A 46,611-nucleotide genomic window follows, 5' to 3' on the forward strand; every position below is an offset into this window, starting at 1 on the left:
ACCTACACACTTTGTAATAACTTTCTTCCCTATATTTCTCTCCAATCTTTCTTTTATCTTCGTTAAAGCTTGAGCTCCAAGGAGCATCGCCCTGTCTGATTTCGCGGTGCAAAGGTAGGTCGAAATCTGGAAACAGACAATGCTTCGGCTTCAAAATTCAGCTAAAAGGCCATGATTTTTGATTCAAATCAATTATTGTGCACGTGCACGTCTTGTTGTTTCTTCCGTTTTCTTAGCTCCCCAACTTCGGCTTCAATTCGTCGGGGCTATCCTTGGTAAACATGTTTACTGGCGGAGCTTCACGCTCATACAAGTGGGTGATGACCTCGGGGGCAAGCGTAATGGTCGGATGAAAGTCGGGCGATCGCATGTAGTCGAGGATGGCACGACGCATCTGTCGTGCCACCACACGATGGTCAAGGCCAGTAGAAATATCCATCGTGGTCATGAGCAATCGGCCGTTCAGTACATTGGCCTCGACCAGCATACCCAACTTACGACTCACGTGCCACGTATCAATAGGCTGAATACAAGGCTGATAGTCGGGCGGGAACTCAGCCAAGTTCATCACCTGAGCCCGATTAAGCAGTTCCCACCAATTCAGATTGGGCCAGTCGTCCGTGGGGAACTCGCGGAAGATGGGATGTCTCGTGTCAATGACAGCTCCCGTAGTGTGGGGCGAGCGCATCTTGAACCAGCTCGTGTTCCAAAACACAGGCAAGTAAGTCTGCTTCACATCATTGCCATACCGCACCTTTCCTGCCGCCGTAAGCAGCACCGTACCTCCACTTTGCAGCACGTGGAGGGCCTGTGCCGATAGAGTGTCGGAAATGAAAGGTTCTACGCCCAACGCTACCTCTTTCTGGAATACACCTTGGTTCCCTGGTAGAAAAGCCGCCTTTTTTGCGCAGCAAACATTGGAAGAATTCCTAGCATCACATGCGTCAGGAGCGGATGGATAGATCCAAAAGTCCCAGCTGTTACGGGTATTGATGGGAGGATCAGCCGGCGTAGGGTCGTGAAGCGGCCGCTCGTCCACGGTCACCGTCAGCGTGAGCTTCATAGGACGGGCAAAGCCGGTGAGAGGAAACGTAATGTTTCCCAAGTCGGGTGTCTTGCCAAGAGGCATGTCACCCTGTGCTATCAGGCCGTGGGTGTATTCCTTGTGTCGGCTGTCATGCACGTAGTAGGCACAGCGAGCGTTGCGCAGCACATGTCCCGCAGCATTATACAGGGACACAGACACCTGCAGCGTGTCGGCATCGGTATAGACAAAGCGGGGGAAACGGGCCAGCGGCACCACAGGTGAACAGAACTGCCTCCACATTGTACTGTCCACGTAGCCTTTCTCGCGCCAGAAGACATTGAGCGGCCCTACAAGCGCCGTACCCTGTCCACTATAGTCGTTCAGGCCTAACAGCAAAAACCCTGCATAGTCGGCTGTGCGCAAGTTACGCTCCATCTCGTACTTGTAGGCCAGTGTCTGCAGCTTTCCACTGGCCATCAGGAATCGGCGGGCCTGTGCACCCATACCGTTGTGACGCAGCAAATCCTCAAAGATGTCAAAGTTTCCTGCACGATACACACCCGTGTACTGCGCACGTTCTTCAAGGTCAGGAAACGCACACCACTGACCTTGCTCATGGCTCACGTAGGGCTCAGTATTCTCAGGATGCGCAGCCGTGGGCTTGAAATTGCGCGGAATCCGAATGTCTTCTGCATAATCGTCTATGGACTGCGGGGCACGACGATCCCAATCAAGTCCGCGGGCACCGCCCTTGACGTGATACTGGCTCCTGTCATCCCAGGCCCAGCCACCCCCTACTGAGGCTCCGCAGTACACGCGGCGTGCGTCGGTCTGCCTCCAGTAGTCCACCCATTGGTTGCACCACTTCACCCAGTCGCCGGCCGGTTCGTTGCCCGCCGCCATCATCACGAACGAGGGATGGTTGCCATAGGCCTCCACCATGCGGCGCGTCTCATCCATGAGATAAGTGTCGATGGCCATACCGCGACCCAGCTTCACGCCATGATTGGGCCAACTGGGCCCCTCGGGTTGCAGATAGAAGCCCACCCGATCGGCCGCCTCGAAAGCTGCCTCGGGCGGACAGTAGCTGTGGAAGCGCATGGTATTGAGCCCATAAGCCTTACACTTGCGGAAGATATGCTCCCACGAGACCGCATCGGTAGGAGGATAACCCGTAAGTGGAAAGTTACAGTTCTCCACTGTGCCACGAATCCAAAAGGGCACGTCGTTCATATAGAACTGGCGGCCGCGGATGCTCACCTCGCGCATACCAAAAGTAGTTTCCCGGCGGTCATCACGCGAGGTTACGGTGAGCCGGTAGAGCTGGGGCGAGAATTCCGACCACAGGCGTGCGCCGGGCATGGGTAGTATATAGGTGGAATCGTTTTGGCGCATGGCCTTCACGGCCTTTCCGTCAAGAAAGAACCCAAGCTGTCTTGCCACTGTACGTACCACCACCACAGCCTTCTGCGCATGAATGTCGGGATACACACGCACTGCCCCAATGGGTTCGCGGCCGTGGGCCTGCAGCTCCAGCCGGCCGGCCAGTCCGTTCCAGTTGCCCTGAGTCTGGTCGGTCACGCTGTGAGAATCCTGTCCCACACATACGTTCTCAATACCATTGTACACATGCACTGCAATTTCATTGTCATGCCCAGGACGGACAAACGCTGTCACATCGTACACATGCGGTACGCTCAGGCTCGTCTGATGTCCCACTTTCCGACCGTTTACAGTGAGCGTAGTCTCGATATGAGGCCGTTCCAGCATAAGTGTGACCCGCTGGCCTTTCCAGTTCCGGGGCACAGCCACACGACGTGTATAGGTCACATTGCCCACAAAGTGGCGGTTGGGCGTGAGAAAGAAAGGAAACTTCATCTGCCCCTGCAAACGGTAGCGGGCCATATAGGGATTATAATAATAAGAGGAGTCATAGAGGCTGCCCGTCCAGCGGGTGTCCATACTTGGGCGGTCGCCCTTGTCGTTGGTGAGCAGTGAGCCGGGCAGCGTCACGTCGCCCAGCGACGATTGCCAGCGCCCACTCAAGTCTATACGACTTTGAGCAAAAACTCCTGCAAGCGGCCATGTGAATACACAGAGGGTGAAAAAGAGCAGACGGCAAGCGATTGATCCTTTCGTCATGGTTTCGTTAGATTCTGATTTGTTTTCTCCACAAAAGTAAGCAAAATAGGCGAGAGCATGCCCGTATGGGCCAAATATTTTCATGAGAACTGAAAAAACACGAAGATGCTGCCAAAGGTATGGGCCAGCCGAGGACCGTTCCATTTACAAAGAAACTTCGGGCATCACGAAGAGGTAGACTTCGACGCAATGCCAGAAAAACATTCAGGCCCGTATGCAAACCATGTTGCAGCGGGCCTAAAATTATATTAACGGAAGACAAAAAACTACCTCACATTGCCCACCCGAACAAGATACTCGCCTATCTGGATGGCATTGAGGGCAGCACCCTTGCGTATCTGGTCGCCCGTGAGCCACAGAGTATTGCCGTTGTCGTCGGCCAAATCTTTGCGCACGCGGCCCACGTACACATCGTCCTTGCCGGCACTCTCCAGCGGCATGGGATAGACATAGTTTTGCGGATCGTCCACCAACGTGACACCAGGAGCGGCTACGAGGGCTTCACGAATCTGTGCCACGCTTACCGGCTGCTCCGTCTCGAACCACACACTCTCAGAATGGGAACGCAACGAACTCACACGCACGCAGGTTGCCGACGTGCGCACGTCAGAGTGCATAATCTTGCGCGTCTCGTAAAACATCTTCATCTCCTCCTTGGTATAGTCGTTCTCTGTCATCTTGTCTATCTGGGGAATCACATTATAAGCCAGCTGGTGGGGGAACTTGCTGATGGTTCTGACCTCACCTTGCTCCACTATTTCCTTGTATTGCTGCTGCAGCTCAGCCATGGCCACGGCTCCGGCACCACTGGCACTCTGGTAGCTGGAGACGTGTATTTTTCTGATATGGGAGAGCTTCTCAATGGGATTGAGCACAACCACCATCATGATAGTAGTGCAGTTGGGGTTGGCTATGACACCGCGCGGACGCACAAGGGCATCCTCAGGATTAATCTCCGGCACCACCAAGGGCACGTCTTCATCCATGCGGAAAGCACTGGAGTTGTCTATCATCACAGCTCCATACTTGGTGATGGTCTCCAAATACTCCTTACTGGTACCTGCGCCGGCCGAAGCAAAAACCATATCGATGTTCTTGAAGTCATCGTTATGCTGTAAAAGTTTTACCTCATACTCCTTGCCCTTGAAACTATACTTTCGGCCCGCGCTGCGCTCGGAACCAAACAAAAACAAATCATCCAAAGGGAAGTTGCGCTCAGCGAGAATGCGAAGGAGCTCCTGTCCCACGGCACCGCTTGCACCAACGATTGCTACTCTCATAATCTTTTTACTTTCTAATGATATATTCTTCTTTGGCTGCAAAATTACAATTTTTCAACCAACTCTGCACACGATCTGTAAGTTTTTCTCATCTCGGCAATGCAAAATGTTCGGATTGCAGACCTCGTGAGCGGGATAAATCCCTGCTATCCGTGCTGTCTGTGAGAAAAAATGGCTAACTTTGCAGGAAATCATAAGTCCAATGCCCAACGTAGCGTCCTATTTTCCCATCACCGACCCCACGCTCATCTTCTTCGTGGTGCTGCTGATTATCCTGCTGGCCCCCATCATCATGGGCAAGCTGCGCATTCCCCATATCATCGGTATGGTGATTGCCGGCGTAGCAGTGGGCCGCTACGGCTTCGACATTCTCGACCGCGACGCCTCATTCGAGCTCTTTGGACGCGTGGGCCTGTACTATATCATGTTCCTCGCTTCATTGGAAATGGACATGGACGGGCTGAAGCGCAACAAGTACCACACACTGATTTTCGGTGTCCTGACTTTTGCCGTTCCTTTCATCATGACCTATGCCATGGGGGTGACGTTGCTGCAATACTCCACGGCCACGGCCCTCCTGCTGGGCAGTCTAATGTCCTCAAACACACTGGTTTCATATCCCATCGTGAGTCGATATGGCCTGCAACGAAAGCCAAGCGTCACCCTCAGCGTGGGCTCCACGATGCTCAGCCTACTGGCGGCCCTCATTGTGCTGGCAGCCATCGTAGGTGCCCACCGAGGCGGGGCAGGACTGTGGTTCTGGCTGTGGTTTACCCTGAAGTTCTGTTGCTACTGTGGCGGGCTGCTCTGGGGCATGCCTCGCATCACGCGTTGGTTCCTGCGCCGATACAGCGATGCCGTGATGCAGTTCATCTTTGTCATGTCGGAACTGTTCATAAGTGCAGCCTTGGCCGAGTTGGTAGGACTGGAAGGCATCTTCGGAGCTTTCTTCGCTGGGCTCATCCTTAACCGCTACATTCCTCACGTATCGCCGTTGATGAACCGTATTGAGTTTATCGGCAATGCACTCTTCATCCCCTACTTCCTCATCGGTGTAGGCATGCTCATCAACGTCAGGCTGCTGTTCCAAGGCGGCGGCATCATCTGGGTGGTGGCTTGTATCGTGGTGTTTGGTACCCTAAGCAAGGCCATCGCAGCTTATGCCTCGTGTCTGCTTTTCCGCATGCCTACGTCTTCTGGACACATGATGTTCGGTCTCACGTCGGCCCATGCAGCCGGTGCCATTGCCATGGTAATGGTGGGCATGTCGCTGAAACTGCCTAACGGCCGCCCCGTGGTGGACGAACGGATGCTCAACGGCGTAGTCATCATGATTCTCTTCACGTGTATCATCTCGTCGATGGTAACGGAATGGGCAGCACAAAAGATAACGCTGCGCGACAAAGACTTTGCTCCTGAGGTCAGCCCCGAAGATGACGAGAAGATTCTCATCCCCGTGAAATATCCGGAATATGCCAACCGATTGGTCAACATGGGCATCATGATGCGCAACCCGAAACTGAACCGCAGCCTGGTGGCGCTCAACGTTGTCTACGACGACGAATACATGCGACAGCATCAGGAACAGGGCCGCCGTCTGCTGGAACAGGTCACACAGTATGCCTCGGGCTCGGACGTGAAGATGCAGACACAGGTGCGCGTGGCAGCCAACATTGCCAATGGCATCAAACATGCCTTTAAGGAATTCCGCGCTTCAGAGATTCTTATTGGCATGCACACCCATTCCAACGTGTCGCCCAAGTTCTGGGGACAGTTCCACCAAAGCCTTTTCAACGGGCTGAATAGGCAGATCATCATGACCCGACTCAACCATCCGCTGGCCACGCTACGCCGCATTCAGGTGGCCGTGCCCTCAAGGGCTCAGTATGAGTCGGGGTTCTATCGGTGGTTGGAACGGCTGGCTCGACTGGCGGGCAACCTGGAATGCCGCATCCTGTTCCACGGGCGCACAGACACCCTGCAGATGATCCGCGAATATATCCAGAACCGACACGCAGCCTTGCGGGCATCGTATGTCTCCATGGATCATTGGAACGAGATGCCCAAACTGGCCGCCTCGATAGCCGATGACCATCTCTTCGTGGTGGTGACGGCCCGCAAGGGCACCGTGTCGTACAAGGCGGCACAAGACCGGCTGCCCGAAGAACTCACCAAATATTTCTCGGGCAAGAACCTCATGATTATCTTCCCCGACCAGTATGGCGACGACATGTCTGCCATGACCTTTGCCCAGCCACAGCACACTGAGGAGCAATCAGCCTATGAGCTGCTACGCAACTGGCTGCACCAGAAAAGGAATCTCTGAGCCATACTGCACTTCTGAACTGACAAGCATCACAAAAATGATAGACATTCAAGGCATAACCAAGTCGTTTGGCAAGTTACAGGTGCTCAAAGGCATCGACTTGCACATCAATGCGGGCGAGGTAGTGGCCATTGTTGGCCCTTCAGGCGCCGGCAAAACCACCCTGCTGCAAATCATCGGTACCCTCGATAAGCCCGACGGCGGGCAAGTGACGGTGGATGGTGTAAACGTGGGGCGGCTGTCGACCGACAAGCTGTCTGACTTCCGCAACCGGCATCTGGGTTTCGTATTCCAGTTCCACCAGCTGCTGCCCGAGTTCACGGCCCAGGAAAACATCATGCTGCCGGCCCTCATCGCAGGCAAGAGCCGCAAGGAGTCACGCAAGCGGGCCGACGAGCTGCTGGAGTTCATGGGACTAGCCGACCGGGCCCGACACAAACCCAACGAGCTGTCGGGCGGCGAGAAACAGCGCGTAGCCGTGGCTCGGGCCTTGGTGAACAATCCGGCCGTAGTACTGGCCGACGAACCTTCAGGCAGCCTCGACACACGCAACAAGGCCGAGCTGCACCAGCTTTTCTTTGACTTGCGCGACAAGTTCGGGCAGACGTTTGTCATCGTCACCCACGACGAAAGCCTGGCCTCCATCACCGACCGCACCATTCACATGCGCGACGGCCAGCTGGAAAACGACAGCCATCCCGACAGTTCCTACGACATGTCCACAGCCACAGATAGCATGCCGGACCCACAACCACGAACCCCTCATAATGATTAAACCATGATAAAGTTAGGTGACTACAACACGCTGAAGATGGTCAAAGTGGCCGAACGCCCCAATCCACATGCTTTCGGCGGAAAAGAAGTGTTTGGTATTTTCCTCGATGGAGGGAGCGATGGCGACATTCTTATGCCGCAGAAATACGTACCACAAGATGCAAAGGTGGGCGACGACATCACTTGCTTCGTGTATCTCGACCAGGACGAGCGCCCCATCGCCACAACGGAGACACCGCTGGCACGGGTGGGCGACTTTGCATATCTCTGCGTGAACTGGGTGAACGAGTACGGAGCCTTTTTGGACTGGGGTGTCATGAAAGACGTGTTCTGCCCTTTCCGCGAGCAGAAGAAACGAATGGAGATAGGAGAAAGCTACATCGTTCATCTGCATATCGACGAAGAAAGCTATCGCATCATGGCCAGCGCCAAAGTGGAACATTACCTCGCAGCCGACCATGCAGACCTGCGGCCCGGCCAGGAGGTGGAAGCTCTAGTGTGGCAAAAGACCGACCTGGGCTTCAAGGTCATCGTGGAGAACCAGTATGCCGGACTGGTCTACAAAGATCAGATTTTCCAGTACATTCACACTGGCGACCGCATCAAGGCTTATGTGCAGCAGGTGAGGCCCGACGGAAAAATCGACATCGCCCTGCAGCCCACTGGGCGCAAACAGACGGCCGACTTCGCACAGACCCTACTGCAATGGCTCAAGGACAACGGGGGTGCCTGCCCGTTGGGCGACAAGAGCGATGCCGAGGACATCAAACAAATGTTCCAAGTGAGCAAGAAGACTTACAAACGGGCCGTCGGCGACCTATACAAACGTCGGCTCATCACCATCGACGACGACGGAATCCGTCTGGTATAACACCGACAGCCCCCCTCTGCAACCGTCTGCCCCACGGGAGCATGACGCATGCAGCCTGCGCCAAACCAAAGGGCCTCCCCACGCAAAGCATGGGGAGGCTCTTATACAATAAGGTGTAAGCCCGCTTAGAACTCGGCGTTTTTGGGCGTGCGGGCAAAGGGAATGACATCGCGGATATTCTGCATGCCGGTGACAAACAGAATGAGCCGCTCGAAGCCCAGCCCGAAGCCGGCATGCGGACAGGAACCGTACTTACGCGTGTCGAGATACCAACCGTAGGTACTTTCTTCCATGCCGCGGGCCTCAATCTCACCCACCAGCTTCTCATAGCTCTCTTCACGTACCGAACCGCCGATGATTTCGCCGATGCGGGGGAAGAGCACGTCCGTGCCCTGCATAGTCTTGCCGTCGGCATTCTTCTTCATGTAGAATGCCTTGATGGAAGCTGGATAATCGGTCATGATAACCGGACGCTTGAAGTATTCCTCCACCAGGAACCGTTCATGCTCGCTGCTCAAGTCCATGCCCCAACCCGTGATGGGGAACTCGAACTTGCGTCCCTGCTTCACGGTCTCCTCCAGAATGCGGATGCCCTCGGTGTAAGTCAGCCTCACGAAGTCCTCTTTCACTACCGACTCCAACGTCTGGATGAGCGTCTTGTCGATCATCTGATTCAGAAATTCCAAATCATCGTGGCAGTTGTCGAGTGCCCAGCGCACGCAATACTTGATGAAGTCTTCCTCCAGATCCATCAGTTCTTTCTGATCCATGAAAGCCACCTCCGGCTCTATCATCCAGAATTCGGCCAGATGGCGCGGCGTGTTGCTGTTCTCGGCACGAAACGTGGGACCGAAAGTATAGATGGCGCCCAAGGCCGTGGCACCCAGCTCGCCCTCGAGCTGACCGCTCACGGTAAGACTGGTCTTCTTGCCGAAGAAGTCTTTCTCGTAGTCCACCTCCCCGCTCTTAGCCACACGGTCAAGGTCGAGCGTGGTCACCTGAAACATCTCGCCCGCCCCCTCGGCATCGCTGGCCGTGATGAGTGGCGTGTGGAAATAATAGAAGCCATGGTCGTGGAAATACTTGTGCACAGCAATGGCCATGTTGTGGCGGATGCGGAACACAGCCCCGAACGTGTTGGTGCGCAGCCGCATGTGGGCGAACTGACGCATGTATTCAAAGCTCTGCCCCTTCTTTTGCATAGGGTAGTCGCCCGGACAAAGACCGTAGATCTCTATCTCGCGGCTCTGCACCTCACAGGCCTGACCCTTGCCCTGGCTCTCCACGAGCATGCCGGTGACACGGATGCAGGCACCGGTGGTGATGCTCTTCAGCTGTTCGGCATCCATCGTCGAGGGGTCGACGACCACTTGAATGTTCTTGATGGTGGAGCCGTCGTTCAAGGCAATGAAGTCCACGGCCTTACTGTTGCGGTGAGAGCGCACCCAGCCCTTCACCGTAATCTCTTTTCCAAAGTCGGTGCTGCGAAGCGCATCGACGACTTTTGTTCTGCTACTCATTAGATTCTATTCTGGTTGAGGAGTGTCAAAAAGTCAGGGAGTCAAAAAGTCAAGACCGATGGCTCATGGGCACGTTGCCGGCCCACCGCTGCGCCTCATATCTCAACTCCTTAACTCCAGACTCCTTAACTCCCAAGGTATAACTATTCAAACATACCGCTGCGAAGCATCTCCACCTCTTTCTCCGAGAGGAAACGCCAGTCGCCACGACGCAGGTTTTTCTTGGTGAGACCGGCAAATTGCACACGGTCGAGCTTCACCACCCGATAGCCCAGAGCCTCGAATATACGGCGCACGATGCGGTTCTTGCCACTGTGAATCTCAATGCCCACCTGCGCCTTGTCGCGCTCGTCGGCATACTCGATGGCATCGGCATGTACCTCTCCGTCTTCCAGTTCGATACCCTCGGCTATCTTCTGCAGATCCTCCGTAGACACATTCTTGTCCAGATATACGTGGTACACCTTTTTCTTGAGGAACTTGGGATGTGTGAGTTTCGAGGCCATGTCACCGTCGTTGGTGAGCAACAGCACACCAGTGGTGTTGCGATCCAGGCGGCCCACAGGATAGATACGCTCAGGGCACACGTCTTTCACGAGGTCCATCACCGTCTTGCGCTGCTGGGGATCATCGCTGGTGGTCACATAGTCCTTGGGCTTGTTGAGCAGCACATAGACTTTCTTTTCCAGCGTGACGGGCTGATCGTGGAACTTCACCTCGTCGGTACGCATCACCTTGGTGCCGAGCTCGGTCACGGCAGTGCCGTTCACGGTCACCACGCCGGCCTGGATGAATTCGTCGGCCTCACGGCGCGAGCACACACCGGCATTGGCCAGAAACTTGTTTAGACGGATGGGTTCGTTGGGGTCGATGTGCTCCTCCTTGTACTCAATCCGCTTCTTCATGCTGTACTTGGCATTGGGGTCGTAGCCCGGACGCTGGCCATAGGGCTGACGGCCATAGCCGCCCGGACGAGGCTGATAACCGCCCTGCTGGCGGCCGTAGCCACCGGGGCGGGGCTGATAACCGCCCGGACGAGGCTGATAACCACCCTGCTGGCGGGGCTGGTAACCGCCGGGGCGAGGCTGATAGCCACCCGGACGAGGCTGATAACCGCCCTGACGGGGCTGATAACCACCCTCACGCGGCTGGTAGCCACCCTGCTGGCGGGGCTGATAACCGCCTTCGCGCGACTGGTAGCCACCTTCTTCCTGATTGTTGTTATATCGTGAACGATAACCGTTCTGACGCGGTTGGTAGCCGCCTTGGCGGGGCTGGTAACCGCCTTGCCGCGGCTGGTAACCGCCTTGCCGCGGCTGATAGCCGCCCTGACGGGGCTGGAAGCTGCGCTGCTGACGGGGCTGATCGCCGCTGCCCTGCAGTCCGGCGCCGAAACCCTCAGGGCGGAACCCACCCTCTTCCTGTCCGCCGTTGTGGCGGTCGGTGGTGTAGGCGCGCTGCGTGTGGATGCGCGGACGCAACGGCCGGCCACTGTTGTCGTGATAATCTCTCTGATAACCTGAAGGATGACCGTAGCCTTCACGGCTGCCTTCGCTTTCCTGATTCGGTGTCTGTGTGGAATCCTGAGCCTTGTTCTCTAAATCTTCTGACATCTTAATTACTCTTTTTTAGCCTCGCGGCTATGGTTAATAAATTAAATGAATAAAAAATTGAAATATGGAATGTTGAAAAATCCGTACTAAATGCCGGTGTAGTTATGTGGAGTGACGGCCATAAGCTCTGCCTTCACACCGTCGCTCACGTTCAGTGTCTGTACAAAGTCGTGGATGGTTCGCTCGGTCATCTTCTCATTGGTGCGGGTGAGGGCTTTCAAAGCCTCGTAGGGATGGGGATAACCCTCGCGGCGCAGGATGGTCTGGATGGCCTCGGCCACCACAGCCCACGTGTCGTCGAGGTCGGCATGCAGCTTTTCCTCGTTCAGGATGAGCTTGCGCAGTCCCTTGAGCGTGCTCTCTATGGCTATCACGGCATGACCGAAAGGCACACCCACATTGCGCAGTACGGTGGAGTCTGTAAGGTCGCGCTGCAAACGGCTTACGGGCAACTTGGCAGCCAGGAACTGCAACACGGCATTGGCCACACCCAGATTGCCCTCGCTGTTCTCGTAGTCGATGGGGTTCACCTTGTGGGGCATGGCGCTGGAACCCACTTCTCCTGCCTTGATTTTCTGCTTGAAATACTCCATCGAAATGTACATCCAGAAGTCTCGGTCGAGGTCTATGATGATGGTGTTGATGCGGCGCATGCCGTCGAACACAGCCCCCAAGCAGTCGTAATTGCTGATTTGCGTGGTCCACTGCTCGCGCTGCAAGCCCAGCCGGTTGGCCACAAAGCCATTGGCAAAAGCCTTCCAGTCATAGTCCGGATAGGCCACATGGTGTGCATTGAGATTGCCTGTAGCCCCGCCAAACTTGGCCGTGAGAGGTGTCTGCTTCAGCAGACGCAGCTGCTCACCAAGCCGATACACATAGACCATCACCTCTTTGCCCAGCCGTGTGGGCGAGGCGGGCTGCCCGTGGGTCTTGGCCAGCATGGGTACGTCTTTCCAGGCTTCGGCATACTCCTGCAGCTGGGCGATCAGCTCTTCAACGAGCGGATAGTAGACCTGTTCCAAGGCTTCCTTGATGGAAAGGGGCACACTGGTGTTGTTGATGTCCTGCGAAGTGAGACCAAAATGGATGAACTCTTTGTAGGCTTCCAGCCCGCCAATCTTGTCAAACTCTTCTTTCAGGAAATATTCCACGGCCTTGACGTCGTGGTTGGTCACTTTCTCTATATCTTTCACGCGTTGGGCCGATGTCTCATCGAAGTGGAGATAGATGCGGCGGAGCCGGTCGAAAAGGGCATGGTCGACACCCGACAGCTGCGGCACGGGCAACTCGCAAAGTGCAATGAAATACTCTATTTCCACGCGGACACGGTAGCGAATCAGTGCATATTCCGAAAAATAGTCGGCCAACGGCTCGGTCTTACTCCTGTATCTACCATCTATCGGTGACACCGCAGTCAAAGAATTGAGATGCATAATCTTAGTACATATTACTTCGACTGCAAAATTACGAAAACTATTTCATTTGAAAGTCGTAGCACCACAAAATCTTTATATAAGATAAGTTAACGTCTCCCAGACCATTCACGGCCACCCTCTCCCGTCGCCTTCACCTTCGCCTACCGCCGCCAGTTCTGCCCATTCGTCACACGACCCATCAATTCATCCCATCTTTTTCTGTGGCATTAAGTAAAAAAGCCTATGTTTGCAAGCAGAGAATATACTCATACACGAAGGACTGTAGCTTCGGAAGGTTGCATCTGGCAAGTTCCCAAAACGCACCCACTCAAACCAAATATAGCATGGAAAAGTTGGAAAAGATAGGCGTGACTGTCGCCGCAACAGACTTGATGTGCACTTATGCTTGCTGCCAATATAGGCAAAATATATCAAGTTCACAAGTTTATGGACCACAAGTTTGTGGACTTCTTAGGTCTTCGGGTTGGCAAACAGGGTTACAACGCCCATCGCCACAAGCACTATAAAACAAAAAACCCCGTGGTCATGATGACCGCAGGATTCCTGATGTGGGCGCTGAGGGATTCGAACCCCCGACCCTCTGCTTGTAAGGCAGACGCTCTAAACCAACTGAGCTAAGCGCCCTAATAAAATCCCCGCAGCCCCGAAAGACTACAGGGAAACACCCCTAAGTGGGCGCTGAGGGATTCGAACCCCCGACCCTCTGCTTGTAAGGCAGACGCTCTAAACCAACTGAGCTAAGCGCCCGAGTGTCTCGGATTTCGGGTGCAAAGGTACAACAATTCTTTCGTGTCGCCAAATTTTCACGCCGGTTTTTTCAAAAAATCACGGAATGAGCCCCTGCAATTGGTCATCTAAAAGCGTGCAAATGGGTAACTAAGGGGATAACGACTTGGCCCAAGCCCCATCTTTTAAAATCACTAAAACGAGAACATCCGCCCCGGACGAGATAGAGAAAATAGTTTTTCGTCAAAACGAAAACGTCTCCTCCTTGAGATTGTAGGGACATACGCCCTGCATGTCCGAACGCCGAACGCTGCGAGCGGACACACGTCGGGCGTGTCCCTACATATCCCGGCCTTTGGGCCTTTACTTCTTCACCATTTTACGGCCATCCACGATGTAGACACCGGCAGGCAGGTTCTCGAACTTGCCCACGAGACGAACGCCTTGTAGCGTATAAATACCCGTGGCGACGACATCGGTCGAAGCCGGGGCTGCCGAAATTCCCGCCGGAGATTTCTTCGTGAAATAGCCCGTCTCGGGGTTCGCCATGCCCACATCTACCTTATTCTTGTCGTATGCCGCTACACCCACGAGCTTCCTGCAGGCGACGAACATATCGGTTGATTCCTCGCATGTCCATGTGTTGTTGCAGTAAATGGTAGTCAGAGCAAAACAAACCGAGAACATACTTCTCATGTCGGTTACTTTCTCTGTATTGAAGTTTGAAAGGTCGAGAGAGAGAAGCGCGCGACACTCCTCAAACATCCTGAACATGTTAGTTACATTCGACGTGTTGAAATTCGAGAGATTGAGAGAGGTCAGGGCATGGCATTCACTGAACATTTCTTTCATGTTGGTTACTTTCTCCGTGTTGAAGTTTGAGAGATTGAGCGAGGGTAGAGCACGGCAGTACGAAAACATGTGAGACATGTCGGTTACATTCTCCGTGCTGAAACTTGAGAGGTTGAGGGAGGTCATGGCATAGCAAGTTTTAAACATTCTGCTCATGTTGGTTACTTTCCCCGTATTGAAGTTTGAAAGGTCAAGCGAGGACAACACATAGCAGCCGTAGAACATTCCGCTCATGTTGGTTACTTTCTCCGTATTGAAGTTTGAAAGGTCGAGAGAGGGCAACGCAAAGCAGTTGTAGAACATGTTGTACATGTTGGTTACATTCGCTGTGTTGAAATTCGAGAGGTCAAGAGAGGGCAAAGCTCTACATCCTGCGAACATATCTCCCATGTCGGTCACGTTCGTAGTGTTGAAGCTCGAAACGTTGAGCAAGGTCAGCTTAGTGCAGAACGAGAACATTTCGTTCATGTTGGTCACTTTTTCCGTATTGAAGTTCGACAGGTCGAGAGAGGTTATTTTTTGGCAACTTTCAAACATTCTGCCCATGTTGGTCACATTCGACGTGTTGAAGTTCGAGATATTGAGAGAGACAAGCCTTGTACAGAGGGCGAACATTCCGTACATGTTGGTCACGCTCTCTGTGTTGAAGTTCGAGAGGTCGAACGAAGTCTGCGCTTGGCAGTTATAGAACATTCTGCTCATGTCAGTTACTTTCGCGGTGTTGAAACTTGAAAGGTTGAGCGAGGCCAAGGAACGACAGTTATCAAACATTCGACTCATGTTGGTTACGTTCTCCGTATCGAAATTCGATAAATCAAGAGACATTAAGGCTTTGCAGTCATGAAACATTCCACTCATGTCTGTTACGTTCTTCGTGTTGAAACTTGAGAAATCAAGAAAGGGCAGGGCCTTACATTCTCTAAACATTTCTCTCATGTTAGTCACGGTCGCCGTATTAAAGTTCGACAGGTTGAGAGAGGGCAGGGCATGACAGTAAAGGAACATTCCGCACATATCTATTACATTCTTCGTGTTGAAACTTGACAATTCGAGAGAGGACAAGGCTTGGCAGTACGCGAACATTTTACTCATGTCGGTTACTTTCTCCGTGTTGAAGCCCGACAGGTCAAGAGAGGGCAGTACACGGCAATCGGAAAACATAACAGACATATTGGTCACATTCGCCGTGCTGAAGCCCGATAAGTCGAGCGATGTGAGGGCGTTGCAGTCCCTGAACATTGCACCCATGTCGGTCACGTTCGCCGTGTTGAAGTGCGAAAGATCAAGCGAGACCAGCGCACGGCAGTACGCGAACATTCCGGACATGTCGGTTACGTTCGCCGTGTTGAAGTGCGAAAGGTCGAGCGAAGTGAGGGCGTCGCAGCACCAGAACATTCCGAACATGTTGGTCACGTTCGCCGTGTTGAAGTGCGACAGGTCGAGCGAGGCCAGCGCACGGCAGTACGCGAACATTCCGAACATGTCGGTCACGTCGGCCGTGTTGAGATTTTCCATGCCCTTGACGGACTCCAGTATCGTGCAATGGGCGAACCAGTGTCGGGTGCTTGTCGGCCGAAAGTCCGCGAACGACGCGTCGAACACGGCCGTGACGGTCGACTTGTCAGGGTCCTTGAAAGTTCCCACCCAGGCCGGGAGCACGTTTCCCTTTCCATACGTCTGAGTTGCGCCAATATCATACGTGGTGCCTTCACGGCCCGACTTCTGCGCGTCGTAATAGAAAGTGAGGGTCGTACTGTCGACACTTCTCACTACATACGCCTCCTTGGTCTGCGCCCGGGCCTGCTGTGGCAGGGCGGACATGGTGACAAACAGCATGACAATGGTCGCATACATACCTTTCAGGAAATCGTTTTTCATAAAATCAAAGGTGCCTCTTCCTTGACCCGCCCGTGTGCAAGCGGGAACGCCGTACCGAGGCCGGGGCGTTTAGGTTATTATTGATTGACTGTTTTTGTTAAAGCCTCTTCGGCAACGATGCAAAAAAGTGCCTTTCAAGACACGGCATTGTTGCCAAATTGTAGGGACATACGCCCTGCATGTCCGAACGCCGAACGCTGCGGGCGGACACACGTCGGGCGTGTCCCTACATATCCCGGCCCTTGGGAGCCTTACTTCTTCACCACTTTACGGCCGTCCACGATGTAGACGCTGGCGGGCAGGTTCTCGAACTTGCCGGCGAGACGAACGCCTTGCAGCGTATAAATGTCCTTGGCATCGGCGACAGGCGAAGCCGTTGCAGACGAAATTCCCGCCGGAGATTTCTTCGTGAAATAGCCCGTCTCGGGGTTCGCCATGTCTACATCTATCTTATTCTTGTCGTATGCCACTGCGCCAACAAGTTTCTCGCAGTTCTTGAACATCCCCTTTGCTCCCCCACATGTCCATGTGCCGTTGCAGTAAATGGTGGTCAGGGAGGTGCAATTCTCGAACATGTAGTACATGCCGTATATGCTCGCCATGTTGAAATTCGAGAGGTCAAGAGAAGTCAAGGCGCGGCAGTCTCTGAACATTGCCCCCATGTTGGTTACGTTCGCTGTGTTGAAGTGTGAGACAGCGAGCGTGGCCAGCGAGGAGCAGTTCGAGAACATGTTGGACATGTTGGTTACTTTCGCCGTGTTGAAATGTGAGAGGTCGAGCGAGGTCAGCGAGGAGCAGCCTCTGAACATATCCCACATGTCGGTTACATTCTCCGTGTTGAAGCTCGAGATATTGAGCGAAGTCAGCGAAGAGCAACCCCTGAACGTTCCGTTCAAGTCGGTCACGTTCGTCGTGTTGAAACTTGAAAGGTCGAGCGAAGGCAAGGAAGTACACTCTCCGAACATTTGGTGCAAGGAAGTCAGTTTCTCCGTATTGAAGCTCGAAACGTTGAGCGAAGTGAGGGCGTTGCAGCTCCAGAACATAATCTCCATATTGGTTACGTTCGCCGTGTTGAAGTTCGACAGGTCGAGCGAGGCCAGCGCACGGCAGTACGCAAACATTCTGTTCATGTTGGTCACATTGGTCGTATTGAAGTTCGACAGGTTGAGCGAGGCCAGCGCAAAACAGCTCCAGAACATTCCTTTCATGTTGGTCACGTTGGCCGTGTTGAAGCTCGACAGGTCGAGAGCGGGCAGCGCATTGCAAGCCCTGAACATCTCGGACATGTCGGTTACGTTGGCCGTACTGAAGTGCGAAAGGTCGAGCGAGGCCAGCACAAAGCAGCCATAGAACATCCGGCTCATGTCGGTCACGTCGGCCGTGTTGAGATTTTCCATGCCCTTGACGGACTCCAGCGTTGTGCAGTAGGCGAACCAGCGGCGGGTGCTTGTCGGGCGATAGTCCGCGAACGACGCGTCGAACACGGCCGTGACGGTCGACTTGTCAAGGTTCTTAATGGTCCCCACCCAGGCCGGGAGCACGTTCCCCTTTTCATCCGTCTGGGTTGCGCCAATGTCATACGTGGTGCCTTCACGGCCCGACTTCTGCGCGTCGTAATAGAAAGTGAGGGTCGTACTGTCGGCGCTTCTCACTACATACGCCTCCTTGGTCTGCGCCCGGGCCTGCTGCGGCAGGGCGGACATGGTGACAAACAGCATGACAATGGTCGCATACATACCTTTCAGGAAATCGTTTTTCATAAAATCAAAGGTGCCTCTTCCTTGACCCGCCCGTGTGCAAGCGGGAACGCCGTGCCGAGGCTGGGGCGTTTAGGTTATTATTGATTAGCAGTGTGGTTTAAGTTTTTTCGGCTATTATACAGAAAACCCTACCTGCAACTCCCTGCAAAGGGGTTCCCGTTCACGCGCAAAGATAGTACATTATTATAAACAAAGTAAGGAATCGGCACAAATTTTACGGCTTCGATGCAAAACCGCGGCACCGCAAACGCTGCGCGACAACGCCGTAATCGCCGTGCCGTTACGGCCCAAACGCGATGCGGCCACGGCGCAAACGCAACGCGTCTGGGCCGTGGCCGCAAAACAAGGAAAAAGCGCACGCGCGCCCGGCAAGGACGCGGCGCGGGAATACGAGGGGATTACTTGGCCAGCTCGACCGTGGCGCGGCGGTTGTAGGACACGGGCGAGAGGTCGGCCACGCCACCACGCGCCACGATGACTATGTTGTCGCGGCTCACGCCCAGCTTCTCCAACTCGCGGGCCACAGTGTTGGCACGGGCCTCGGAAAGCCTGCGGTTGACCTCGGCATTGCCCGTGGCGCTGTCGGCATAGCCGGTCACGACGAGCTTGCGGCCCTCACGACCGTAGCGGGCCAGCGGCTCCACGTTGACCAAATCCTTGCGCGAGGCAATCTCCGAACGGCCCAGATTGAAGAACACCGACACCACGGTGCTGACCGGTTCGGGGGCGACAGTCTCCTCCACCTGCGGCTTGGACTGCTCGTCGAGCAGGCTCTGCAGACGGGCGTTCTCGGCCTGGGCGTCGCCCAGCTGGGCGTTGAGGGCGTCGAGTTGGCTCTGCGAGAGCGACTGGATGGCCTCCACATCGGGCACCCTGTTCCAGGTGCCGCGGCCCAGGCGCAGCGTCAGACCCACCTCGCCGTAGACGTGGTTATCCTTGTTCTCCCAGCACAATGGGCCCTGATGGGGGGCCGCACCGACAGAGGCCGTTGCACCGTCGAAGTCGTCGGAGAGGCGGTTCCAACCGCCTTCCAGGTAGATGCTGAGCTTGCGGCTCACGCGCCACGACGACTGCAGGCCCATGCTGAGCTGCATGGCATAGGTGTTGCGTGACATGTTGCGCGACACACCGCCGCCGAGGAAAGGCACGAGGTTCCACACGCGCGTGTCGCTGTAGCCGCAGAACAGGTTGCTCAGGTTCAGCATGACGTGCTCGTTGAGTATCCACGCGTCGAATTTCGCGGCGTCGTGCTCCAGTGCCGAGATGCGCTTGCCCTGCCAGGCCTGCAGCTTGGTGCGCAGACCGATGCCGGGGGTGAACCACTTGCCCAGGGCCAGCGATGCGCCGAACGTGCGGCGTTCGCTGCCGAAGAAGCCCATGCCGTTGTGGTTGTCGGCATGGTGTTCCTGGGCCGAATACCACACGTTCCAGTCGCCGCCGGCCTCGACAAACCAGTTGCTCCAGAACGAATTGGTGGCTACGCTGTACTGCTGTACAGGTTCGGCATCCTGGGCCGATGCGCCCAGGGCAGCACCGGCGAGGGCCAGTGCGAGGAAGATTTTTTTCATCATCGGATATGTTTTGAGGTTTGGGATGCGTTGGTCAGCCCATGAGCTGCTCGATGTCGTGCTGCTTGAAGATGCAGAGCACGCTCTTGCCGTCGGGCGTATAGTTCACGTTGTCGCAGCCGAAGAGACCGTTGATGAGGTTCTCCATCTCCTCGTTGCCCAGCACCTGGCCGTAGGGGATGGCGGCGGAACGGGCCATGCTCAGGGCCAGCGCGTCGTTCACGCCGGCGGTGGCCGACGTGCCTTTCTCGGCGGCGGCGGCCAGCATGTCGCGCACCAGCACGGGCACGCTGATGCCCTCCAGCCCCTCGGGGATGGCATTCACGGCAAAGGCGCCTCCGCCCAGCGGCGAAAGCTCGAAGCCCATGCCCTCCAGCTCGGGCCGGATGCGGTCCAGCGTGACGGCCTCCTGGGCTGAGAGCTGCAGCGACTCGGGGAAGAGCAGCTTCTGGGCGTGCATCTTGCGCGCGGCGAGCTGCCGCCGATACTGCTCGTAGAGTATGCGGAGGTGGGCCCGATGCTGGTCTACAATCATGAGGCCCGACTTGACGGCCGTCATGATGTAACGGCCCTTGTACTGGTAGTGGGCGGGCGACTTCTCGTCGATGAGGCTGCCTGGGGCGGCCCCGTCAGCAGGGAAAAGCGCGCCGGGAGCCTCGGCAGCCGGCGCCAGCCCCTCGTAGAGCTGCTCCCATTGGGCCGGGGCGCCCATGCGGGACTGCGGGGCGGGCGTCCAGCCGCCGGCCGAGGGGCCGTCGGAACTGCCGCCGCCCAGCCGGCTGCGCCGCTCCACCATGCCCGTGGCGGGGGTGTCGAAAGGATTGTACTGCGGGTTGAAGTCGACCCGGGGCGACTGCGCCGGGTTGTTGGGATCGAAGACGGGGATGTCGGGTTTGCCCTCGGTGTCGAACTCGATGGCCGACACATCGTTGAACATGCCCACGGCATCCTTGACCGATGCCGAGAGAATCTGCCAGATGGCCTGCTCGTTTTCAAACTTGATTTCGGTCTTCGTGGGATGTATGTTCACGTCGATGTCCTGCGGATTGACGTCGAAATAGAGGAAGTAGGGCACCTGGTCGCCCTGCGGCACCAGCCGCTCGAAGGCCGACATGACGGCCTTGTGGAAGTACGGGTGACGCATGTAGCGGCCGTTGACAAAGAAGAATTGGCGCGCGCCTTTCTTGCGGGCCGACTCGGGCTTGCCCACGAAACCGCCGATGCTGCACACCGAGGTCTCCACCTTGACGGGCAGCAGGTCCTGATTGATGCGCTTACCGAAGAGGTCGACAATGCGCTGCCGCAGGTTGCCGGCCCGCAGGGCGTACATTTCGGAGCCGTTGCTGCGGAACGTGAAAGCAATGTCGGGATAGACGAGCACGATGCGCTCGAAGGCGGCGATGATGTTGTTGAGCTCGGTGGAATTGGATTTCAGGAACTTGCGGCGGGCCGGAACGTTGAAGAACAAGTTCTCGATGAGGAAGTTGGAACCCACCGGACAGGCGCAGGGCTCCTGCCCGCCGAAGCGCGAGCCGGAAATGGCAAGGTGGGTGCCAAGCTCGTCGGACGCCATGCGCGTGCGGAGTTCCACCTGGGCCACGGCGGCAATCGAGGCCAGGGCTTCGCCGCGAAAGCCCATGGTGCGCAGGTTGAAGAGGTCGTCGGCCTGGCGTATCTTCGAGGTGGCGTGCCGCTCGAACGAGAGGCGGGCGTCGGTCTCGGACATGCCCTTGCCGTCGTCGACCACCTGAATGGACGTGCGGCCGGCATCGACCACGAGCACGTCGATGTGGCGGGCACCGGCATCGACGGCATTCTCCACCAGTTCCTTGACGACCGAAGCCGGCCGCTGAATCACCTCGCCGGCCGCTATCTGGTTGGCCACGGAGTCGGGTAAAAGTTGGATAATATCGCTCATAACAGGAATAGCAGGATGGCAACAAACAGCAGGATGACCAGCACCGCAAGCACATGGCCGGTGCTGAGGGCCCGGTGGGCATGGCGGCCGGCGGCCGAGAAGCGGAAGCGGCGACCCTCGTCTGCCCGGCGAGACAAGGGCTGCGGACTGCCGTCGGCCGGAAGCGGCTCCACGGGCAGCCCCAGTTCCTCGCGGGCCCGACGCTCCACGGCCCGGAGCTGGTCGCGCCGCTCGTCGATGTAGATGGGCTCGTGATGGAAGCGGCGGGGGCGGCGGGTCTGGAACAGCAGGTTCATGGGCGGGCTCCCTCGGGCGGAGCCGGGGCCGGCACGCCGGCCGGTTTGAGCCGCTGCAAGGGGGCGGCATGACGCTCGATGCGTTTCATCTCGGTGCCCTGGGCCTTGCCGCGCCAGCGGAACACGTCGTCCTTGCTGACCGGACGGATATAGTCGAACCACACGAAGCAGTCGAGCCGGGGCTTGTCGGGCGGTATCTGCGTCATGGGATAGAGCGTGCCCTGGGCCTTGGGCATCCAGATGCGCTCCAGCCGACGCTGGTCAGAGAGAAACATCTTCATGGTGTCGGTCTCGGTGTAGTTGAGGCCGATGAGCGTACTGTCCTTGTCGTCCATGGGATAATAGACGGCGCGCACGTTGGCCACGGCATCGCTGCGACGGATGTTGCCCTGCCGGAAATAGGCAAACATGTCGCGCGAGGAGACCTGGTTGTAGTGGATGCTGTCGGGCAGCTGCTCCACGGAGAGGGCCTGCCCCAGCACGTGGGCCTCGCGAATGGTGGAGTCGTTCATGTAGACTTTGATGACCTCGCCCACCAGTTGGCGCGTGCCGTTCCAGACGATGGGGTCGCGGTACATGGTCAGGCAGGAGTCCTTGGAGCTGAACACCAGCGAGTCGCACACGCCCTGCACGTCCACGCGGTAGGCCCGCACGTGGGGGTAGCAGTGCACCTTGCGGTAGACGGAGTCGGTGTTGATGTTGAAAGTCTCGATGCGCAGGGTGTCGGCGTGCATGTAGAGGGTGTCGGGCTGCGAGTAGTCGGTGACGAGGGCACGGCGCGTGGCATAGCCGCGGCCCGTCTTCTCGTTGTACACCACCTCGTCGCAGGTCAGCGTGTTCTTGTTCTTCGTGTCCACGTAGACCACGTTGCCGAAGCCGCGGTTGCGGCCGGTCTGGCTGTCATAATACAAGGTGTCGCCGGTGATGGTCTTCTCCTTGTCCACCACTGTAGAGCGTCCGAAGAGCTCGGCATGGTCGGTTTTGGTGTTGAAGTAGGCGTCGGTGGTGGTGACGGTATTGGTGGTTCCGCGGATGATGGAGGGGCCCACGGCTCCCCGCCCCTTGTCGGCGGTGTAGAGTCCGAGCACGTGGGCACGCGACAGGCGCGTGTCGTAGTAGAGCGTGTCGGTGGAGACGCGGTTCTTGGGAGTCTGCAATTGCACGTCGAGACAGAACTTGGCCATGCGCGTGGCGGTGTGGTACTCGCCCCAATCGGAGCTGAGCCGGCTCTTGCCGTCGATGAGACGGCCGCCGTTGAAGAAGTAGGCGTACTCGTAAAGCCGGTCGTAATTCAGGCTGTCGGTATAGAGCGTCTGTTGCCGGTGGCGCAGCACCACGTTCTGGCGGGCCTCCATCATCTGCTCGCCGCCGTCGTACCAGGCGCGGTCGCAGGTAAGCGAGAGCGTGTCGCCCTCGCGGAAATACACGTGGCCAAAGGCGCGCACGGAGTTGGTGGCCTGGTAGAAATAGGCACTGTCGCAGGTGAGACGGGAACCCTGGTGACGGAACGACACGTGGCCTTTCACAATCTGGGCGTCGGGGTTGGGGCCGTAGACGTCGTAGCGCAGCTCGTCGGCGTGGAGCAGATAGACGCGGTCTTCCACCGGCTTGCGCCGTGCCTTGCGCCCCGCGGCCATGGCAAGGCCAAGGACAAAGAAGCATAGAACCATCACGATGATGACCCTATGCCCATGTTTCAAAACGTTGTCGTTGTGCTGAAAGGTCATTTATTCCACCCCTGGTATTGGAACGTGCAGTCCCGATAACGGTCGTTCATGCGCACGTAAGTATGCTTGATCTTGTCGGATACCCAGTCGTTGAGGGCCTTTTCGCGCTGTTTGGACAGCACCACTTCCTTCATCACCTGGAAGTCTTCGGTGATGGTGGCCCTGTGTCCTTCGGTGCGACTCTTGAGCCGGGCCAGCACCACGACGGTCTTTCCCTTGGAGTTGACCATCTGGAAAGGAGCCGAAATCTCGCCCACCTTCAGCGTATCGACCACACGGGCCACCTCGGTGGGCAGGTCTTTCATCTGGAAACGCGAGGTCATGCCGTCGGGCGTGGAGTTGGACATCAGGCCCTGATTGTTCTTAGTATCCTTGTCATCGGAGAGGAACGAGGCTCCCTGCTCGAACGTGAACTTGCCCGCACGGATGTCACGACTGATGGAATCGAGCTGGCTGACGGCGGCATCGATCTCGTCGGACGACACTTTGGGCTTGAGCAGAATGTGCCGGCACTTGATCTTGTCGCCGCGCTTGTCGATGAGCTGGATGATGTGATAGCCGAATTCGGTCTCTACAATTTTGGAGATTTTCTTGGGGTCGGTGAGGTTGAAAGCCACACTGGCAAAGGCGGGGTCGAGCAGACCGCGCCCGATGTAGTCCATCTCGCCACCCTGGCGGGCCGAGCCGGGATCCTCGGAGTAGAGGCGGGCCAACGTGGCAAAGGTGGTCTCGCCCTTGTTCACGCGGTCGGTGAAGTTGCGCAGCTCGTCTTTCACACGGTTGATTTCCTCGAGCTTAATCTTCGGCGCACGCTCAATGACCTGCACTTCGACCTCGGTGGGCACAAAGGGTATGCTGTCGGCCGGCAGCGAGCGGAAGTAGGAACGCACGTCGGCGGGCGACACCTTGATGCCCTCGACGAGTTTCTGCTTCATCTTTTGGATGAGTTGCTGGTTCTTGAAATCATCGTGAATGTCGGCCCGCATCTCGCTGATCGACTGCTTGCGATACTCTTCCAGTTTCTCCTGTCCGCCGGCGACCTCAATCCATCGGCTGATTTGCTGCTCCACGCCATTGGCTATTTCGGACTCGGTGACCTCCAGCGAGTCGATGGCTGCCTGGTGCAGGAAGAGCTTCTGCACGGCCAGTTGCTCGGGGATGGCGCAGTCGGGGTTGCCCCCCCAGTTCATGCCCTCGGCCTGTCCCTGCATGCGCATCATCTCGACATCCGACTTGAGGATGGGCTCGTCGCCCACCACCCAGATCACTTCGTCCACGACACTGCTCTCGGGCACGGGGGGGACTTCGGGCTTCGGGGCGGGTACCGACTTCACGGTGTCGGCCGTTGTGGACTGGCCCTGCAGCCCCGACGCCATGCGTCCGCGGCTGCCAGCCATGGCGGAGAGACCGGCCGACAGAATGATGGCGGCGGCTATTGATGTCTGTTTGATTCTCATACGATTCTTATTTGTGCTTGTTTACCGTGTCGAGCACCTGCTCGTCCACGGTCACGGGGTACTGCCTGCGCAGCTGCTCCACCCACTGCCGCTCCAGCTCCTCCTGATAGTCGGCCACCACCAGAGCCTTGACGTCGGCCAGTTCCTCGGGGGCCTTGAGCTTCTTGCCGTACACGGCCATGTAGGGATAGCCCTTCATGGGCTGGGGTACAGTGTCCACACCGAACACTTTCTGGTCGACCAAGGCGTTGTCGCCCTGCTTGAAGATGCCCTTCTCCACCCGGATGCGGAGCACGGAATCGGCATTGAACGTCTTGCGCAACTGCTCGGCCCAAGCGTCGAACGGGAGTTTCTTCACGGCAGTCTGCACCCGTTTCACATCGGCCTCATCGCGTGTGCTGTAGGCAATGCCCTTGAAGCGGGGCTGCTCCCACTTGTATTTTTTCTTGTTGTGCTTGAAGTAAGCGGCCTGTCCGGCCTCGTCTTTCTGGGCCTTGTCCCACACAGTGCGGTTGCTGATTTCGTAGAGCAACAGTCCGTCGTGGTACTCCTGAATGAGATATTTCAGGCTGGGATCCTGTGCTTCGAGCTCTTGCTTCTTGGCTTCGAGCAGTTGAGCAGGGGTGGTGTGCTCCTGTCGGGACAGAGTGTCGAGCTTGGCATTGATGATTTGTTCGCGCAGGTTTCGCTGGTCGATAAACTTCAGAATGGCCTCGCGCTGGCTCTCGTAGCTGTAGAAATTCTGGTGTCCGCGCTTCAGGATGATATGCCAGCCAGCCGGCGAGAGAAAGGGTTTGCTCATCTCGCCATCCTTGAGCTGCCACGCCTGGTCTTCAAACTCGCGCAGGGTCTGGCCCTTGACGATGAGCGGAAGCTCGCCGCCCTTGGCAGCCGAGCCGGGGTCTTGGGAAACCTTACTGGCCATTTCGGCGAAGTCGGCTCCCCGGCGCAGGGCCTCATACACGGAGTCGACACGCTGCTTGGCCACCTTTTGCTCGTCAGCCGAAGCCTTTTGCGGCAACAACAACAAGATGTGGCTCACCTGCACCATGCCGCCGTTGCCGTCGACTTGCTGCTGGGTCTGCGCATAGATTTTACGGGCCTCGGCCTCCACATCGGCATCATTAATCATGGCTGGACGAATCTGCTGGTCTCTGTAACCGGCAAATTCCTGCTGGAACGACCGCATGGTGTCCAAACGGGCAGCCTTTGCTGCCTCCACTTTCAACTTGTAATTGACAAACAGGGGAACGTATTCCTTGACCGTCTTCTTGTCGATGACACCCTCCGAATTGTTCTTGTTGTAAGAATATTCAAATTCCGAACGCGTCACGGCGTGGCCGTTGACGGTCATCAGCACGGGGTCATCGCTTTGGGCAAAAGAGAAAGAGCCACACATCAGCATGGCGCCCAGCAACAGCTTCGTATTCATTTCTGAGGATTCGCTTAGTCATTATAACGGGGTGGTAACCGTGCGCACACGCTGTCACCCCGGCAATTCGTATTGTGGATTATTCGTGTCTGGAGTAGTTGGGAGCCTCGCTGGTGATGGCGATGTCGTGCGGATGGCTCTCCTGGACGCCGGCATTGGTGATGTGAACGAACTTGGCATCGTGCAGGCTGCCAATGGTCGACGCACCGCAATAGCCCATACCCGAACGCAGTCCGCCCACGAGTTGGTAGATCACTTCCTGCACCGTACCCTTGTAAGGAACGCGTCCGGCAATGCCCTCCGGCACCAACTTCTTCACATCATTGGTGTCGCCCTGGAAGTAACGGTCGCGTGAACCGTTCTTCTGTCCCATGGCTTCCAGCGAGCCCATGCCGCGATAACTCTTGAACTTGCGGCCGTTGTAGATGATGGTCTCGCCCGGCGACTCCTCGGTGCCAGCCACCAAAGAGCCCACCATGACACAGCTGCCACCGGCGGCCAGGGCCTTTACAATGTCGCCCGAATAGCGCAGACCGCCATCGGCAATCAGGGGAACGTCAGTGCCTTTCAGGGCAGAATACACGTCGTAGACGGCACTTAGCTGCGGAACGCCCACGCCGGCCACCACGCGGGTGGTGCAGATGGAGCCCGGTCCGATGCCCACTTTCACAGCATCGGCACCGTTGTCGACAAGATATCTGGCGGCCTCGCCCGTAGCAATGTTGCCCACCACCACGTCGACACCGGGGAAAGTGGACTTCACTTCATGGAGTTTGCCCACCACACCCTTGGTATGACCGTGGGCCGTATCTATGACAATGGCGTCCACGCCAGCCTCGACGAGTGCCTGGGCACGGTCGAGCGTGTCGGCCGTAACACCCACGCCGGCGGCCACACGCAGCCGGCCTTTCTCGTCCTTGCAGGCCATAGGCTTGTCCTTGGCCTTGGTAATGTCCTTATAAGTAATCAGACCGATGAGGCGGTTGGCGGCATCAACCACGGGCAGCTTCTCGATTTTGTTCTCCTGCAGAATCTGTGCGGCAGCGATTAAATCGGTCTGCTGATGGGTGGTCACCAGGTTTTCGCTGGTCATCACCTCGTCCACTGTCTTGTCCAGACGCCGCTCAAAGCGCAGGTCGCGGTTGGTAACAATACCCACCAAATGGTTTTCCTCGTCCACAACAGGGATTCCTCCGATGTGGTAATCGTGCATCATCTCTAGCGCATCGCGCACGGTGCGGCCGCGACGGATAGTCACCGGGTCGTAGATCATTCCGTTCTCGGCCCGCTTCACGATAGCCACTTGGCGGGCCTGCTCCTCTATTGTCATGTTCTTGTGTATCACGCCGATACCACCCTCACGGGCAATGGCAATCGCCATCGACGCTTCCGTAACCGTGTCCATGGCTGCAGTGACGAAAGGAACATTCAAATTGATGTGACGGGAAAACTTGGTTTTCAGCTCTACCTCCTTGGGCAGCACCTCAGAATAAGCAGGAATGAGCAGGACGTCGTCGAAAGTCAGGCCGTCCATGACAATTTTATCTGCAACAAATGATGACATAAAATGGGTATTTATAAATTTATTGCGTGCAAATATAGCAATATTTTCGCACATACTTGCGCGATTCCTCCCGATTTCTTCCTGCGTTAATGCTATTTAACGCGTCCGTTCAATTGGCTTCCTCGGACAGGAACTTGATGAGCACCAAGCGGGCTTTCTCCTCGGCTGTGAGCCCGTGATCATCATCGTAGATGTCCACTTCGTCGATGGCCTTGTCAATGTCGTCGGACTCGCTGCCGCGGAAATACTCGTAGATGTCCTCCATCTCGTCAGGATCCATGACATTCTCATCGTCGAGATAATAGTTCAGATTGACCTTCATGCCACTGTTCACGATGGTCTCTATTTCGTCGAGCAACTCGTCGAAATCGCAGCCTTGCGCATTGGCGATCTCGTCAAGCGGCACGCGTTTGTCGATAAGCTCAATGATTTTGAGCTTCTTGAGCGACTTGTTGGGCAAGCTGATGACGCGCATCATGTCAGTGCGCTGAATGCCGTTGTCCTCGCAATACTGCTTGATGAGATCGACAAAGGGCTTACCAAACTTGCGGGCCTTGCCCTGCCCCACCCCCTGGATTTGCAGCAGTTCCTCCATACAGGTGGGATAGCTGGTGGCCATGAGCGTGAGCGAGGCATCCTGAAAGATGACGTAGGGCGGCAGGTTGTGCCGGCGGGCCACGTCCTTGCGCAACTTCTTGAGCAGGGCATGCAGGTTCTCGTCGAGTGCGCTGGTGCCTCCGTCCGACGTTTCCTCCACATCGTCGAACTCGCGGTCGAGCACCACCATGAACGGTTTGGGACTCTTGAGATAGCCAAGTCCCTCGGGTGTGAGCTTCAGCAGACCATAGTTTTCCACGTCCTTGCGGATATAATGAGAAATCATGGCCTGACGGATGACCGGATGCCAGATACCGGGCATCTCCTCATTGATTTTGGCCCCGCCGCCAAATTCGGGCAGCTGGTCGTGCCCGTGACGCACAATGTTGTCGGTGGCACGGCCTTTTACAAAGTCTATAATATAGGGTTGGTCGAAGTTTTCCTTCACGGCGCGAACGGCGCTCAGCACCTCAACAAGCGCATCCTGCGCATCGCGCGGCTTCTGCGGATGCTTGCAATTGTCGCAGTTCCCACAGTCAGGCTTGGGATATTCCTCTCCGAAATAATGCAACAGGAACCTGCGACGGCACACCGAGGTCTCGGCATAGGCCTTGGTTTCCTCGAGCAACTGCCGCCCTATCTCCTTCTCTGCCTCGCCCTTGTTCTCCATGAACTTCTCCAACTTCTTCAGATCCTTGGGCGAATAGAAAGCGATGCAAATGCCCTCGCCGTCGTCGCGGCCGGCGCGGCCCGTCTCCTGATAGTAGCCTTCGAGGCTCTTGGGTATGTCGTAGTGGATGACAAACCGCACGTCGGGCTTGTCAATGCCCATGCCAAAGGCGATGGTAGCCACGATGACGTCGAGCTCCTCCTTGAGAAAGTCGTCCTGGGTCTTCGTGCGCAGCTCCGTGTCCAGCCCGGCATGATAGGGTGCTGCCTTGAAACCATTGAGCTGTAATTTCTTTGACAGCTCCTCCACTTTCTTGCGCGAGAGGCAATAGACGATGCCGCTCTTGCCCTCGTGTTGCCTCAGAAAGCGGATGATTTGGCTGTCGGTGTCTTCCTCGCTCACTTTCGGGCGCACTTCATAATACAGGTTGGGCCGGTTGAACGAGCTCTTGAAGTCGGGCGCATCCATGATGCCCAGGCTCTTCTTAATATCCGTACGCACCTTGTCGGTGGCCGTGGCGGTGAGCGCGATGACGGGCACCTTGTCCACATGTTGCTCACAAGCAATGCGGTCTATCGTGGGACGGATGTTGCGGTACTCGGGACGAAAGTCGTGTCCCCACTCCGATATGCAGTGGGCCTCATCAATGGCGTAGAACGAAATCTTGAACGAAGTGAAGAAAGCCAGGTTGTCTTCCTTGTTGAGCGACTCGGGAGCCACATAAAGCAGCTTGGTCTTGCCCGAATGAACGTCCTGCTCCACCTGGTTGATGGCGGCACGGTTGAGCGAGGAGTTGAGGAAGTGGGCCACACCGTCTTCCTCGGTAAGGCCATTGATGACGTCCACCTGATTCTTCATTAACGCAATGAGTGGCGACACGACGATGGCCGTGCCGTCCATAATCAGCGAGGGCAGCTGATAGCAGAGACTCTTCCCGCCGCCGGTGGGCATCAGCACAAACGTGTCGTTGCCCGCCATGAGGTTGCGGATGATGGCTTCCTGATCGCCTTTGAAAGCGTCAAAGCCGAAATAGTGCTTCAGTTGTTCGAGCAGGTTTACTTCCTGTGCCATTGTTGCGGTAGTTCAGATTGTTCGTCAGGCGGCGCGTCGGTCTACGGCGCATAGAGGGGTGAAGCGGAGCCGGCTCAAGCCGACTCCAGCTTCTGCAGACGGGCCTTGTCGAGCTGGGCCCGGGCAAAGTCGAGCGTCACCTCGAACTTCTTGATGCGCCGTGAGGGCACATCGTACATGGCATCCATGATAACAGCCTCCACGATAGAGCGCAGTCCGCGGGCCCCGAGCTTGTATTCCACAGCCTTATCGACGATAAAGTCGAGGGCGTCCTCGGCAAAGGTCAGGGCGATGTGATCCATCTCGAACAGCTTGACATACTGCTTGACGATGGAGTTCTTGGGCTCCACAAGGATGCGGCGCAGGGCCTTGCGGTCGAGCGGATTCAGATAGGTGAGCACCGGCACACGGCCGATGAGCTCGGGAATGAGTCCGAACGACTTCAGATCCTGCGGCATGATATACCTCATGAGGTCGCCCTTGTCGATGTTGCGTGTGTTCTGCACCGAGCTGTAGCCCACCACATGGGTATTGAGCCGCTGGGCGATCTTGCGCTCGATGCCGTCGAAAGCTCCGCCGCAGATGAAGAGGATGTTCTTCGTATCCACGTGGATGTACTCCTGGTCGGGATGCTTACGCCCGCCCTGCGGCGGGACATTGACCACCGTGCCCTCGAGCAACTTGAGCAGTCCCTGCTGCACACCCTCTCCGCTCACGTCGCGGGTGATGCTGGGATTGTCGCTCTTGCGGGCAATTTTATCTATCTCATCGATAAACACGATGCCGCGTTCAGCCGCCTTTACGTCGTAGTTGGCCACCTGGAGCAGGCGGCTCAGAATGCTCTCCACGTCCTCGCCCACGTAGCCGGCCTCGGTAAACACCGTGGCGTCGACGATGGTGAAAGGCACGTCGAGCAGCCGGGCGATGGTGCGGGCCAGCAGTGTCTTGCCCGTGCCGGTGGAGCCCACCATGATGATGTTACTCTTCTCAATCTCCACGCCATCGTCATCCTTGGGCTGCTGCAACCGCTTGTAGTGGTTGTACACGGCCACGGCCAGATAGCGTTTGGCCTCATCCTGCCCGATGATATACTCGTCCAGATAGCCCTTAATCTCTTTGGGCTTGGGCACTTTTTTCTTGGGTCGGTACGCCTTCTCGGTGTCTTCGCCCTCGGCTTCGCTCCCCAGCACGCCGCTCTGCTGCACAATATTGTAGGCCTGCGCGGCGCAGTCCTCACAGATATAGCCGTTCAGTCCGGTGATGAGCAGCCTTACCTGGTCTTCGTTTCTTCCGCAGAACGAACAAACTTTCTTTGCCATTGCTTCTTTCTTCTCCTTTGATTGCTTTCGGGTTATCGCTTATGCGGGGCATGTCTGCCCGCTCATTGCTTGCGGGCCAGCACGGTGTCGATCATACCATACTCCTTGGCTTCTTCGGCCGTCATCCAGTAGTTGCGGTCGCTGTCCTGCCATACTTTCTCGTAGGTCTGGTGCGAATGGTTGGAAATGATGGTATAAAGTTCTTTCTTGAACTTCTGAATCTCGCGGGCTTCAATCTCTATGTCCGAGGCCTGGCCCTGCACGCCGCCGAGCGGCTGGTGTATCATCACGCGGCCATGAGGCAGCGCCGAACGCTTGCCCTCGGCCCCTGCCACAAGCAGCACGGCAGCCATCGAGGCAGCCATACCCGTACAAATGGTGGCCACGTTACTGGTGATGAACTGCATGGTGTCGTAGATGCCCAGCCCGGCCGTCACGCTGCCACCGGGCGAGTTGATATAGATGGAGATGTCCTTGCCATTGTCCACCGAGTCGAGATAGAGCAACTGAGCCTGCAGGGTGTTGGCCGTATAGTCGTCGATCTCGGTTCCGAGGAAGATGATGCGGTCCATCATCAGACGCGAGAACACGTCCATCTGTGTCACATTGAGCTGTCGCTCTTCGAGGATATAGGGGTTGAGATACTGCGCCTGAGCCTTGACCACGTCGTCAATCACCATGCCGTTCATCCCCAAATGCCGGGTGGCATACTTTCTAAAATCGTTGTTCATGATTCCTTTCTTATTAAACTGCGAAAAGAGATTACCGACTCTTTTCCATGTATCAGTAACACAAAGTTACTAAAAAAAGTCGATAACCCCTTTCGCGAAGAGATTATTTTTTCTAAAAAAACGTTTTTACTCGCCCATCATCTTGTTGAAATCGTCGAGCGAGATGTGCTTCTCGTTCAGCTTCACCACGTTCTTGACGGCCTCCGTGAGCTTCACGTCGACGGCGCGATCCACGAAGTTCTGCACCGTTTCCTGCTTCTTGAGCAGCTCGTTGGCGTAGTTGTCCACATACTCCTCGGGCACGTTGCTCATGCCGTACTGGGCAAACTGCACGCGGGCGGTCTCGCGGGCGGCGTTCTTCACGTCGTCGTCGTTCACCTTCACGCCGGCCTTCTCGGAGAGCTTGCTGCGCATGAGGCTCCACGAGAGCTCCTTGAGGCTCGCCTCATAGTTCTTGTCGACGAACTCCTGGCCCTTGTCCTTGTTGTTCTGCAGCATGATGCGCTTGAGCAGAGCATCGGGATAAGTGAGCTGTCCCACCTTGTCTTCCACGTACTTGCGCACGTCGAGCAGGAACTTGTAATCGCTGTCGCGGCCGAGTTGCACCTTCAGACCCTCGCCGATCTTCCGGCGGAATTCCTCCTCGCTCTTCACAACGCCCTCGCCAAAGGTCTGGTCAAAGAGCTCCTGATCCACGGCATGGTTCTGGAAACGCTGGATTTGCGTGATCTGGTAACTGAAGTCACCCGTGTGTTCGGCCACCTCTTCTTTCTTGATTTTCAGCAGGGCCGAAATCTCTGTATCGCCTTCAGGATAGGCCTTGCGGGGGTTGAAGGTGATGATGTCGCCAGCCTTGGCCCCGTCGAAGAGCTTCTTCTGGTCGTCGGCCTTAATGTAGTTGGGCATCAGCACGGCCGCCTCGACGGTGAGACCGCCCTCCTTGGTGTTACCGTTCTCGTCGAGTTCGCGCAGGTCGCCCTTGAGCATGTCGCCCTCGGCATACGTCTCTGCATCCTCGTACTTGCCCGTGCGCGAGGCGAACATCTCCACCTGGCGGTTCACCAATTCGTCGTCCACGTCGATGCTGTAATAGTCGATGGTATCCTTGTCGGAGAGTTCAACGTCGAACTCCGGGGCAACAGCAATGTCGAACATGAACGTGTAGGGGCCGGCCTTCTCCAGGTCCTGGGGCTCCTGCTTCTCCGAGGCGAGGGGCTCGCCGAGCATCTGCACCTTGTTGTCGGCGATGTATTTCTGTATCTCGTTGCCAACGATCTTGTTGATGGCATCCATCTTGACCGAGGCGCCGAACTGGCGCTTAATCATGCCCATCGGAGCCTGACCGGGACGGAAACCGGGCACATTGGCTTTCCTGCGATAGTCCTTCAGTGTCTTTTCCACGTCGTTCTTGTAGTCATCTTCTTCGACAGTGATGGTCAACAGGGCATTGATCTTGTCGGGGTTCTCAAACGAAACTTTCATCTTTTGTCTTTACTATTTTGTTTATTTTTGATTGATCGTAAGGGGGTTACAGCAATTCGGAACGCAAAATTACTGATATTTTGCGAATATACCTAATATAACAAATGAAAATTTGTTTTTTTAACGCAGCTATTTCCGGTTATTCCAATCGCCTTTCTTTCCCATTCACCTTGTAACTTCGGTTTCTGTTGCCTCCACAAGCCACGATTTGATTTGCCTCTATCAGCTTCTGCAGATAATACCGCGACTGCGTCATACTCAGCCGAAACGCCTGTGCGACCTCAGCCGTCTTCACCTCTCCCCACCCGTTGATAAAAGCCAATATCTGTGCCATCTTATCCGCGTTTTTATCAACGGACGGCCCGTTTATCAACGGATTATCAGCGGATGGAGCTTTTACCAGCGGTTTACCAAACTGAATATCCAGCGTTGTCCTGTCTGGATCGAGGGAAACTCGGCAGCTCATTTCAGCGTGAAGCTCCTCCCGTAAAGCCGAAATGGCATCGGGCATTCCACTGCCAGCCCGATCGCCAATGCCCACCAGACTAAACATGCGCATGACCATACTGTTGCGCGGATCCGACACGCCGCCCTCAAGAGCCACATCAAGACTCACCCGCATGTCCCCGGGATTGGCTATCCGTATGCCCGAGGGCGCATTGACAACTACGAATCCCCGACGACCAAAATAGTCGCCGTGCGCCAAGGCGTTGAGCAAAAGCTCCCTTATGGCCAGATGTGTACGAGGTTCGTCTATACGGTTCACGCCGCCATCTACGGCAAAAGGAACCGGCAAATTTTGCCTTAGACGAGGATATACACGCCAGAAAAAGTCGTAGATATTTCCGCTCCAGTCGCCCGAACTGGACACCAAACGATGTGTCCATCTGACACCGGGGTCGAACTCTTCCCGATAATCCAGATAGTATTGGGGGAGTTCTTGCAGTATCTCAAAGTCGAAACCAAACATCAAGAGCCCGGCCAAAGTAGGATGAAAACGCAGGTCTTCGCCCGACCATTGCACCGCCCCGATGTGACGAAGAAACTGTTCGTTGTCCAGCTGATTCCAGACATGACTGGGATGGAAAGCCTTAAAACGTCCTCGATAGTCGATTATGGTCTCTCTGCAAAACGCGTCAATCTCTTTGGAAACCAGAACCTTTCTATCCATTGTTACCTCGGAAGCATCGCGATACATGGCTGAAATCTGCTCCTTGTTACAATGGTAATCGCCTTCAAAGTTTCTGCGATAGGAACCGCTTTCAGGGTTTTTGTTAAGATAGACCGGACGTAGACTGCGGTCAGCTCTCGGCACTTCGACTACGATGATATCCTTGCCATCCACCCGCTCTGCATATACCATGCGCTCTGTTAGAATATTGACACTGACCTTCTGCGGATTGTTCACCGTGTTCCAAATGTCCCGAATATAGGTTTGTGGAGCATCCACTCCTGTCACCATCAACTGATGATTCCGCGTCTCGTCCACACCCAGCAGAATCACTCCACCCTCTGTATTGGCAAAAGCGCTGTAGGTTTCCCACATGGAATGCGGCACCCCGCCCCGGGCACGCTTGGCTTCCAGCCTGTTGTTTTCCCGAAGCGACGCTATTTGTTGCAGGTCGAAAGGTTCACGGCTCATCTTGCAGTCTTTTTAGATTACCTCCCCTCCACGTAGCGAATGTCCTCGTCGTTGGGCTTGAACTTGCGGTAGACGAAGTTCTCGCTCAGGTAGTGCTTGCGCACAGTGGGGTCTGCAGCGATGTCCTCGGGCAGGCCCTTGAAGAGGATGCGCCCCTCGAAGAGCAGGTAGGCGCGGTCGGTGATGGAGAGCGTCTCCTGCACATTGTGATCGGTGATGAGGATGCCGATGTTGTGATATTTCAGCCGCCACACGATGTGCTGTATGTCTTCCACGGCAATGGGGTCCACGCCGGCAAAGGGTTCGTCGAGCATAATGAACTTCGGGTCGATGGCCAGGCAGCGGGCTATCTCCGTGCGCCGGCGCTCGCCGCCCGAGAGCTGGTCGCCCTTGTTCTTGCGCACCTTGCCCAGACGAAACTCTGTTATGAGGCTCTCCAGCTTGTCGAGCTGGTACTGGCGCGGCTTGTCGGTCATCTCGAGCACCGACATGATGTTGTCCTCCACGCTCATCTTGCGGAACACGCTGGCCTCCTGGGGCAGGTAGCCGATGCCGGCGCGCGCGCGCTTGTAGACGGGATAGTCGGTGATTTCGTAGTCGTCGATATAGACGTGGCCCTCGTTGGGCACCACGAGGCCGGTGGTCATGTAGAACGAGGTGGTCTTGCCGGCGCCGTTGGGGCCCAGCAGCCCCACGATTTCGCCCTGCTTCACGTTGTAGGTCACGCCGTTGGCCACGGTGCGTGCACCGTAGCGTTTCACCAGTCCCTCGGCACGCAGCACGGCACCCGCAGTCCCTGCAGGCGCCACATTCAGGTTGTTTTCGTTCATGTCGTTTGTTTTGGTTGCAAATGTACGAAAATTCAACGGAACAAGCGCAACTTGCTCCTTTTTTCGTGTTGCGGGGCCCGTGGCGGTTCCGCTGCGGCATGCACGCGCGACCGTCACACCGCAGACGCGTTGCGATTGCGCCGTGGACGCGCCACGATTACGCCGCAGACGGACGGCGATTGCCCGGCAAACGCACCGCCCCCTGCCGCCCGGCAGCATGGGCGCAGCAGGCTGCCGGCGGTTCCTCACCCATTCGGCGAGGGAAAAGCATTAGCCTTAAAAAAGCAAAAAGCGGCCGGGGATTGGCCGTTTATCGACGGTTTTTGCTTAATTTTGCACCAATGATTATCATGAAACTTCTGCTGAAGTGGCTCACCACATTCGGCAAATACCTGATTCTGATAGGGCGCTCGTTCTCGCGTCCCGAGCGCATGCGCATGTTCATGAAGCAGTATGTGAAAGAGATGTCGCAGCTCGGCGTCGACTCCATCGGCATCGTGCTGCTCATCAGCTTCTTTATCGGGGCCGTGATCTGTATCCAAATGAAGGTGAACATCCAGAGCCCCTGGATGCCGCGATGGGTGACAGGCTACACCACGCGCGAGATTATGCTGCTGGAATTCTCCAGCTCGATCATGTGTCTGATTCTGGCCGGCAAGGTGGGTTCCAACATCGCCTCGGAGCTGGGCACCATGCGGGTGACGCAGCAGATAGACGCCCTCGACATCATGGGCGTGAACTCGGCCAGCTATCTCATCCTGCCCAAGATTATGGGACTGGTAACCATCATGCCTTTCCTGGTGGTGTTCTCCTCGGCCATGGGCATCATGGGCGCGTATGCCACGGCCTATCTCGGCCACATGATGTCGCCCGACGACCTCACAGCGGGCATGCACCACTCGTTCAACCAGTGGTTTGTGTGGATGAGTATCATCAAGAGCCTGTGCTTCGCTTTCATCATTGCCAGCGTGTCGTCGTTCTTCGGCTACACGGTGGAGGGCGGCTCGGTGGAGGTGGGCAAGGCCTCGACCGACGCCGTAGTGAGCAGCAGCGTCCTCATCCTGTTCTCAGACGTGTTCCTAACACAGTTGCTTTCGTGAGCCCAGCCCCCCTAAGTTAGGGGGTTGGGGGTCTGGACAACGCGTCAGCCCACAATCACTTCACGCCAAACACCTCTCTCCCGCACCATGTCCGACTCCAATCCCATCTACACCAAGGACCTCAGACGACAGTTGAGACGCGATGCCACTTCGTGCGAACTCTTGCTATGGCACTACATCAAAGGCCGCCAGATCGAGGGGCTGAAGTTCAGACGGCAACATGGCTACGGCCCCTATGTGATGGACTTCTTCTGTACGGAGCTGCGATGGTGTGTCGAGGTGGATGGCAAAATACACGACACGCCGGAGAACCGACAGAAAGATGCCGACCGTACCGGCTACCTGAACCAGCAAGGTATCACGGTTACGCGGATGAAGAACGAAGAACTGGAGAACGGCGTGCAGGGTGTTGTGGAGCGACTACACGAAACAGCCATGCAACTGGCTGCCGACAAACACATACAACTGCCCCTCGGAAGAGGAGGCACAAGGATAAAGAAAGAAAAAAAAGACCCGGTTTCCGGGGATATATCATAATGGGTTGGGGCGTACGGAAGAGCCATACAAAGGCTGCTCAGACCCCCAACCCCCTAACTTAGGGGGCTATGATCGAAGTTAAACACCTGACCAAATCGTTCGAGGACAAGACGGTCCTGAATGACATTAACGCCGTGTTCGAGACCGGCAAGACCAATCTGATTATCGGACAGAGCGGTTCGGGAAAGACCGTGCTTGTGAAAAACATCGTGGGACTGCTCGAGCCGACAAGCGGAGAGATACGCTACGACGGCCGCAATTTCGTCACCATGAGCAAGCGCGAACGCGTGATGATGCGCCGCGAGATGGGCATGATCTTCCAGAGTGCGGCCCTTTTCGACTCGCTCTCGGTGCTGGAGAACGTGCAGTTCCCGCTCGACATGTTCTCGACCATGAACTACCGCGAACGCGTGAAGCGGGCGCAGGAGTGCCTGGAACGCGTGAACCTGCTCGACGCGCAGCACAAGTTTCCCGGAGAAATATCGGGCGGCATGCAGAAACGCGTGGCCATCGCCCGGGCCATCGTGCTGAACCCGAAATACCTCTTCTGTGACGAACCCAACTCGGGACTCGACCCCAAGACCTCGCTTGTCATCGACAAGCTGCTCTCGGGCATCACGAAAGAATACAATATTACCACCATCATCAACACCCACGACATGAACTCGGTGATGGGTATCGGCGAGAACATCATCTTTATCTACAAAGGACGCAAAGAGTGGCAGGGCAACAAAGACCAGGTAATGGGCGCCACCAACAAGCGGCTCAACGACCTGGTCTTCGCCTCCGACCTCTTCCGCAAGGTGAAAGAGGTGGAAATGGAAGAGGAGGAACGAGGATAAAAACCAAGAAAGGCCAAAACACAGCGGCGGAGCAACCCCTTGAGGATTGCTCCGCCGCTGTGTTTCAGCGCATGTACCACACGCCCCTGTGCTCCACCATCGGCACAAGCACCTGCTCGGTGGTCTTGTCGCCATAGACGAAGAGCAGGTAGACCTGGGCCACATGGCGGGCGGTGTCGGCCGTGGCCGAGACGTAGCGCACCTCACGGAGTCCGCCGTGCTCCTGCTGTTGCTGCCCCATGAACATCTGCATGTTGGTGACGAGCTGGTCGCGATAGGAGGCTGGGATGGAGTCGGGCAGGTAACGCCCGTCGACAAACTGGTCGTAGTGGCCCTGCAGCAACCGGTCATAATAGATCTTGGCAGCGTGGCCGGCAATGTCGGCCGGCGAGGGGCCTTGGGAGCCGCAAGCGCAGACGAAGACCAGAAGCCACAGCCATGGGAACAGCCGCACCATCACTTCTTGCGGATAAACACGTTGATGGGGCAGCCGTGCATCGACCAGTTCTCGCGAATCTTGTTCTCCAGGAACCGGCGATAGTTCTCCTTGATGTACTGCGGCAGGTTGGCATAGAACACGAACGAGGGTATCTGCGTGTTGGGCAGCTGCGAGCAATACTTGATCTTGATGTACTTGCCCTTGATGGACGGTGGCGGCGTCTGCTCGATGATGGGCAGCATCACCTCGTTGAGCTTGGTGGTGCCGATGCGGGTCTCACGGTTGACGTAGACCTGCTTGGCCATCTCGAGCACCTTGAAGATGCGCTGCTTGGTGAGGGCCGAGGCGAAGACGATGGGGAAATCGACAAACGGCGCCATGCGTTCGCGGATGGCATTCTCGAAAGTCTTGATGACTTTCTGGTCTTTGTCCTGCACAAGATCCCACTTGTTCACCACCACCACGAGGCTCTTGTTGTTCTTCTGGATGAGCTGGAAGATGTTCATGTCCTGAGCTTCGATGCCACGGGTGGCGTCGATCATGAGGATACAGACGTCGCTGTTCTCTATAGCACGGATGCTGCGCATGACGCTGTAGAACTCCAAATCCTCGGTGACCTTATTCTTGCGACGGATGCCGGCCGTGTCGACCAAGTAGAAATCGAAGCCGAACTTGTCGAACCGGGTGTAGATGCTGTCGCGTGTGGTGCCGGCAATCTCGGTTACGATGTTGCGGTCTTCGCCAATGAAAGCGTTGATGATGCTCGACTTTCCGGCATTGGGACGCCCCACGACGGCAAAGCGGGGAATGTCTTCCTGTATCTCTTCACGGTTCTCAGCCGGCAGACTGGCAAGGATGACGTCGAGCAAATCGCCCGTGCCGCCACCCGTGGCGGCACTGATGCAGTGGGGCTCGCCCAGGCCCAGCTTGTAGAACTCGGCGGCCACATAGGCCTCGCCACTGTTGTCCACCTTGTTGGCCACAAGGATGACGGGCAGCTTGGCACGGCGCAGGATGAGGGCAACGTCCTCGTCCCAATCGGTGAGCCCCGTCTCCACGTCGACAAGAAAGAGAATGAGGTCGGCCTCGTCGGAGGCAATGCGCACCTGCTGGCGAATGGCGTCCTCGAAAATATCATCGGACTTGACAACCCATCCGCCGGTGTCCACCACGGAAAACTCCTTGCCGTTCCAGCTGCACTTGCCGTATTGGCGGTCGCGCGTGGTGCCGGCCACATCGCTCACGATGGCGTGGCGGGTCTGGGTCAGTCGGTTGAAAAGCGTAGACTTGCCCACGTTCGGGCGGCCTACTATCGCTACTAAATTTGCCATATTGTATAGGGGTTAAAGAAGTTAAGGGAGTTCAAGAAGTTAAAGGACATTATCCCCGCCGCTCCAGTAACTCCTTTTCCCATCACTTCATAGCGTGATACTACTGCGGGTTATATCCAAAATTGTTGAGCTCTTTCTGAGAATTGCGCCAGTCCTTGTCTACCTTGACAAAGACTTCGAGGAATATCTTCTTGCCAAAGAACGTCTCCAAGCTCTTGCGGGCCTCGGTGGACACTTTCTTCAGGGCCGTGCCTTGATGACCGATGATGATGCCCTTTTGCGAATCGCGCTCCACATAGATGACGGTATTGATGTGGATGTGGCGATCGTCTTCCTTGAACCGCTCCACGGCCACCTCGACGGCATAGGGAATCTCCTTGTCGTAATAGCGGAGAATCTTCTCGCGGATAATCTCGGAAACAAAGAATTTGGCGGGCTTGTCGGTAAGCTGGTCTTTCTCAAAATAAGCCGGACTCTCGGGCAGCAACTCGGCAATGCGCTTCATCAGCATGTCGGTGCCAAACTTGTTCTTGGCCGAAATCGGCAGAATTTCGGCATTGGGGAGCAGACTGTGCCACTTGTCCACAGCGGCGACCAGCTTCTGTTGGTCGCTTTCGTCTATCTTGTTGATAAGCAAAATGACGGGAATGGTCATGGATTTCACCTTGTCGAGGAAGTCCATGTTCTTCTCGGGGTTCTCCACCACGTCGGTCACATAGAGCAGGATGTCGGCATCGGCAAGGGCCGACTCCGAGAAAGCCAGCATCATTTCCTGCATCTTGTAGTTGGGTTTGAGCACTCCGGGAGTGTCGGAGAACACAATCTGCATGTCGGGCGTGTTGACAATGCCCATGATACGGTGGCGTGTGGTCTGGGCCTTGAACGTGGCTATGCTGATCTTTTCGCCTACAAGCTGGTTCATCAGTGTGGACTTGCCCACATTGGGATTGCCCACTATATTTACAAAACCTGCCTTGTGCATATTCGACTTTTTAGTTAAACGTGAAGCTCAAGAACAAAAAAACGCATTCTTTTAAGCGTGAAAGATGCGTTTTTCTGTCTGGATGGTGCGAAGTGTTACTTGCTGTCTGCCACGGAAGCTCCGTCATAGCCCCATTTATAATAGGAGGCACCATGAACAAAGCCTGCGCCAAAGGCAGTCAGAATAACATTGTCGCCTTTCTTCAGTTTGGCCTCATTGTCCCAAAGGGCCAATGGAATGGTGGCCGAACTGGTGTTGCCATAGTGGTCGATATTGATCATCACTTTCTCCAGCGGCAAGTCCGCACGCTTGGCTACGGCCTCGATAATGCGGAGATTGGCCTCATGAGGGATAACCCACTGCACATCACTGGGTTGCATCTGGTTGCGAGTGAGGATTTCTTCTATGTCGTCACCCATGTCGGTCACGGCATGACGGAACACGTTGCGGCCCTCCTGATAGATGTAATGCAGATGATGGTCAATGGTGAAGTGTGACGGTGGGCAAACACTTCCTCCGGCTTTCATGTGAAGGAAAGGAAGACCTTTGCCGTCGGTGCGCAGGTAAGAGTCCTGCAGACCGATGCCCTCTTCCTCGGTACCCTCGACGAGCACTGCACCCGCTCCATCGCCGAAGAGGACGCAAGTCTGGCGGTCGGTATAGTCAACCACCGAAGACATCTTCTCGGCCGAGATGACAATAATCTTATGATAACGGCCACTCTGAATCATTGCCGATGCGGTATCCATGGCATAGAGGAAGCCACAGCAAGCGCAAGAAACGTCAAAGGCGTGAGCATTCTTCAATCCCAACTTGCCCAGTACGATGCTGGCCGTAGAAGGGAACATGTAGTCAGGGGTGGTAGTGGAAACTATCAGTGCATCAATGGTGTCAGGATCAACGCCCGTCTTCTGCAACAGCTGCTTGGCCGCCTTGCGGCCCATGTAACTGCTTCCAAGGCCTTCCTCTTTCAGGATTCGGCGCTCCTTGATGCCCACACGTGTTGTGATCCACTCATCACTGGTGTCTACCATGCGCGACAACTCCTCGTTGGTGAGGATATAGTCGGGCACATATCCACCAATACCCGTGATGGTAGCGTTAATCTTGCCCATTATTCAGCAGCTTCCTTAACGATAGCAACCTTGCCGCGATAATATCCGCAAGTGGGACATACGGTATGGTACACATAGTAAGCACCGCAGTTGGGGCAAACGGCCAACGTGGGGGCAACTGCCTTGTCGTGAGTTCTTCTCTTGAGTGTACGAGTCTTTGACTGTCTTCTTTTAGGATGTGCCATAATTTTTTAATGTTTTAATATTTTATTCTTTTAATTTTAAAAGTGCAGCCCATCGGGAATCCATAGCCTCCTGCACATCACCAGCACCGCTTCGGGCGGCTGAATGCTCTTCGAGAATCTTCATCATGGCAGGGTTGCATTTTCCAGGTGCATGCACATGCCTGAGTGGGATGCCGAGCTCTATAAATTCATAAATAAGCCACGCCACGTCGAGTATTCCTTCATCCTCGCGAACTGTGACGAGCTCATCGTCTTCTGAGCTTTTTTCTCCAAACTTTGCCACGAGATGATTGTCCGTGGAGATGGGCTGCTCCATTTCCTCCAAGCAGAGGTCGCAGACCACCATGACAGAGCCTTCGGTATGGAAATCCATGTCGAAGAGACCCTCGACACGATGTACGTTCAGAGTAGTATGAAGATGACCGCTCCTCACTGTCTGGGCCTCAATGGCCTCGAAGTAAGAATCGTCCAAGTCAAAGTCGAAGATATTGTTACCCTCGGCCAGTCCGTGCAAATCTATCTTAAACTGCTCTAAATTAGACATATCCACGCTTTGGGCTGCAAAGTTACGACTTTTTTCCGATAATAAGCCAACTTCACGGGAAAAAAGTTTCCACCAAACGTACAAGTTTACTGATTTGTAGCGGCCATGATGGAGCGTAGGCTGCCCATTTCGTCACGACTTGCGGAGCTCTATACAAAAGGTTGTGCCGCGTCCTATCTCAGAATTCCTGACATAGATTTTACCTCGATGATAGTCCTCTACAATACGCCGGGCCAGGCTCAGCCCTAAGCCCCACCCGCGCTCCTTGGTTGTAAAGCCGGGACGAAATACATTGCCTATGTCTTTCTTGCGAATCCCTTTACCAGTGTCTGAGACTTCTATCATAGCCCGGCTATTAGTCTCGCCCACCCGTAAGGTAATGATACCGCCATCTGCTCCCATAGCATCAACTGCATTCTTGGAAAGGTTTTCAATAACCCATTCAAACAACGAGGGATTAAGATTAACGATTACATCGTGTGCGGGCAAATCTTTGACCAGACTTATATTTTTGCTGGTGCGGTGATCCATGTACTCAATGACATGGTCGAGTACATCATTGAGGCTGGTAGGAACAAGTCTTGGATTCGAGCCTATCTTGGAAAAACGGTCTGCAATGAGCTGCAGTCGGCGCACGTCCTTGTCTAACTCTGGAATAAGGCCGTCGCTCGGATAACTCTCTTTGAGAATCTCTACCCACGCCATTAGACTGGAAATGGGTGTCCCCAGCTGGTGTGCAGTCTCTTTGGAAAGACCCACCCACACCTTATTCTGCTCCGCACGCTTGGAAGTAAGCAAAGCAAAAATGGCAATCACCACAAAAATCAAGACTATGCCTAATTGGATAAAAGGATAGACCGCCAGACGCTTCAGCATCACCGATTCATCATAACACACATCTATATAATCATGCGTATGTTCTCCAAGCCCAATGCGAATATTCTTATGTTCGGCAAGCAACCGTTTGCCCATGGCTTCTATCTCTGCAATGCTGTCTTGGTGAGCACCGGTCTTCAAAGCTATATTTCTGAATTCTGTCACGTTCCCCTGTGCATCCAGTACGATAACAGGTATAGAATTGTTGTCGTTCAACACCTTGAGTACAAGGTTCAGGTCTGTATTTGTATCGGCATTATTCAGCGTGCGCATAGCCTCCGCCCAAACCGCCATCCTGTGCCTTTCCTGTTCTTTCAAGTCCTGGGTCAGAAAATGCGAAACCAATAGCGATGCGACAGCTATCAAGATAGCCGCAAGAATCAGGAATATCTTTACTTGTCGTATCCGGTCTGTCCATTGCATGATATTCATACTAACGTCACACCTTAATTATTATTGCTCCCCGACTCTCCCATTACCCTACCTGATACTCCCCAACCATCCTCCCAATTCTTCTATAATATTTCTAACAAGCTGTCATCTCCTACTCGACCCTGCCATCTCCTAAATAGTCTATCCCACCTTATAACAACCTATTCTCTCTTATCTTTCCCTCTGCTCTCTCAGAATGTGTGCTCTCTCGTCGACCACTCATCTTCCGAGAAAAGTCCTATTTTAAACAAGGCCTTTTCGTCTCCACTCGAGCCCCCGAAAAGGTTGCCCTTGTATTGGGTAATCAGATTGCGGCGAACGGGCACTTCGTCAAAGGTTTTCTGTGCCACAACGTTGGCACCCGCATCATGAGCTGTCACCTGCATCTTCAGTGAACCGGTATCACTTCGAGGGAAAGTGTAGACCTCGAACGTTGCTGGCTGGCCCACCATGTCCGACGTAACCGCCCGCGTCTCCGTCTGCCTGGAGCTCACACATCCCACTCCATTCAAGGCGTCGAAAGTAGAGCTTCCACCCGTATAGTAGAATCGAAGCATTGTGACACGAGACGGGACTGTGTCCGAAGTCACCAAGCGGAACATCGCAACGGCACGTCTCAACGAGAGGCTACGCGACACGCTACCCTCAACAGTAAACTCCTCTGTAGCATAAAAGGTATCGGTCACCTTTCCGTCAAACGAGATCTTTGCAGGGTCGGTCATCACAGGAGCCTTGGCACCATTGTGAGCTATCACGACCACGCGATAGGCACCCGGGCGGAGCGACAGCTGGAAACTACCGTAGTCGGCATCCTTAGACTCCTGATTCATCTGCACTGTCTTAGTCCCTCCCTGATAGACAGCTAAGCTAAGATGGCTACATGAGGCTCCAACATCTGTACCGCGTGACTGCACCGGCCCGGCAAACGGCGTCTGCTCCAAATCCGACACTCGGAATTCCACGGGCATCTTGCCATCCTGCCCATCAGGCTGATCCACGTCATTAATGGCCACTTTCTGGCAACCAAACGTCATCCCACATAGTATGACAGCACAAAGCCACGCCACACATGTTCTCAGCCTACACATGCCGACCATACTTGTCCAACACTTGTTCGTACAAGTTCCACGGCCGTTACGGTCGGTCCTGCACCTTTCCATCTCAATTCCATTGTGGTTCATATTATCAAAAGATTAGTAAATAATGTTGCAAATATAGCCTTTTTATGGTTATACCAACGCAAGAAAAACGAAAAATAAAAGTAGGAGCATTATTTTTTTACAAGGGAAAACAGATTTCCTATCCCATAGTAGGCCTATCACCTCCTATAAATTCCTATCTTGGCCTATAAATTCCTATCATCCCCTACCCCTGCCTATCACCTCCTATCATTACCTATCCCCGCCTATAATTGCCTATCACCTCCTATTATCACCTCCCTCCCCCACCAAAAAAGTCCCCCGCCCACACTTCCTGTGGACGGGGAACCAAAAAGCAGGCAGCTCCCTACTCTCCCGCATTGCATTGCAGTACCATCGGCGCAGACGGGCTTAACTTCTCTGTTCGGAATGGGAAGAGGTGGGACACCGCCGCAACAGCCACCAAAAATAACGAATGACCATCGGCACAAGGCAGGACTGAAAAAGAAAAACAAAGACATGCGCCCGGACACCGCATCAAAGCGGGACAGGGAACGCCACGGCTGAAAAAATGGGGCCC

General features: G+C 55.5%; 34 protein-coding genes, 2 tRNA genes and 1 rRNA gene. 6 read left to right on the top strand and 31 right to left on the bottom strand.

The window, feature by feature from the left end; genetic code table 11:
* Nucleotides 1–232: 232 nt before the first annotated feature.
* Nucleotides 233–3,169, bottom strand: a complete 2,937-nt coding sequence (locus tag L888_RS0106950) for a sugar-binding domain-containing protein (protein ID WP_044248895.1) — start codon at nt 3,167–3,169, stop codon at nt 233–235.
* Nucleotides 3,170–3,435: 266 nt separating this feature from the next.
* Complete coding sequence (locus L888_RS0106955) at nt 3,436–4,449, bottom strand: aspartate-semialdehyde dehydrogenase (protein ID WP_027952372.1); 1,014 nt, start codon at nt 4,447–4,449, stop codon at nt 3,436–3,438.
* 202 nt (nt 4,450–4,651) lie between these two features.
* On the opposite strand from L888_RS0106955, the gene L888_RS0106960 reads away from it, so the two are divergent.
* Genes L888_RS0106960 through L888_RS0106970 form a run of 3 tightly spaced genes read left to right on the top strand, consistent with a single transcriptional unit; the run spans nt 4,652 to nt 8,420 of the window.
* Nucleotides 4,652–6,775 carry a cation:proton antiporter gene (locus L888_RS0106960; RefSeq protein WP_027952373.1) on the top strand — a complete coding sequence of 708 codons (2,124 nt, stop codon included), beginning with the start codon at nt 4,652–4,654 and terminating at the stop codon, nt 6,773–6,775.
* A 37-nt stretch (nt 6,776–6,812) separates the two neighbouring features.
* The gene (locus L888_RS0106965; protein ID WP_027952374.1) at nt 6,813–7,550 is read left to right on the top strand and encodes an ABC transporter ATP-binding protein; all 738 of its coding nucleotides are present in this window, start codon (nt 6,813–6,815) and stop codon (nt 7,548–7,550) included.
* Between the two features lie 3 nt (nt 7,551–7,553).
* A complete protein-coding gene (locus tag L888_RS0106970; RefSeq protein WP_027952375.1) occupies nt 7,554–8,420 on the top strand; it encodes a CvfB family protein in 867 nt (288 codons plus the stop codon).
* A gap of 125 nt (nt 8,421–8,545) precedes the next feature.
* Here L888_RS0106970 and asnS read toward each other — a convergent pair whose 3' ends face one another.
* The 20 genes from asnS to lptB all read right to left on the bottom strand — a co-directional run bounded on the left by asnS (nt 8,546) and on the right by lptB (nt 36,509).
* Nucleotides 8,546–9,940, bottom strand: coding sequence for an asparagine--tRNA ligase (asnS, locus tag L888_RS0106975; protein ID WP_027952376.1), 1,395 nt, complete (start codon nt 9,938–9,940; stop codon nt 8,546–8,548).
* A 143-nt stretch (nt 9,941–10,083) separates the two neighbouring features.
* Nucleotides 10,084–11,553, bottom strand: coding sequence for a pseudouridine synthase (locus L888_RS0106980; RefSeq protein WP_027952377.1), 1,470 nt, complete (start codon nt 11,551–11,553; stop codon nt 10,084–10,086).
* 86 nt (nt 11,554–11,639) lie between these two features.
* Entirely contained in the window at nt 11,640–12,986 is a 1,347-nt protein-coding gene (gene purB / locus L888_RS0106985; RefSeq protein WP_027952378.1) for an adenylosuccinate lyase, read from the bottom strand.
* 552 nt (nt 12,987–13,538) lie between these two features.
* Nucleotides 13,539–13,613, bottom strand: a tRNA-Val gene (locus tag L888_RS0106990).
* A gap of 48 nt (nt 13,614–13,661) precedes the next feature.
* A tRNA-Val gene (locus L888_RS0106995) sits at nt 13,662–13,736 on the bottom strand.
* 342 nt (nt 13,737–14,078) lie between these two features.
* Nucleotides 14,079–16,445 carry a BspA family leucine-rich repeat surface protein gene (locus tag L888_RS0107000; RefSeq protein ID WP_027952379.1) on the bottom strand — a complete coding sequence of 789 codons (2,367 nt, stop codon included), beginning with the start codon at nt 16,443–16,445 and terminating at the stop codon, nt 14,079–14,081.
* A gap of 251 nt (nt 16,446–16,696) precedes the next feature.
* A complete protein-coding gene (locus L888_RS0107005; protein ID WP_027952380.1) occupies nt 16,697–18,205 on the bottom strand; it encodes a BspA family leucine-rich repeat surface protein in 1,509 nt (502 codons plus the stop codon).
* A 398-nt stretch (nt 18,206–18,603) separates the two neighbouring features.
* Complete coding sequence (locus L888_RS0107010; RefSeq protein ID WP_027952381.1) at nt 18,604–19,773, bottom strand: OmpA family protein; 1,170 nt, start codon at nt 19,771–19,773, stop codon at nt 18,604–18,606.
* Between the two features lie 34 nt (nt 19,774–19,807).
* Nucleotides 19,808–21,691, bottom strand: a complete 1,884-nt coding sequence (gene mutL / locus L888_RS0107015) for a DNA mismatch repair endonuclease MutL (protein ID WP_027952382.1) — start codon at nt 21,689–21,691, stop codon at nt 19,808–19,810.
* Entirely contained in the window at nt 21,688–21,987 is a 300-nt protein-coding gene (locus L888_RS0107020; RefSeq protein ID WP_027952383.1) for a hypothetical protein, read from the bottom strand. The genes mutL and L888_RS0107020 overlap by 4 nt, the downstream gene beginning before the upstream one ends.
* Nucleotides 21,984–23,714, bottom strand: coding sequence for an OstA-like protein (locus L888_RS0107025; RefSeq protein WP_027952384.1), 1,731 nt, complete (start codon nt 23,712–23,714; stop codon nt 21,984–21,986). Before L888_RS0107025 ends, L888_RS0107020 begins: the two co-directional genes overlap by 4 nt.
* Entirely contained in the window at nt 23,711–25,171 is a 1,461-nt protein-coding gene (locus tag L888_RS0107030) for a peptidylprolyl isomerase (protein WP_027952385.1), read from the bottom strand. Before L888_RS0107030 ends, L888_RS0107025 begins: the two co-directional genes overlap by 4 nt.
* Before the next feature lie 7 nt (nt 25,172–25,178).
* A complete protein-coding gene (locus L888_RS0107035; protein ID WP_027952386.1) occupies nt 25,179–26,603 on the bottom strand; it encodes a peptidylprolyl isomerase in 1,425 nt (474 codons plus the stop codon).
* Nucleotides 26,604–26,682: 79 nt separating this feature from the next.
* Nucleotides 26,683–28,167 (bottom strand): IMP dehydrogenase, encoded by a 1,485-nt coding sequence (guaB, locus tag L888_RS0107040; protein WP_027952387.1) that lies wholly within the window; start codon nt 28,165–28,167, stop codon nt 26,683–26,685.
* A 109-nt stretch (nt 28,168–28,276) separates the two neighbouring features.
* Nucleotides 28,277–30,505 (bottom strand): DNA helicase RecQ, encoded by a 2,229-nt coding sequence (gene recQ / locus L888_RS0107045; protein WP_005844841.1) that lies wholly within the window; start codon nt 30,503–30,505, stop codon nt 28,277–28,279.
* A gap of 74 nt (nt 30,506–30,579) precedes the next feature.
* Complete coding sequence (clpX, locus tag L888_RS0107050; protein ID WP_027952388.1) at nt 30,580–31,824, bottom strand: ATP-dependent Clp protease ATP-binding subunit ClpX; 1,245 nt, start codon at nt 31,822–31,824, stop codon at nt 30,580–30,582.
* Nucleotides 31,825–31,886: 62 nt separating this feature from the next.
* On the bottom strand, nt 31,887–32,555 hold the full coding sequence (gene clpP, locus L888_RS0107055; protein WP_027952389.1) for an ATP-dependent Clp endopeptidase proteolytic subunit ClpP: 669 nt from the start codon (nt 32,553–32,555) through the stop codon (nt 31,887–31,889).
* Nucleotides 32,556–32,681: 126 nt separating this feature from the next.
* Entirely contained in the window at nt 32,682–34,037 is a 1,356-nt protein-coding gene (gene tig, locus L888_RS0107060; RefSeq protein ID WP_027952390.1) for a trigger factor, read from the bottom strand.
* Nucleotides 34,038–34,176: 139 nt separating this feature from the next.
* A complete protein-coding gene (locus L888_RS0107065; protein ID WP_027952391.1) occupies nt 34,177–35,679 on the bottom strand; it encodes an RNA-binding domain-containing protein in 1,503 nt (500 codons plus the stop codon).
* 17 nt (nt 35,680–35,696) lie between these two features.
* The gene (gene lptB, locus L888_RS0107070) at nt 35,697–36,509 is read right to left on the bottom strand and encodes an LPS export ABC transporter ATP-binding protein (protein WP_044248880.1); all 813 of its coding nucleotides are present in this window, start codon (nt 36,507–36,509) and stop codon (nt 35,697–35,699) included.
* A gap of 341 nt (nt 36,510–36,850) precedes the next feature.
* Here lptB and L888_RS0107075 point away from each other — a divergent pair, with 341 nt between their 5' ends.
* The 3 genes from L888_RS0107075 to L888_RS0107085 all read left to right on the top strand — a co-directional run bounded on the left by L888_RS0107075 (nt 36,851) and on the right by L888_RS0107085 (nt 38,988).
* Complete coding sequence (locus L888_RS0107075; protein ID WP_027952393.1) at nt 36,851–37,609, top strand: MlaE family ABC transporter permease; 759 nt, start codon at nt 36,851–36,853, stop codon at nt 37,607–37,609.
* Nucleotides 37,610–37,696: 87 nt separating this feature from the next.
* Complete coding sequence (locus tag L888_RS13465; protein WP_245594841.1) at nt 37,697–38,146, top strand: endonuclease domain-containing protein; 450 nt, start codon at nt 37,697–37,699, stop codon at nt 38,144–38,146.
* A gap of 68 nt (nt 38,147–38,214) precedes the next feature.
* The gene (locus L888_RS0107085; RefSeq protein ID WP_005844857.1) at nt 38,215–38,988 is read left to right on the top strand and encodes an ABC transporter ATP-binding protein; all 774 of its coding nucleotides are present in this window, start codon (nt 38,215–38,217) and stop codon (nt 38,986–38,988) included.
* 64 nt (nt 38,989–39,052) lie between these two features.
* On the opposite strand, the gene L888_RS0107090 is transcribed toward L888_RS0107085, so the two are convergent.
* The 9 genes from L888_RS0107090 to rrf all read right to left on the bottom strand — a co-directional run bounded on the left by L888_RS0107090 (nt 39,053) and on the right by rrf (nt 46,498).
* Nucleotides 39,053–39,445 (bottom strand): hypothetical protein, encoded by a 393-nt coding sequence (locus L888_RS0107090; protein ID WP_027952394.1) that lies wholly within the window; start codon nt 39,443–39,445, stop codon nt 39,053–39,055.
* The gene (gene der / locus L888_RS0107095; RefSeq protein WP_005844861.1) at nt 39,445–40,758 is read right to left on the bottom strand and encodes a ribosome biogenesis GTPase Der; all 1,314 of its coding nucleotides are present in this window, start codon (nt 40,756–40,758) and stop codon (nt 39,445–39,447) included. The genes L888_RS0107090 and der overlap by 1 nt, the downstream gene beginning before the upstream one ends.
* Before the next feature lie 100 nt (nt 40,759–40,858).
* Complete coding sequence (era, locus tag L888_RS0107100) at nt 40,859–41,740, bottom strand: GTPase Era (RefSeq protein ID WP_027952395.1); 882 nt, start codon at nt 41,738–41,740, stop codon at nt 40,859–40,861.
* A gap of 95 nt (nt 41,741–41,835) precedes the next feature.
* The gene (locus L888_RS0107105; protein WP_005844865.1) at nt 41,836–42,855 is read right to left on the bottom strand and encodes a beta-ketoacyl-ACP synthase III; all 1,020 of its coding nucleotides are present in this window, start codon (nt 42,853–42,855) and stop codon (nt 41,836–41,838) included.
* Nucleotides 42,855–43,040 (bottom strand): 50S ribosomal protein L32, encoded by a 186-nt coding sequence (rpmF, locus tag L888_RS14055; protein WP_006848356.1) that lies wholly within the window; start codon nt 43,038–43,040, stop codon nt 42,855–42,857. Before rpmF ends, L888_RS0107105 begins: the two co-directional genes overlap by 1 nt.
* Nucleotides 43,041–43,062: 22 nt before the next feature.
* Nucleotides 43,063–43,584 carry a YceD family protein gene (locus L888_RS0107110; protein WP_015298526.1) on the bottom strand — a complete coding sequence of 174 codons (522 nt, stop codon included), beginning with the start codon at nt 43,582–43,584 and terminating at the stop codon, nt 43,063–43,065.
* A 132-nt stretch (nt 43,585–43,716) separates the two neighbouring features.
* Entirely contained in the window at nt 43,717–44,883 is a 1,167-nt protein-coding gene (locus tag L888_RS0107115; protein WP_015298527.1) for a sensor histidine kinase, read from the bottom strand.
* A 200-nt stretch (nt 44,884–45,083) separates the two neighbouring features.
* The gene (locus L888_RS0107120; protein WP_052323286.1) at nt 45,084–45,926 is read right to left on the bottom strand and encodes a FimB/Mfa2 family fimbrial subunit; all 843 of its coding nucleotides are present in this window, start codon (nt 45,924–45,926) and stop codon (nt 45,084–45,086) included.
* 459 nt (nt 45,927–46,385) lie between these two features.
* Nucleotides 46,386–46,498, bottom strand: a 5S ribosomal RNA gene (rrf, locus tag L888_RS0107125).
* Nucleotides 46,499–46,611: the final 113 nt, after the last annotated feature.

It is taken from the genome of Hallella seregens ATCC 51272, assembly GCF_000518545.1.
Classification (GTDB): Bacteria; Bacteroidota; Bacteroidia; order Bacteroidales; family Bacteroidaceae; genus Prevotella; species Prevotella seregens.

Excerpts from the sequence above, each read along its gene's own strand:
- rpmF (WP_006848356.1), bottom strand. The coding sequence starts at position 43,040 with ATGGCACATCCTAAAAGAAGACAGTCAAAGACTCGTACACTCAAGAGA.
- L888_RS0106965 (WP_027952374.1), top strand. The coding sequence starts at position 6,813 with ATGATAGACATTCAAGGCATAACCAAGTCGTTTGGCAAGTTACAGGTG.
- L888_RS0107000 (WP_027952379.1), bottom strand. The coding sequence starts at position 16,445 with ATGAAAAACGATTTCCTGAAAGGTATGTATGCGACCATTGTCATGCTG.
- purB (WP_027952378.1), bottom strand. The coding sequence starts at position 12,986 with ATGCATCTCAATTCTTTGACTGCGGTGTCACCGATAGATGGTAGATAC.
- L888_RS0107020 (WP_027952383.1), bottom strand. The coding sequence starts at position 21,987 with ATGAACCTGCTGTTCCAGACCCGCCGCCCCCGCCGCTTCCATCACGAG.
- L888_RS0107065 (WP_027952391.1), bottom strand. The coding sequence starts at position 35,679 with ATGAGCCGTGAACCTTTCGACCTGCAACAAATAGCGTCGCTTCGGGAA.
- L888_RS0107110 (WP_015298526.1), bottom strand. The coding sequence starts at position 43,584 with ATGTCTAATTTAGAGCAGTTTAAGATAGATTTGCACGGACTGGCCGAG.
- lptB (WP_044248880.1), bottom strand. The coding sequence starts at position 36,509 with ATGAACGAAAACAACCTGAATGTGGCGCCTGCAGGGACTGCGGGTGCC.
- L888_RS0107035 (WP_027952386.1), bottom strand. The coding sequence starts at position 26,603 with ATGAATACGAAGCTGTTGCTGGGCGCCATGCTGATGTGTGGCTCTTTC.
- L888_RS0107090 (WP_027952394.1), bottom strand. The coding sequence starts at position 39,445 with ATGGTGCGGCTGTTCCCATGGCTGTGGCTTCTGGTCTTCGTCTGCGCT.
- L888_RS0107010 (WP_027952381.1), bottom strand. The coding sequence starts at position 19,773 with ATGAAAAAAATCTTCCTCGCACTGGCCCTCGCCGGTGCTGCCCTGGGC.
- L888_RS0107030 (WP_027952385.1), bottom strand. The coding sequence starts at position 25,171 with ATGAGAATCAAACAGACATCAATAGCCGCCGCCATCATTCTGTCGGCC.
- clpP (WP_027952389.1), bottom strand. The coding sequence starts at position 32,555 with ATGAACAACGATTTTAGAAAGTATGCCACCCGGCATTTGGGGATGAAC.
- clpX (WP_027952388.1), bottom strand. The coding sequence starts at position 31,824 with ATGGCAAAGAAAGTTTGTTCGTTCTGCGGAAGAAACGAAGACCAGGTA.
- L888_RS0107120 (WP_052323286.1), bottom strand. The coding sequence starts at position 45,926 with ATGACGTTTGGTTGCCAGAAAGTGGCCATTAATGACGTGGATCAGCCT.
- L888_RS0106980 (WP_027952377.1), bottom strand. The coding sequence starts at position 11,553 with ATGTCAGAAGATTTAGAGAACAAGGCTCAGGATTCCACACAGACACCG.
- L888_RS0107005 (WP_027952380.1), bottom strand. The coding sequence starts at position 18,205 with ATGAAAAACGATTTCCTGAAAGGTATGTATGCGACCATTGTCATGCTG.
- asnS (WP_027952376.1), bottom strand. The coding sequence starts at position 9,940 with ATGAGTAGCAGAACAAAAGTCGTCGATGCGCTTCGCAGCACCGACTTT.
- L888_RS0106955 (WP_027952372.1), bottom strand. The coding sequence starts at position 4,449 with ATGAGAGTAGCAATCGTTGGTGCAAGCGGTGCCGTGGGACAGGAGCTC.
- L888_RS0106960 (WP_027952373.1), top strand. The coding sequence starts at position 4,652 with ATGCCCAACGTAGCGTCCTATTTTCCCATCACCGACCCCACGCTCATC.
- L888_RS13465 (WP_245594841.1), top strand. The coding sequence starts at position 37,697 with ATGTCCGACTCCAATCCCATCTACACCAAGGACCTCAGACGACAGTTG.
- L888_RS0107025 (WP_027952384.1), bottom strand. The coding sequence starts at position 23,714 with ATGACCTTTCAGCACAACGACAACGTTTTGAAACATGGGCATAGGGTC.
- recQ (WP_005844841.1), bottom strand. The coding sequence starts at position 30,505 with ATGGCACAGGAAGTAAACCTGCTCGAACAACTGAAGCACTATTTCGGC.
- tig (WP_027952390.1), bottom strand. The coding sequence starts at position 34,037 with ATGAAAGTTTCGTTTGAGAACCCCGACAAGATCAATGCCCTGTTGACC.
- L888_RS0106970 (WP_027952375.1), top strand. The coding sequence starts at position 7,554 with ATGATAAAGTTAGGTGACTACAACACGCTGAAGATGGTCAAAGTGGCC.
- der (WP_005844861.1), bottom strand. The coding sequence starts at position 40,758 with ATGGCAAATTTAGTAGCGATAGTAGGCCGCCCGAACGTGGGCAAGTCT.
- L888_RS0106950 (WP_044248895.1), bottom strand. The coding sequence starts at position 3,169 with ATGACGAAAGGATCAATCGCTTGCCGTCTGCTCTTTTTCACCCTCTGT.
- L888_RS0107115 (WP_015298527.1), bottom strand. The coding sequence starts at position 44,883 with ATGCAATGGACAGACCGGATACGACAAGTAAAGATATTCCTGATTCTT.
- guaB (WP_027952387.1), bottom strand. The coding sequence starts at position 28,167 with ATGTCATCATTTGTTGCAGATAAAATTGTCATGGACGGCCTGACTTTC.
- mutL (WP_027952382.1), bottom strand. The coding sequence starts at position 21,691 with ATGAGCGATATTATCCAACTTTTACCCGACTCCGTGGCCAACCAGATA.
- era (WP_027952395.1), bottom strand. The coding sequence starts at position 41,740 with ATGCACAAGGCAGGTTTTGTAAATATAGTGGGCAATCCCAATGTGGGC.
- L888_RS0107075 (WP_027952393.1), top strand. The coding sequence starts at position 36,851 with ATGATTATCATGAAACTTCTGCTGAAGTGGCTCACCACATTCGGCAAA.
- L888_RS0107085 (WP_005844857.1), top strand. The coding sequence starts at position 38,215 with ATGATCGAAGTTAAACACCTGACCAAATCGTTCGAGGACAAGACGGTC.
- L888_RS0107105 (WP_005844865.1), bottom strand. The coding sequence starts at position 42,855 with ATGGGCAAGATTAACGCTACCATCACGGGTATTGGTGGATATGTGCCC.